This window comes from Streptomyces sp. DSM 118878 (genome assembly GCF_052936595.1).
Genome location: NZ_CP193622.1, coordinates 7,529,784 through 7,587,454, shown reverse-complemented (window position 1 = coordinate 7,587,454; position 57,671 = coordinate 7,529,784). Strand labels below are relative to the sequence as shown.

Sequence of the window (57,671 nt, the reverse complement as noted above, 5' to 3'; positions counted from 1 at the left end):
GACGCAGGCTACGCGGCGTACCTCTTCGGGGTTGATCGTGGTCATGATGGTGAGGGTTCCTTTCGTGGCCTGCCGGGGGGCGGGGACTACACCCGCGGCTTGAGCCCGAGCTTGTGGCGGGCCTCGTCGGTCGTGGCGACGCGCGACCCGAGGTTCTCGGTGATCCGCACGGCGCGCTCGACGAGTTGGGCGTTGGTGGCCTTGTTGCCCTTGCCGAGGTAGAGGTTGTCCTCAAGGCCGACGCGGACCTGGCCGCCGAGCAGGATGGACTGGGCGACCCACGGCATCTGCATGCGGCCGAGCGCGAAGCTGGCCCACTGGGCGCCTTCGGGGAGCATGTTGACCATCGACTGGAGGACACCGGGGTCGGCGGGCGCGCCCCACGGAACGCCCATGCAGAGCTGGAAGACGGTGGGGTCGTCCAGGAGCCCCTCGGCGAGGAGCTGCTTGGCGAACCAGAGCTGCCCGGTGTCGAAGATCTCCAGCTCGGGCCGGACGCCCAGCTCCTGGATGCGCTTGGCACCCTGCCGGAGCATGTCGGGGGTGGAGACGTAGAGGTTGCTGCCGTCGCCGAAGTTGAGCGAGCCGCAGTCGAGGGTGCAGATGTCGGGGAGCAGGTCCTCGACGTGCGGCAGCCGGTCGAGGCCGCTGACGAGGTCCGTGCCCGGCAGGTGCTTGAGCGGCTCGTCGGGGTCGATGACGAGGTCGCCGCCCATGCCCGCCGTCAGGTTGATGACGACGTCGGTGCCGGTCTCCTTGATGCGCTCGACGACCTCGCGGTACAGCCGCGGGTCGCGGGAGGGGGCGCCGCTCTCGGGGTCGCGGACGTGGATGTGCACGACGGCGGCGCCCGCCTCGGCGGCCTCCACGGCGGAGGTGGCTATCTGCTCGGGCGTGACGGGGACGTGCGGACTCTTCCGGACGGTGTCACCGGCGCCGGTCAGGGCACAGGTGATGATCACGTTGTCGTTCACGGGCATGCGGAACTCTCCCTCGGGGGTGGGGTGTTGTGTACGGGGCGTGGTCGTACGGGAGGTCAGTGCGCGGTCAGCGTGGCGTCGACGTAGGCGGTGAGCGCCTCGTGCATGGCGTCGGGTCCCGTGCCCGGCGCGTCGGGGCCGGAGGCGAGGACCTGCGTGGCCAGGCCGTCGATCAGCGCGGTCAGGCGCAGCGCGGCGGCCTCGGGGTCGGCGGGGCGGAAGACGCCCTCGGCGCTGCCGCGCCGCAGGACGTCGGCGACGGTGGCGCGCCACTGCCGGTAGTACTCGGCGTGCAGCCGGCCCACGGCGGTGGAGCGGGCGGCCTCCGCCCAGAGGTCGAGCCAGACGCTCCACTGCCAGCGCTGCTGCGGGGTGCGGGGGATCTGCAACTCGATGAGCTGGCGCAGCTCGTCGGCGGCGTCGGCGGCCTCCGCGGCCAGGGCGGCCCTGCGTGCGGTGTCCTCGTCCATGCACCAGCGCACCGCGGCTTCGAGCAGGTCGTCACGGCCGGGAAAGTGGTAGTGGATGGCGGCGGTACTGGTGGCGCAGGCCGCGGCGATGTCCTGGACGCGTACGGCGTGGAAGCCGTGCTCGGCGATGAGCCGCACCGTCTCGCGCACGATCTGCAGGGGTCTGCCGCCCTCGGGCGACGGCCCTTTGGCGCGCCGGGGCCGGGCCGGGGCCGCGGCGGTGGGCGTGCCGAGGAGCCACCCCGCGTCGACCCCGCCGGTGGCGGCGATGCGGGACAGCTCGGCGGCGGTGAAGCGGCGGGTGCCGCCCAGGGAGCGGGACAGCTTGGAGGGGTCCATGACGATCCGGCGCGCGAACTCCCGCTGGCTCACACCGGCGTCGGCGATCACCTTGCGCACACGCTCGGGGACGGCGTCCCGCTGCTCTGACTGCATGGTGAGCCACCGTACAGACGCGTTGCGACGATCACAACATGTGAGTACGGGGCTCTGGCCTGACCTGCGGAAATCGGTCGGTGTTGCGGTACTGACTGATGCCTCAGTCAGCGAGTCGGCCGAGGAGGGGGGAGGCGGGAGCGGTCGGCAGGGGCCCGGCCGCCGTGGGCACCGCCAGGTGGAAGGGGCACTCCGTGCCGCGGGGCGGCGGCGCGTCGCGCAGCACCTCCGCCAGGCGGGCGCCCAGCTCCCGCGCCGCCTCCGGGTCGTCCTGCGGGAGCCCGACGAGTCCGCGCAGCGGCAGGATCTCCGCGTAGGCGCGGCCGGAGAGCTTCGCGGCGCGCAGCGCGTGCTCCCAGCGGATGCGGGCGAGGACCGGATCGCCGCGCTCGGCGGCGAGCCGTCCGAGCAGGGCGAGTTCGTGGGCGACGCACTCGGGGCGGTTCCCCTCCTGGTAGGCGGAGACGGCCGTCAGGTGGAACCGCTCGGCGTTGTCGAGGTCGCCGCGCGCGCCCGCGACCAGGGCCCGCAGCGTCGCCGTCTTGGCCTGGAGGTAGGCCTCGCCGGTGTCCTTGGCGTACGCCTCCATGCTCTGCGCGAAGGCTTCCGCCGCCGCGGTGTCCCGGTCGCCGACGGCCGCGTAGCCGAGCAGGACCTGCACCCAGGCGGCCTCGTGCTCGGAGCCGATGAGCAGGAACTCCTGGTGGGCGTCCCGCCAGGAGCGCAGGGCGGCGCCACGGTCGCCGAGGCGCTCCTCGGCCATGCCCCGCATGATCCGCGCGGTGCCCGCCGAGTGCGGGTCGACGCCGGTCAGGAGCTCCCTGGCGGTGACGGCGGCGGTCAGCGCGGGCCCCGGCCGGTCCTCGGCGACGAGGAGTTCGCTGTGGAAGAGCTGCCAGATGCCGGTCTCCCAGCCGTGCCGGTAGGCGTCGAGGGCGGCTTCGGTGCGGTCGGCCACCGCGCGTGCCTCGGTCAGCCGCTCCTGGCGCACGTGCACGGTCAGGGCGAGGGCGCCCACGAACGCCACCACGGCCGCCTCCCCCGCTTCCTCGGCCGCGGGCACCGCCCGGCGCAGCAGCTCCTCGTCACCGCGGTCCTGGCGGATGTTGACCCCGAGCCAGCCGCACCAGGCCAGGGCCTCGGCGTACCAGGGGGCCTGCGGGCCGGTGGTCTCCAGCGCGCGGGCGAGCCGTTCACGGCCCTCGGCCTGGCGTCCCGCGACGGTCCAGTAGAGACCGAGCCTGGTCGCGATGCGGGAGGCGAGCAGAGCGTCGGAGGAGTCGGAGGTGCCGGAGGCGTCTGAGGCGTCTGAGGTGCCGACGCCGCCGGAGGGGCCCTCGCCGCCGCCGTCGCGGACGGCGGCCACGCCTTCGGTGCTCCCCACGCCTTGCAGCCAGTCCAGGCAGGCGGTGACCTCCGGGGTCGCCGCGCTCATCTCCGCGTAGGCCTCGCGGAAGCCGCCGGTGCGCATGCGGTGGGCGGTGCGTTCGGCGAGGGCGGCGACCCACTGGGCGTGGCGGCCCAGGACCGTGTGTTCCTCACCGTTCTCGGCCAGGGCGTCGCGGGCGTACTGGCGTACGGAGACCAGCATCCGGTAGGTGGGGCGGTCCGCCGAGGGTGCGAAGACCAGCAGGGACTTGCCGGCCAGGGAGGCCAGCGTCGCGGGCGCGCCGGGGCCCGCGACGGCGGTCGCGGCCTCGGCGGTGAATCCGGTCGCGAAGACGGAGACCGCCCGCAGGACGGCCCGCTCGTCGGGGGCGAGGAGCCGGTAGCTCCAGTCGACGGCCGCACGGAGCGTGGTGTGGCGGGCGTCGGCCGACCACAGGCGGGTGTCCAGGGAGCCGCGCCGGGCGCGGAGTTGGCCGGCGATGGCACCCAGCGGCGCGGTCGCCGCCTTGGCCGCGACGAGTTCGATGCCGAGCGGCATGCGGTCCACGGCCGCGCAGATCGCGTCGATCTCGTGGTCGAGCGCGGCCTCCGCGGCCCCGGGCGAGAGCCTGTGCAGCCGCGTGCGGAACAGCCGGGCGGCGTCGTCGTCACTCATCGGCCGCAGGGCGTACGGGGACTCGCCCGCGACGCCCAGGCACTCCCTGCTGGTCGCGAGGACCCGCAGCCGGGGGCAGTCGGCGAGGAGCCCGGCGGCCACCTCGCCCGCGTCGCCGAGGACGTGCTCGCAGTTGTCGAGCAGCAGCAGGGGCCGCCCGGCCCCCTCGGCGGCGGCGCGCATCCGGCGGCGGGCGGCGCGCGGTCCGAGCCCGCCGACGGCGACCCCCATGGCGTCGGCGACCGCCGCGGTCACGCCTCCCGGCACGCAGGGCACCAGGTCGGCCCGCCACACCTCGGCGCCCGCCTGCTCCTCGCGCGCCGCCACGGCGAGGGCCAGCCGCGTCTTGCCGAGACCGGCCGCCCCCACGACGGTCACGAGGCCGGGCGCGGCCAAGCGCGCGGGCAGCTCCCGCAGTTCCTCGCCGCGGCCGACGAAGTGCTCCTCGGGGACGGCATCGGGCACGGGCGCGGGCGACCGCGGCGTCCGGGGCGGCTGCGGTGCCGCGGGACCCGGCACGGTGCGGACGGAGGCGGAGCCGAGGACTTCCCGTTGCGCGGCGCGCAGTTCGGGCCCCGGCTCGATGCCGAGCCGCTCGCGCAGATCGGCGCGCGCGACCCGGTAGACCTCCAGCGCCTCGGCCTGCCGGCCGCTGGCGTGCAGGGCCTTGATGAGCAGGGCGCGCACCCGCTCCCGGTCGGGCTCCTCGTGCACGGCGGCGCGCAGCTCCTCGACGAGCGCGGGCGGGTCGGCCTCGGTGCCGGGCGCCGCCATGTGCGCGATGACGTCGAGTTCGGCCTCGGCGCGCTGTTCCAGCGCGGTCAGGCGCAGCGCGTCGAGCCTGGCCCGCTCCTGCTGGACGAAGGGCAGCGCGGGCAGCCCGGCGAGCGGCGGCCCCGGGTATTCGCGCAGCAGCTCGCGCAGGGCGGCGGCCCGCCGGTCGGGACCGCCGCTGACGCGCGCGGCGGCGAGCTCCGCCTCGAAGCGCCGTACGTCGAAGGTGTGCCCCGTCAGGTCGAGGCGGTAGCCCGCGGGTCCGGTGACGATGAGGCCGGGGGCGTGCGGGTGCAGGGCGCGGCGCAGCTTGGCGACGGCGGTGTGCAGGGCCGCGGTGGGGTCCTTGGCGCGTGCCCCGGTCCACAGCTCGGCGAGGATGCGCCCTCCGCTCACCGCGGACGGGGCGTAGAGCAACAGCAGGGCAAGGAGCGCCCGTTGAAGCGCTCCCGGGATCGGCACGAGCCGCCCGGAGTCGTCGCGCACCACAAGCTCACCCAATAACACGAACTCCATGACCGCCATCGGATCACGCCGCGCGGCGGGGTGCCACCGGTTCTTTGGACAGCCTGTCCGCCGTTCTCGGCGGGTGGCCTGTCCGCCGCCTGTGCTGCGGGGACATCGGGCGGACAGGTTTTGGACAGGGCGTCACGTGATCCTTGTGGGCGTGATGAGGAGGCCTTCGTGCTGAGGCTGGCGTTTCAGACCCTGCGCACACGACGTGCGCTCTTCGCGGGTTCGCTCGCCGCGGTCACGCTCGCCCTCGTCCTGTTGACGGCGTCGGGCGTACTGCTGGAGTCCGCGCTGCGCGGCGAGGGCGAGGCGAACCGCTTCGACGGCGCGTCCCTGGTGGTCACCGGTGACCGGGACGAGGGCCTCGACGGCAAGGACCACTCCCCCGGCTTCGGTGACGTGGAGGCCCCTCTGGTGCCCCGGCCGCCGCTGCCGGGTTCGCTGCGACAGCGCGTCGAGGGGGTCGAGGGCGTCCGTGACGCCGTGCCCGACGTGGCCTTCTCCGCCCAGGTCGAGGGCGCGGACGGGCGGCTCGTGGGGCCCGCCGTCGGTGACCGTTCGCTCGGCCACGGCTGGGACAGCGCGCGCGTGACGCCCTTCCGGCTGCGGGACGGGACGCCCCCGAAGGGCCCGGGGGACGTGGTGGTCGACGCCGCCGCGGCGGCGCGTGGCCGGATCCAGGTCGGGGACCGGGTGCGGGTGTACACGAGCGTGGAGGGGCGTGGCACCTACCGGGTGAGCGGTGTGGCGGCGCCGCCGCGTGCCGGTCTGACGAAGGACCAGGTGGCGCTGTTCTTCGGCGCGGCCACGGCCGCGCGCCTCGCGCCGCCGGGCGGTGACGTGCACGCGATCGCCGTGACCACCGACGCCGGGGCGGACCCGGAGGCGGTGGCTTCGCGGGTACGGAGCGCGCTCGGCGAGGGTCCTGGCGTGCGGGTGCTGACCGACACGGCGGGGGCCGAGATCTCCGCGAGTGACGTGCTGTTCCTGGACACGCTGGTGTTCGTGGTGAGCATGGGCTCCCTCGCGGTCTTCGTGGCGCTGTTCGTGATGGCGAGCGGCTTCGCCTTCGCCGTGCTGCAACGGCACCGTGAGATCGCGCTGCTCCGGGTGATCGGGGCGACACCCCGGCAGGTCAAGCGGATGCTGGGCTGGGAGACGCTCTGCGTGGCGGTGGTCGGGGCGGCCGTCGCCGTGCCGCTCGGCGCCCTCCTCGCCGAGCCGCTGGCCCGCGGTCTGGTGGACCTCGGCATCGCGCCCGACGAGCTGGAGGTGCGGGTCACGTGGCCGCCGCTGGCCGGGGCGGCCGCGGTCGGCGTGCTGATCACGCGGCTCGCGGTGGTGGCGGCCGCGCGGCGGGCGGCGCGGGTTCGGCCCGAGGAGGCGCTGCGCGAGGCGGAACTGGACGACCGCCGGCTGCCGTTGTCCCGCGTCCTGACGGGTCTCGCGTTCCTGCTGTTCACCGGGTGCTTCCTGTTCTTCGGCATCGCGATGGGCGGGGTGCAGGGTTCGGGGCTCGCGTTCGGCGGGGTGCTGACGCTGCTGATCGCGGCGGCCGTGCTCGGGCCCGCCCTCGTACGGCCGCTGGTGCCACTCGCGGGCACCCTGCTGCGGCTGCTGTTCCGGCGCACGGGACGGCTCGCGCTCGCCAACAGCGCGGCGGGGCCGCGCCGGGTCGCCGCCGCCGCGGTGCCGCTGATCCTCATGATCGGCTTTCCGGTGTCGGCGCTGTTCATGCAGACCTCGCAGCAGTCGACGGCCAAGGAGTGGGCGGCCGAGCGGCTCGTGGCCGACGACGTCCTGGTCCCGCACGACGCGACGGGTCTGCCGCCCGCCGTGGCCGAGGACGCCGCCCGGCTGCCCGGGGTCGCCGAGGTGTCGGCGACCAGCAGCGCCTGGGTGCGGATCCAGGTGCGCACCGACGAGGCGGAGAGCGTCAACGCCCGTGCGCTGGCCGCCGATCCGAAGCTGCCGGACGTGCTGGACCTGCACGTGCGCGAGGGTGGCCTGAAAGGTCTGCTGGACGGGTCCGCCGTCGCGGTGAGCCAGGAGCAGGCCAAGGAGTACGGCTGGAAGGTCGGCGACCGGGTGCGGATGCGGCTGCCCGACGGCACCCGGACGAAGCTGCGGGTCGGGGCGCGCTACGACCGCTCCCTCGGCTTCGCCGACCTGATCGTGCCCAGCCGGGTGCTGCGCGCCCACACCCCCGGCCCGCTGCTCGACGCCGTGTACGTGAAGCGGGCGTCCGGCGCCGAAGGGCAGCGGGCGGGCGAGGAGTTGGCGGGTCTCTCCCGCACCTGGCCGATGGCGCGGACCGCCGACCGTGACGCGGTGCGGGCCGCCGGCACCGAGGACGCGGCGTCCCAGACCTGGCCCGCGTACGTGTTCAGCGCGCTGATCGCGGTGTTCACCGCGCTCGCCCTGGCCAACACCCTGGTGATGGCGACCCTGGTGCGCACCGGCGAGTTCGCGGTGCTGCGGCTCGCGGGTGCCACGCGCAGGGACGTCCTCACGCTGGTCGCCGGGGAGAGCTCCGTGGTGGCGGCCTGCGGGCTGCTGCTCGGCGGTGGCGTCGCCGCCGTCGTGCTCGCCGCCACGAGCGTGGCGCTGAGCGGCCGCGTCGACCTCGCCGGGCCCCCGCTGTTCCTCGTCGGCGCCGGTGCCGGTGCCCTCCTGCTGACTCTGGCGGCCGCGCTGATACCGGCCGCGCGGCTGCTCCGTGACCCGACCCCGTGAACGTACCCACTCCGGAGGACATCCCCATGACCCTGCCCGATCAGGAGGCACGACGGTCCGCGCCGCTGACGCGCTCCGCCCTGCGCCTGGACCAAGTGACCCGGACCTACGGACACGGCAACGGCACCGTGCACGCGCTGCGCGCCGTCTCCGTGGCCCTGCCCGCCGGGTCCTTCACCTCGGTGATGGGCCCTTCCGGTTCCGGCAAGAGCACGCTGCTGCGGTGTGCGGCCGGGCTCGACCGGCCCACCTCCGGACAGGTGTACCTCGGTGACACCGACATCAGCCGGATGCGGGAGCGGAAGCTGACCATCCTGCGCAGGGAGCGGATCGGGTTCGTCTTCCAGTCGTTCAACCTGGTGCCGTCGCTGACCGCGCGGGAGAACATCCTGCTGCCGTTCCGGCTCGCCGGGCGGCGCCCCGACCGCGACTGGATGCGGGACGTGATCGCGCGGACCGGGCTCACCGACCGGCTGCGGCACCGGCCCGCGGAACTCTCCGGCGGCCAGCAGCAGCGCGTCGCGGTGGCGCGCGCCCTGGTCACCAGGCCCGAGGTGATCTTCGCGGACGAGCCGACCGGCGCCCTCGACCTCAGTTCGGGCCAGGACGTGCTCAAGCTCCTTCGCGAGGTCGTCGACACCACGGGCCAGACGCTGGTGATGGTCACGCACGACCCGCAGGCCGCGTCCTACGCCGACCAGGTCCTCTTCCTCGCCGACGGCACCGTCGTCGACGCCATGGACCGGCCGAGCGCGCAGCGCGTCTCCGAGCGCATGTCGCGGCTGGGGTCCTGAGGTGCTCAAGCTCGCGCTCACGGGCATCCGCCAGCACCGGTACGGGTTCATCGGCGCGCTCTGCGCCGCCGCGATGGCCGCCATGCTGGTCGCCGCCTGCGGAATCCTGGTGGAATCGGGGCTGCGGTCGGCGCCGGAGGCCGACCGGTTCGGCGCCACCACGGCCGTGGTGCGGATGGACCCCGAGGTCGTGATCCGCACCGGCTCGGGACAGAACGTCGACCACGAGAGCTATCCGCTCGACCAGGCGCCCCGGCTGACCGAGCGCCAGGTGGAGCGGGTGCGCGAGGTGCCCGGGGTACGGCGCGTGGTGACGGACACGCCCTTCTACGCCCAGGCGGTCACCAAGGACGGCACCGCCCAGGCGGGGCCCGACGACGGCGTGACCGAGGGGCACGCGTGGGAGGCCGCCGCGCTGACGCCGTTCACCCTGGCCTCGGGGAAGGCGCCGGGCGCTGACGACGAGGTGGTCCTCGACGCGGGCACCGCCGCGCGGGGCGGCCACCGGGTCGGCGGCGAGGTACGGATCGTCACCGCCGAGGGCGCGGCGGCCTACCGGATCTCGGGGATCGCCAAGCCGCGGGGGCGCGACGGACTCCCCGACCAGGCCTCGCTGTTCTTCGCCGCCGGGACCGCCGAGCGGCTCGCGGGCACCGGCGGGAAGGCCGCCTACGCGGGGGTGTTCGCCGACGGCGTCTCCGCCGACGCGATGGAGCGGCGGGTGCGCGAAGCCCTGGACGTGCCGCGTCTGGACGTGCTCACGGGTGACGCGCGCGCCAAGGCGGGCGCGCCCGAGACCACCGAGCGGCTCGCCTCGACGACGCTGCTGTTCGGGCCCATGGCGGGCATCGGCGGTTTCCTCGCGGTGTTCGTGCTCGGCGGCACCATCGCGCTCAGCGTGCTGCAACGCACCCAGGAGATCGCCCTGCTGCGCGCGGTGGGTGCGACGTCCTGGCAGGTCAGGCGGATGGTGGCCATGGAGACCATGCTCGCGGCGACGGCCGGTCTGCTGCCCGGCTTCCTGCTCGCCGTCCCCCTTTCCGGCCTGATCCTGGACCGCCTGCGCCAGGGCGGCACGGCCCCCGATGCGTACGAACTCCATCTCGGCGCCCTGCCGTTCCTGCTCGCGGCGGCGGCCACCCTGCTGCTCGCGCTGGTCGCGGCGCTCGCCGCGGCGGGGCGGATCTCGCGGATCAGGCCCGCCGACGCCCTGCGCGAGGCGGTGTCCCCGCGCAGGCCGGTCACCGTCACACGGGTGCTGCTGGCGCTGCTGCCGCTCGGCGGTGGCATCGCGCTGTTCTTCGCCACGCAGCACATCGGCGGCGAGGTCGGGGTCGCCTTCCAGTACCTGATCGTGCTGCTCCTGATGGGCGCCGCCGCACTCCTCGGGCCGCTCCTCGCCCGGGTGCTCGAACCGCCGCTCGGCGCGCTGGTGTCGGCGCTCGGCGGGGTGACGGGGTGGCTGGCGCACGCCAACTCCCGGTTCTCGGTGCGCCGGGTGGCCTCCATGGCCTCGGCGCTGATGCTCACCGTGGCGATGGCCTGCACGGTACTGCTGGTCACCGGTTCGCTGAACCGCATCACCGCCGAGCAGACCGAGCGGCGTACGCAGGCCGACCTGGTGCTGACGCCGCAGGACTCGCCGGGGCTGCCGGGTGACGTGACCGAGGCGGCGCGCGGCCTGGACGGGGTGGGCGCCGTGGCGGCCACCCGCTCCACCACGGTGATCTCCGACGTCCTCGGCACCCCGGACGTCCTGGGCGCCCAGGCGCTGGACCCCGTCGCGGCGGGCAAGGTGATGGACCTGGGGCTGCGCGAGGGTTCGCTGCGGAGCCTGGAGCGGGACGGCACCGCGGCCGTGAGCCGCACCTATGCCAAGCAGCGCGGTTTCGACGTCGGGGACCGCTTCGGGGGCTGGCTCGGTGACGGCACGAAGGTCGAGCTGACCGTCGGCGCCGTCTTCGACCGGCCGCTGGGGCTCGGCGACATCCTGCTGTCCGAGCGCTACCTGCGGCCTCATCTGCACGAGGACCTGGCCGACTCGGTCCTGGTGCGCGCCGCTCCCGGCCAGGGCGACCGGCTGCGCGCGGCGGCCGCCGCGCTGGTGAAGGACCATCCGACGGTCGAGGTGACCGGTGTCGACGAGTACGCCGACGGCCTGCGCACCTCGCTGGCGCAGAACACCACGGGCACGTATCTCGTGCTGTCCGTCCTGGTGCTCTTCACCGCGGTGTCGATGATCAACGGGCTGCTCATGGGGACGGCCGAGCGGGCCAAGGAGGTCTCGCTGCTGCGCCTGCTCGGCGCCGGCCCGCGGCACATCACCGCCATGCTGTATCTGGAGACGCTCATCGCGGTGCTCATCGGGGCCGCGACGGGAACGGCCATCGCCGTCACGGGGCTCGCGGGGGCGAACGGCGCGCTGACCGGCTCCACCGATTTCAGCATTCCGCCGCTCGGTTACTCCCTCATCCTCGCGGGAGTTGCCGCATTGGCGCTGATTTCCACCGCTCTGCCTGCGGCACTCGCGCTGCGAAATCGCCCCGACGGGGTGCTTCCGTCCGTCTGAATAGATGGTTGGGAACCGGTAGAACCGGTTCTCAACCATCTTCAAAGACGAACGAAAGTACGAGACTCCATACTCGAAGAAGAACAGCACGGAAGCCGACAGAACATGTCAACGGAGGGGGATTCCGGTGCACCTCATGGAGATCTTGCGATATCGCCCGGTGCCCGCGGCTGCGGTGTTCTTCGGGATCACCCGCAGGTGCCCTCTCCACTGCAAGCACTGCTCGACCAGTTCCATGCTTGACAGCGAGGAATATCCCGAGCAGCTCTTCCGGCGCTTCGCCGAGACCTTCACCGCGGAGAACCGGCCTGAATTCGTCCTCATGTCGGGCGGCGAAGCACTGCTGCGCCCCCGCCTCGTGCAGGACATCGCGGAACTGTCCCGCGCGGTCGGCGCGCGCAGCCATGTCCTGTCCGGCCTGTACTTCGCCGACCGCGGGCGCATTCCCCGGCCCATCAAACGGGCCATCGACGCGGTGGACCACTTCTCCGCGAGCCTGGACGTCTTCCACGAGGAGGAGGTCCCGCGGGCGGCGGTCTTCCGTGTCCTGAAAGAACTCATGGCCGAGGGCAAGCAGGTCAGCCTCCAACTGACCGGGACGGGCCCCGGTGACCCCTATCTGGCCGATCTGACCGCCGAGGTCCGCAGGGTCTTCGACGACCGGGTGCCGATGCTGGTCGCCCCGGTCAGCCCGCACGGCCGCGCGGACGCCTGGCTCAAGCAGGCGCCGCTGCCGACCGGCGAGATCACGCCGGCCCCCTGCGCCGTCTCCGCCTGGCCCGTCATCGGCTTCAACGGGCAGGTCACCGCCTGCGGCAACCAGGACGTCATGGACGGCAAGGTGCCCCTGCCGCCCCACCTCTACCTCGGCCACATCGCCAAGGACGACTGGCCGACGATCAAGGCACGGGCCATCGGCGACCCGATGGTGCGCGCGATCCGGGCGACCGGACCCGAATACCTGATGGAACGTCACGGCTCGAAGGGCGGCTGCGGCACCGAGGGCTACTGCCAGACCTGCTGGGTGCTCTCCAAGGACCCGGCGATCCCGAGCGGCGTGCGCCGCCTGGCCGTCGAGCCCACCACCCGCCTCGTCGAGGAACGCACCGAGGAGATGCTCGTCGGGGCCGGCGCGGTCTCCTTCGCCCAGCAGTACGGCATCACCGAGTACGCGGATCTCGTCACCCTCGGCCTCGAAGAGACCACTGCCGCCACCGGCGCCCAGCAGACCGCGGGGAGCACGCCATGACCGCGCTCACCCACCAGGACATCCTCGCCATCCGCCGCGACCGCGGCTCGTCGGTCCTGCTGTTCCTCACCGACCGCTGCCCCGTGGGCTGCGCGCACTGCTCGGTGGACTCGCGCCCCGACAGCCCCCGCATCACCGACTTCGTCCTGCTCGAATCCCTGGTCGACGAACTGGCGGCGATGCCGGAGATCACCATGGTGGGCATCTCGGGGGGCGAGCCGTTCATCGAGCGGCGCGGGCTCACGCTGGCGGTTCGCCGGCTGTCCGAGGCGGGCAAGCACGTGGTCATCTACACCAGCGGCTTCTGGGCGGCCTCGCCGCGCGCCCCGGAGTGGATCGACCGGCTGCTGCCGCTGACCACGTCGATCTACCTGAGCACCGACGCCCACCACGTCGACGGGCAGGGCCCGGAGCGGTTCGTGAACGCCGCGCGGGTCATCGCCCGGCACCACGTACCCATCGTCGTGCAGTGCATCGACGAGGGCGACAACCTGGCCGCCACGCGCGCCTCGCTCACCGAGGCGCTGGGCCCCGACTGGCCCGAGCGGGCCGAGCTGATCCCCACCCACGGGCTGCCGCACGGCAGGGGCTCCGCGCACTACTCCTGGCAGCAGCGCACCGCGGGGCGGGACTTCGGGCCCTGCGACGTGGTGGACGCCACCGTCGTGCGCTACGACGGGCGCGTCACCGCCTGCTGCAACGAGTCCGTGATCATGGGCGCGGGCCCGGACGACCTGCGCCGCGACGCCACCGACGGCCCGGAAGTGGGCCGCGCGGTGCGCGAGTTCCACGACGACGACTTCTTCCGCGCCATCGGCTCGGTCGGCCCCGGCGCCCTCACGGCGCTCCCGCTCCACCGCGACCTCGCGGACCGTGAGTTCTCCTCCATCTGCGGGCTCTGCTGGGCGATGACCAAGCGGCGCACCGGGGAGAGCAGGCACGACGCGCTGCTCGCCGCCCTCGCCGGCCTCACCGAATGAACCGCTGACACCGGGATTCGCCCGTACTCCTCCCGGACCGTCACCACGGACTTCGCGCACCGCGACATTAGGAGACGTTCCATGACCGCCCGGCACAGCCGTGTGCTCCTCGCGAAAGTCGAGTTACTGCTGCCCCGCCTCGCCGCGACCTCGCGGGAGCTGTGGGATTCACCTCGACTCCGCGACCTTTATCCCGAGTACCTCTGTATGCTGCACACCGCGATCCGTTCGACCGTACCCCTGATGGAATGCGCTCTCGAAGAGGCCGAAAAGCGCGCGGGCGACGACCCCGCCGCCGATGTCCTCGCCACGTACCTGACCCGGCACATTCGTGAGGAGCAGGGGCACGACGAATGGCTCAGGCAGGATCTGGAGGCGCTCGGATTCGACCCGCAGGAGCCGCTCCGCCGGGTTCCCGAGGCGTCCGTCGCCAATCTGGTGGGTGCCCAGTACTACTGGATCCGCCATTACCATCCGGTCTGCCTGCTCGGGCACATCGCGGTTCTTGAGGGAAATCCGCCCTCACCGGGACTCGTCGACGAGTTGACCCGACGCACCGGATATCCGCGTGCCGGATTCCGCACCCTTGAGCGCCATGCCGCGCTCGACGTGAAACACCGTGAAGAACTTCTGCGCACCATCGACGAAATGCCGCTGACGCACGACCTGGCCACTGCCGTCGGCCTCAGCGCGCTGCACTCCGTCGACGCCGCCGACGCCGCCCTGCGGGCGGTGCTGGCCTCCCGCCGGGCTCCGGCCCCGGCGGTCACCCGAGCGTGAGGGGACGCCCATTCCCCTCGCACCCGGTGGTCCGCCGACCGACGGACCACCAGCCAACCAAGGAGGAACGCCATGTCGTTCGACGCTCTCAAGGAACTCGCCGCCGCCGGCCACAACTTCAAGGGCGCCAACCCGCAGCAGCTCGACGCGATCGCCTCCCTCAGCCAGGAGGAAGTCGCGCTGCTCAACTCCGTCAAGTCGCGTCTCGACGCCGCAGAGGACGTCGTGTCGCACAGCAACAGCCCGCTCAGCGGCGCCTTCGTCTGGTAGTACCACGCCGGACGAGTCACCCGCCGTACATCGGCTGATCACCATTGAGGGCCCAGGTGCTTTCCCGCCTGGGCCCTGCGGCGCGACCACGAGAGGTACGCACACAGGGGGAAGGATTCAACCGTGTTGCAGTTCAACGTGCTCGGACCGCTCGCCGCGGTCACCGGGTCGGAGCAGCTCGCGCTGGGGCCGTTCAAGCAGCAGGTGCTGCTCGCGGTGCTGCTGTGCAGGCCGGACTCGGTGGTCCCGGTGGACCGCCTGGTGGACGCCCTGTGGAGCGAGGACCCGCCACGCAGCGCGGGCAAGAACCTCCAGGTGTACGTGCACCACCTGCGCCGCGCGCTGGCGCACGAGGGGCACGAGGTGGACGCCAGGCTGCTGCACCAGCGGCCCGGCTACCGCCTCGCGGTCGACCCGCGGTCCATCGACATGGTCCGCTTCGAGCAGGGCATCGACATGGCCCGGCGGGCCGCCGCGGAGAGTGACGCGGTCCGCGTCGACCAGCTGATCAGGGAGGCCATGTCGCTCTGGCACGGCAGGCCGTTCGGGGGCATGGAGGGCGTGGCGCCGCTGGACGCGGAGGCGGCGCGCCTGGACGAGCGGCGGCTCTCGGGCCTGGAGGCGTGGTTCACCGCCCGGCTGCGCCTCGGCCTGCACCACGAGGTGCTCGACGAGGTGGAGCCGCTGCTCGCGGAACACCCCTTCCGGGAGCAGTTCAGGGCCCAGTACATGCGGGCGCTGTGCGGTGTCGGCCGGCAGAACGACGCGCTGATCGCGTACGACGAGACGCGGCGCCTGTTCTCCCTCGAACTCGGCCTCGAACCGGGCGCGGTGCTCCAGCAGTTGCAGCGGGAGATCCTGGAGGGCGGATCGCCGGAGCCCGCGGCGCCCGCGGTGGCCGTGGCCGTCCCCGGGCGAGGCACGGGCCCCGTCCGTGCGCCGGAGCCGGTCGCCCAGGCCGTGCAGTTGCCGCCGGGCCTCGCGGACTTCACCGGCCGCGCACGGGAACTGGACGCGCTGCTCCCCGATGTCGAGGCCCACGCGGGGGCGGCGGCGTCCTGGCGGGTGACGGTGGTGACGGGGCCGCCCGGTGTCGGGAAGTCGTCGCTCGCCGTCGCCGCCGGGCACGCGGCGGCCGAGGCGTATCCGGGCGGCGTCTTCCACGTCGACCTCGTCGACGGGCTGGGGCTGCCGCGCACCCCGGCGGAGGGGCTGACCGACCTCCTCCAGCAACTGGGGGAGCCGCCGGAGCTGCTGCCGTCCGACCTGCCGGGCCTGGTGAGGCGCTACCGGGCGCGGTTCGTGCTGCGGGTGCCCGCCCTGCTGGTCCTGGACAACGCCGTCTGCGAGGCCCAGGTGAGACCGCTGCTGCCGAGCGCCGCGCCGGTCCACACCGTGGTGACGAGCTGCTCGCGCCTCGCGGGCCTGGACAGCTCCGAGGTGCTCGAACTGGGACCGTTCGGCGACCACGACGCGCTGGAGCTGCTGCGCCGCATCACCGGCGCCGACGCGGTGGACGCCGAGCCCGAGGCCGCCCGGCGCATCGCCCGGTTCTGCGGCGGGCTCCCGCTGGCCCTGCGCATCGCGGGGGCCCGGCTGGCCCCGCGCCGGTTCTGGCCGCTGACCAAGCTCGTCGACCACGTGGAGTCCTCCTGCGGCCTCGACTGGTTCACGGTCGGCGACGTCGACCTCCGCCGCAGCCTGCGGCGCGGCTACGACAGTCTCACCGGCGAGGACTGGGGCAATCTGCGACTCCTGGACACCGGCTGCGACTTCACCTTCATGGACGCCTGGCTGCGCCTCGGCGGCGAGCCCGCGGACGCCGCGCAGACGCTGAACCGGCTGTGCGACGCGCACGCGCTGACCCATGTGCGGCCGCCGGGGTACGACGGGGCGTGTCTGTTCCGGCTCGGTGCCTTCGTGCACGACCTCTGCCAGGAGCAGGCGCCGCCGCCGCGTGACGCGGAGCCCGCGGGCTGTCCGGTCACGGCCGTCTGCGCAGGACCTCCGCCAGGTCGCTGACGATCCGCAGGGCGCTCTCCCGACGGCCGCCGTCCAGCGCGTTGATCTCCCCGGCCAGCGCCTGGGCGGCGGCCTCCACGGGTCCGGGGGCCGCCGCGCCGCCCAGCAGCCGGGCGCGGCGGGCGCGCTGCACGAGGACCAGGGCCAGGGACGCCTGGTCGGCGAAGAGCGCCAGAAGTTCCATCGCGGCCAGCGGGGTGCGCACCTCCGCGCTGCGGTCGAGCACTTCGAGCACGCCGAGCGGCTCGTCGCCGTGGAGCAGCGGCGCCGCCATCAGTGCCTTCGGCACATAGCTGGTGGACTCGGCGATGTCGCGCGCGAAGTGGGCGTCGGTGTCCACGTCGTGCACCTCGACGGGCTGGCGCGACTGAAGGACCCACCCGGCGATCCCGCGTTCCGCGGGGAAGCGGCGGCCCACCAGGGCGTCCTCGCCCTTGCCCGCCACCGCTTCGAAGACGAGCTCCCCGCTGTCCTGGTCGAGGAGGGCGATGGAACCGGCCTGCGCGTCGAAGATCGCCACCGCCGTGCGCACCACGGAGCGCAGCAGCGCGCCGTGGCTCTCGTCCTCTCCCGTGCCCCTGTGTGCCGTCGGTGGCCCGCTGTGGTTCATCTACTGGCTCCTGACGTTGGCCGAGGCGAGAAACAGCGCCTGCTTGACCTGGAACGCGGTCATGCCGCGGTGCTTGCCGAGGATGCGGGCGCACATTCCCGCCACGTGCGGGGTGGCGAAGCTGTTGCCCGTGCAGCGTCGGGTGCCGCCGCCGGGCCAGGCCGCGGGGACCTGCACCCCGCGCGCGAAGAACTCCACCGGCGGCCGCGGGTTGTACAGGAGCAGTCCGGGGTCGTCGACGTCGTGGCTGCCCACGGAGATCACGGAGGAGAACCGCCACGGGAAGCTCTCCACCGGCATGTTGTGGGCGGAGGCGACGAGGAGGCTGCGGCCGAAGTAGGCCTGGTCGGCGAGGTCGTGGAGGATCGGCGCGAACGCCTTGCGGGTGGTGGACAGGCTCATGTTGATGACGTCGTAGCCCCGCTCGACGGCCCAGCGCACCCCGGCGATCAGCACGTCGCCCGAGCCGCGGAAGCCGGAGCCGAGGACCTGCACGCTGTCGAGCTCGCACTGCGGCGCGAGGCCGCGGATGATCGAGGCGCAGGCGGTGCCGTGCCCCGTGGAGTCGCCGCCCGCCACCCGCACCACCTCGTGCTCCCCTTCCGTCCCTCCTCCCCCAGGGACCTCCCGTACGAGGTACGAGGCGTTGACCGGGCCGACCAGGGGGTGCGCGGTCTCCACGCCGGAGTCGATCACACAGACCCGGACGCCCCGGCCGCTCGCGCCGCCCCACGCCCACTCGGCGCCGTCGTCGGTCTTCCCCGCGGTCCCCGCGCCCGCCCAGTCGGTGCGGATCTCGATGGCGTCGCGGTCACGGCCGAGCAGATGCCAGGTCAGCCCCTCGGGCGCGGCGGTCACCGCGGTCCTTCCCGGAGCGCGCGGGCTCTGCGGGCGCCCACCAGGTGCCCCTTGGCGGTGAAGTGCCGTTCGGCCTCGCCGGCCGCCCGCTCGGCCAGGGGGCCGCGGTCGAGGAGCACCGCGCAGTGCGCGCCGTCCAGTTCGGCGGTGGCCAGGCAGGCGGGCGAGTCCGTCAGCGCGGCGGCGCGCAGGGCGGTGGCCAGGTGCGCGTCGGCCGCCGCCGCGTCGCCCTCGGCGGCGGCGAGGCGGGCCCGCATGCCGTACACCTCGCAGGCCGCCGCCGGCATGGCGGTCACCCCGTCGCGCTCCAGCGCGTCGAGCAGCGCGCGCACGGCGTCGGCCGGCGCGCCGCGGGCGAGCAGGACGCGGGCCAGGTCGCGTACGGCGGTGCCGTGCAGTTGCGGGTCGCCGAGGCGTTCCATGCCGTCGGCGGCCTCCCGCAGCAGCCGCTCGGCCTCGCCCCAGCATCCGGCGAGCTCCTCGACGCCGGCCCGGAAGAGGAGTACGGCGGGCACGGCGAAGTGGTGTCCGAGGTCGGTGAGGGTGGTCAGCGCGTCGTCCAGGAGGCCGCGGGCCTCGTCGAACTCGCCGCGCATGGCGAGCAGCACGGCCATCGGGCACCCCACCGTGGCGCGCCCCACGAGGCGTCCCGCGAGGTGGTCGCCGCGGAAGGCGCGGCAACTGCTCAGCGCCGATTCGACGGGCTCCGGGCCGAGCCAGAGCGAGACGGCGAGGGCGCCGAGGATGCCCGCGCGCTCCAGCTCGGCGCCGGCCCGCACCGATTCGTGCAGCGCCCGCTCCAGGTGGGCCGCCGCCTCCCGGTGGCGGCTGCGGCTCTGCCGCTCCTGGCCCATGGCGAGGAAGGCGCGGGCGAGGCCGAGCGCGTCGTCGGTCTCGGTGAACACCGGGACCGCGGCGCGCGCCGCGTCCAGGAGCGCCCCGAAGCCCTCCGTGCCGGGCTCCAGATAGCCGAGCTGGAGGCGGACCCTGGCCGCGGTCCGGCCGTCCCCGGCCCGCTCCGCCTCGACGAGCAGCGCGCGCAGCTCGGTGACCGCCGCCTCCGCGTCGCCCGCGGCGAGCCGCGCCTCGGCCAGGGAGGTGCGTACGGCGAGCGCGGCCGGGAGGTCGCCGGTCAGCGCCAGGGCCCTGCGCAGCAGCCCGACGGCCCAGTTGATGTCGCCGTGCGCGAGTGCCTCGGTCCCCGCCCGGCCGAGGTGCGCGGCGGCGGCCTCGGCGGTGCGTGTGACCTCCGGGTCGCCGGGGTCGAGTTCGGCGCGCAGCCGCGAGGCGTGTTCGAGGTGGGTGCCGATGGTGTGGTGGTCGCCGGGGCCGCGGCGCTCCACGTGGGCGGCGAAGCTCTCGTGCCCCTGGGCGCGCAGGAGTTTGGACATGCCGGTGTAGACCTCGTCGCGGATCAGCTGGCCCGCGGGGCGCCAGCGGGGCTCGCCCGCGGGGCCGGGGTCCGCGGGCTCCAGGAGGCGCCGCCGCGCGAGGTCGCGGACGATCGGTGCCGCCGCCGTCGCACCGGGCTCCGCGAGGGCCGCGAGGTCGTCGGTGGTGAACTCCGCGCCGATCACCGCGGCTCCCTCCAGGACGGCCCGCTCGTCGGGGGCGAGGCGGTCGAGGCGGGCGGCGACGATGGCGCGTACGGAGAGCGGTACGTCGTCGGGGTCGGCGCCCTCGGCGACCATCGCCACGATCTGCTCGACGAAGAGGGGGTTGCCCTCCGAGCGGCTGATGAGCCGCTCGACGGCGGGTCCGGGCAGGGGCGGCGGCACGAGGTGGGCCACCACGTCGTCGTCGGCTGCGGCGGGAGCGCGGTCGCTGAGCCGCGTCACCAGCTCCCGGCAGTCGTCCCCGCCGAGCGGGGGCACGACCAGCGCCGTCGCGTTGAGCTTGCCGCTGCCCCAGCTCGGGCGCAGTTCGAGGAGTTCGGGGCGGGCGAGGCCGAGCAGGAGGACGGGGGCGCCCTGCACCCAGTCGGCGATGTGGTCGAGCGCGCCCAGCAGGTCCTCGTGGGCCCACTGGAGGTCGTCGATGACCAGGACGAGCGGGCGTTCGCCGCCGAGGGCGGTGCACAGCCGTTGCAGCGCCCAGCAGGTCTCGTCGAAGGAGGTGCCCGAGCGTCCCGTGGCGGCGAGCCTGGCCAGGGCGGTGGCGACGGCGGCGTCGGGGCCCGTGGTGCCGAGCAGTTCCGTGAGGCGTTCGGGCGGCGAGTCCCCCAGCAGCCGCCGCAGCATGCCGGCGAGGGGCGCGAGCGAGCCGTCGCTGCCGTACGGGGGGCAGCCGGCGCACGCCACCGTCGCCCCGTCGTCCCCCGCCGCGGCGGCGAAGGCACGGGCGAGCCTGCTCTTGCCGACGCCGGGGTCCCCGTACAGCGTCACCAACTGGCAGGAGCGGTCCCTGCGGACGCGGGCGAACGCCAGCTTCAGCTCGGCCAGTTCGTCGTGGCGGTCCACCAGGGCGACCCCGGGTCCGCGGGCCGCGCCGTGTTCCGGTGAGCCCGCCGCCACCAGGCGCCAGGCGGGCACGGGGTCCCGCTTTCCCTTCACGGTCAGGGGCGGCACCGGGACGGTCTCGGCGGCCTGGGCGATCAGCCGGTGGGTGTCGGCGCCGATGAGGATCTGCCCGGTGGGGGCGTGCTGTTCGAGGCGGGCCGCCACGTTGACGACCTCGCCGGAGACCAGGGCGTGCCCTGCGTCGGCGGCGCCGGACGTGACGACCTCGCCGGTGTGGATGCCGATGCGCACGGCGACCGGCACGCCGTGCGCGCCGCGCGCGCTCTCGGCGAACGTCTCGACCGCGGCGAGGATGTCGAGCGCGGCGCGGGCCGCCCGCAGCGCGTCGTCCTCACGGACCGCCGGGATGCCGAAGACGGCCATCACGGCGTCGCCGATGTACTTCTCCACGGTCCCGCCGTGGCGTTCCAGGCAGTCGCTGAGGACGGCGTAGTAGCGGAGCATGACGTGGCGCAGCGCCTCGGCGTCCAGGCGTTCGCTGAGCGCGGTCGAACCGACCATGTCGCAGAAGACGATGGTGACGGTCTTGCGGCTCTGGGCGGTTCGCTCGCTCACCCTCGTTCCTCCCTCCCCCCCTCACGCCCCCGGCCCGTCCGTTCCGTGCCGGGGCGGTCAGAACAGGACGCCCCCGATGATCGGTTCCACGCTGTGCGCCTCGACCTCGGGGGCGCGCTCCTGGATGCGGGCCTGTACGTCGATCAGGGTCCGCAGCTCCTCGTCGGACAGCTCCGTTAGGGCTTCGCGCCGCCCGTCGGGCAGGTGGTCGACGGGGAAGCCCGCGTCGCGGAGCAACTCCAGGTTCCGGTCCGGGTCCTTCGCCGTGCTCCCGGTGATGTCCTCGCCGGGCTCCTCGCGCTCGCCGAGCCCCTGCCTCTCGCCACGCTCCACCTTCTCGCCCCTCCCGTAGATCCACACCACCACACCCACGACGCAGAGCGCCGCTCCCGCCATGCGGAAGACGAAGCCGACGCTGAACCAGCCCGCGAGCAGCGCGCCCAGCGGCGGCGCCGCGAGCTGGAGCAGTACGGGGAAGGCGTTCGCGGTGGACGTGACGCGGCCGATGAGTTCCTGCGGTGTCTCCCGGTGCAGCACGTAGGGGAAGACGACCATGATCCCTGCCGCCGCGAAGCCGATGCCGAACGCGACGGCCATCCACAGCACGGCGAGGCCGTCGGCCCCGGCGCCCAGGCCGATGCCGATGGCGCCGACGAGTGCCCCGACGGCGACCTGCGCGAGGCCGAGCAGGACGAAGGGGCGTACGCGCATGCCCCACTGGCTGATGGCCAGCGTGCCGAGGACGGCGCCGAGCCCGACCGCCGCGACCACGTACCCCAGGTCCTGTTCGTCGACGGCGAGTTCCCGCATGGCCAGCGGCGAGAGCGTGTCGAAGGCCAGGACGAGGAAGAGCGTGGCCGCCATGCTGCCGATCACCGCGATCAGCGCCGGCGTACGGACGATGAACCGCACGCCCTCGACGCTCTCGGCCCACAGCCTGCCGCGCCCGCGCCGCTCGGCCGCCTCTCCGGGGTCCTGCCCCTCGGGGTCCTCCCCCTCGGCCCGCCGGGGCAGCCGCACGGCGCAGAGCAGCAGCCCGGAGAGGACGAAGGTGGCGGCGTCGGCCACGAAGGCGGCGCGCACCCCCCACAGGGCGACGATCAGACCGCTCAGCGCGGGGCCCGCCACCTTCGCGGCCTGGTTGGCGAAGACGGTCAGGGACATCGCGGAGAGCATGTCCCGCTCGGGGACCACCGACCGCAGCGTGCTCTGGTAGGCCGGGTTGAACACCGCGGAGAACGCCACCTTGAGCACCACGAGGGTGAGCAGCGCCGGCAGCCCCGGCGCGGCGAGGTAGCCGAGCACCAGGGCGGCGCGTGCCACGTCGCAGCCGATGAGGACGGCCTTGCGGTCCCGCGCCCGGTCCGCGAGCGCACCGGCGACCGGGGCGAGCAGCACCAGCGGCACGGCCGTCGCCACGCTCACGGCGGCGAGCGCTCCCGCGCCCTGGTCCCAGACGTAGGTCACCAGGACGATCAGGGCGAGGTAGTCGAGCCAGTCGCCCACACAGGAGACGACCTGGCTGGCGAACAGGGTTCGAAAGCGCCGGTGCCTCAGCGCCGCGGCCATCGCGGGCGGCTTCGCCATCACAGGACCCCTTTCCGGAGACCGTAGGAGTCCACGAGCCCCTCGAAGACCCGCATCACGGACCGCACCGTGTGCAGCGCGGAGTTGCTCACCGCGGCCGCGAGGCGTTCGCCCAGCGGAAGTTCGTCGAGGAGCTGTCGCAGCTCGGCGCCGTGGCCGACGTCGGCCGCCGCGTGCCGTGCGAGGGTGCGGAAGGCGTCGTGCGGATGTCCGGTGCGCGCGCTGAGCACGGCGGCGACGTCGGGGCGTGGCGGGCTGCCTTCGAGTACCGCCTGGTAGCCGAGGAGGCAGACGGGGTGGAGCCGGTGGATCCAGAAGTACGGTTCGCCGCAGAGCGTGGCGACCGCCGCCGAGGGCATGCCGCGCCACGCCCTCGCGGGGTCGTGGCCGAGGGCGGCGAGGTCCTCGCAGACCCAGGTGTCGTGCCCCGTCTCTTCCTCGATGTGCCGCTCCCAGTAGGGGATGAGCGCGGCGGCCACCGGGTCGCCGTCCTGGCGCGCCAGCTCGCCGCAGCGGGACCTGGCGCACTCCATGAGCGGTACGGACGCCCTGATGATCTGGTGGGTCAGGACGAGGAACTCGGGGTAGACGCGGGCCGGTTCGGGCACCGTCCAGATCTGTTCGAGCGTGGCGCGCAGGCCGGGCAGGAGCAGTCCGACGGCGGTGTCGACGCGTGTTCCCGCCCCGGTCACGCGCCACCTCCGGCGAGGCCGGTCCCTGGCCCGGCGGCCGTGGTGGGCGCGGGAGCGCCGAGACGGGCCAGTTCGCGGTAGCCGTCGACGCCGTGCCCGGCGAGGAAGCCGTCCGCGCCGCGCTCCTCGACGAGCCCGCCGATCTCCCGTTCCAGGACGCGGGTGCCCTCGCGGCGCAGCCGGGCGTCGGCCGCGCGGGCCGCGTCCGGGGTGCCGAGCGCGCTCACACACGTGCCGCAGTAGCCGGGGCCCTCCGCCCCGGAGGGCGTCTCCCGCCGGGGAGCGCCGGCCAGGGTGTCGGCCAGGTGGACCGGGCCCAGGGACCTGATGCCGCGCAGCAGCGGGCGTTCGACGAGGCGGCGGCGGACCGTGGGCCAGTCGTCGTCGGCGACGTGGCCGAGGCGCAGATGGCCGGGGAGCCGTCCGCCGAGGCCGTCGACGACGTTCTGGTTGCAGCAGGTGACGATCGTCCCGTCGAAGGCGACCACGGGCCAGGCGGCCATCGCGCAGGGCGCGGCGCCGCGCGGCAGGGCGGTGGGGCCGGCTCCGGGCAGCCAGTCGGCGGCCCGGCCCGCGGCACGCACCTCGGCCACCAGGACGGGCACCCGGTCGGCGAAGGCGCGGCGGATCTCCGCGGTGGCCTCGGCCAGGTACGGGTCGTTCGGGCCGCGTCCGGTGAGCTGCACGCTCACGTCCTTGCCCGCCTCGTGGAGTGTGCGCAGGACGTCCAGGACGCGGGCGCGTGGCACCTCGGCCTCGTGGAAGACGTCGAGGCTGGCCGAGACGTGGTCGACGGCCGCGAGCGCCTCGGCGATCGGCGGCGGGACGCGGCCCCCACCGCCGGTGTCGCGGGCGAAGAACATGCCGGTCTGGAGCTGGCTGCGGACCCCCGCCCCGCGTGCCGTCTCGGCGAGCGTGGTGACCAGGCGCGGCCTGAGCAGCGGTTCACCGCCGGTGAGCAGCAGGAAGTCGGGCCGGTCGGCGGGGCGGAACGTCTCGACGAAGGCGGTGAGCGGTGCCGCGTCGAGCTGTTCGGAGTCCGTCGCGGAAGCGGTGGAGCAGTGCGCGCAGGACAGCGGGCACCGCCTGGTCAGCGTCATGAGGAGGGCGGCGGCGGGCCTGGGCCTGGCCGCGAGCAGGTCGAGCAGGTGCATGGGTCCGCCTCCTCTCCCGGGGCCGGGCCGCCGGGCCGGTGACCCGGCCGGACGCGGCTTCCTGCCCCGAGCTTCACGGACGCGGCTTGTCCACCGGTATGTCCGCGCTTGCGGAACCCTTGCGCGCGGCCGGGCCCGGGCGGCCCGGCCCTGTCACCGCTCCCGGTCCTCCCCCTCGGGCACCGGCAGGATCTGCCGCAGATGCGGGTCGGGGTGGAAGCCCCTGCGCCACTCGCGCGGGTAGCCGACGGACGCCTCCACGTGGCGCACCCCGTCGTGCCAGGTGGTGCGCGGAATGTGCAGATGGCCGTAGACGACGGCGGCCGCGTCGTACTTCACGGGCCAGTCCGCGCTCCGTTCGGTGCCGCACCACAGGGCGAACTCGGGGTAGCGCAGGATGCGGGTGGGTTCGCGCACCAGCGGCCAGTGGTTGATGAGGATCGTCGGCAGGCCCGGTGTCCGTTCGGCGAGCCGCTCCTCGGTGAGCTTGACCCGCGCGCGGGACCAGTCGTCGCGGGTGGCGTGGGGGTCGGGGTGCAGGAAGTACTCGTCGGTGCAGACGACTCCCGCCTCGTGGGCGGCCGCGAGCGCGGTTTCCTTGGTTTCGGTCCCCTGGGGGCGGAAGGTGTAGTCGTAGAGGAGGAACAGCGGGGCGACGGTGACCGGCCCGCCCGCGCCGCGCCATATCGGGTAGGGGTCCTCGGGGGTCACCACGCCCATGGACCGGCAGAGCGCGACGAGGTGCTCGTAGCGTGCCTCGCCGCGCAGTTGGACCGGATCGTCCGCCGGAGTCCACAACTCGTGGTTGCCCGGCGCCCACACCACCTTCGCGAACCGCTCGGCGAGCGTGCGCAGCGCCCACTCGATGTCGGCCATGCGCTCGGCGACGTCTCCGGCGACGATCAGCCAGTCCTGGTCGGTCGTCGGCCGGATGGTCTCGACGTACTCCCTGTTCTCCGTATACGCCACGTGCAGGTCACTGACCGCCAACAGCTTCGGAGTGCTCTCGGATGCCATCACTGTGCGAGGCTAGCGCGAGTCGCCTCCTCAGTGGTGATCGCCCTCCCCCCGGTGGATCGCCAGGTACTCCTCCGACGTGGCCTTGGGCACCTGCGCGCCGGGCCCGTACATCGCGCGGGAGAGGCGGGAGCGCAGCCGCAGGGAGCGGGGGACCTTGCGGACCACTCCGTTGGCGTCGACCAGGGGGCCGATCTCCAGCGGCTGGTGCTGTTCGTGCGCGGTCAGGCGGTACAACTCCCCTTGCGGCAGCGGCTCGTGCACCTCCACGTACTCGCCGTGCGGCAGCCGCTTGATGGTGCCGGTCTCGCGGCCGTGCAGCACCTTCTCGCGGTCCCTGTGCTGAAGTCCGAGGCAGATCCGGTGGGTGACGACGTAGGCGATGACGGGGACGACGAAGAAGCCGATCCGCACGAACCAGGTGATGTCGTTGATGGAGAGGTGGAAGTGCGTGGCCCACAGGTCGTTGCCGCCGCCGATCATCAGCACGCCGAACAGGGAGAGCCAGGCGACGCCGAGCGCGGTCCGCACGGGGGCGTCGCGCGGCCGGTCGAGGATGTGGTGTTCCCGTTTGTCGCCCTTCACCCAGGACTCGATGAACGGGTAGACGCCGATCGCGGCGAGGATCAGCGGGAAGAGCATGAAGGGGATGAAGACGCCCAGTTCGAGCGTGTGCCCCCAGGCGTTGATCTCCCAGCTCGGCATCACCCGGATCAGCCCCTCGGAGAAGCCCAGGTACCAGTCCGGCTGGGCGCCGGTGGAGACATGGTCCGGGCGGTAGGGGCCGATCGCCCAGACCGGGTTGATGGTGGCGACCGCGCCCATGACCGCGAGGACGCCGAAGACGAGGAAGAAGAAGCCGCCCGCCTTGGCGATGTAGACGGGCAGGAACGGCGCTCCGACCACGTTCTTCTCGGTCTTGCCGGGACCGGCGAACTGGGTGTGCTTGTGGTAGAAGACCAGGATCAGATGGGCGACGACGAGGCCGAGCATGATCCCGGGCAGCAGCAGGATGTGGATGGGATAGAGCCGCGCGATGATGTCGTCCCCCGGGAACTCCCCGCCGAACAGGAAGAAGGAGAGGTACGTCCCCACGACGGGGATGGAGAGGATGGCGCCCTGCGCGAAGCGGATGCCGGTGCCGGACAGCATGTCGTCGGGCAGGGAGTAGCCGGTCAGGCCGGTGATGATGCCGAGGAACAGCAGCGTCCAGCCGAAGAGCCAGTTGACCTCGCGGGGCTTGCGGAAGGCGCCCGTGAAGAACACCCGCATCATGTGCGCGAGCATGGCGGCGACGAAGACGACCGCCGCCCAGTGGTGGATCTGCCGGATCAGCAGGCCGCCGCGCACCTCCATGCTGATGTCGACCGTGGACTCGAACGCCCTGGAGACCTGGAGGCCCTTGAGCGGTACGTACGTGCCGTCGTAGGTGACCTCGGCCATGCTGGGCTCGAAGAAGAGGGTCAGATAGGTGCCGGTGAGGATCAGGATCAGGAAGCTGTAGAGGCAGATCTCGCCGAACATGAACGACCAGTGGTCGGGGAAGATCTTGCGCATCTGGGTCTTGGCCAGTGTGTGGATGCCGAGGCGCCCGTCCGCCCAGTCGGCGACCCGCTCCCCCCGCCCCGGTGGCGCGGGGCGACCACGTGGTCCGGTCCGCTCGCTGCGTCCGCTCATGCGACTCCCCTTCAGACGGCTGTCAGCGTAAGTCGAAGGTATGACGGATCCAACAGGTCCGGATGTGACAACAGCCAAGCGGAATCGGCCAGTTCGTGTACGTACGCGTTCACTTGGGTGGCGTGAGGCGGTGCAGTCTGAGGGCGAGCTGGATCTCCAGGGTGCGGGCAGGGCCGTTCCAGTCCTCGCCGAGGAGCCGGGCCACGCGCTCCAGGCGCTGCACGACGGTGTTGACGTGGACGTGCAGTGCGGTCTTGGCGCGGGTGAGGCTGCGGTCCTCGGTGAAGTACGCCTCCAGGGTGCGCGTCAGCTCCGTACCGCGTTCGGCGTCGTAGTCCAGGACGGGGCCGAGCGTCGCCCGTACGTAGCCGCCGAGGTCGGCGCTCTCGCCGATGAGCAGTCCGACGAAGCCGAGGTCGGCGAGGGCCGCGCCGTGCCCGGTGTGGCCGAGGGCCCGCAGCGCGGAGAGGCAGCGCAGGGCCTCGGCGTGCGCGGCGGGCAGCCCGGCGGGCTCGACGGGGCCCGCCGCACCGACCGTGACGGGGGCGCCGACGGCCTGGCCGAGCTCGGTGGCGAGCGTATGGGCGCGGGCGCCCGGTGCTTCGGTGGGCGTCACGATGACCACGTCCTCGTGGTGGAGCCCGGCGAGGCCGCTGTGCGCGCGGGCGGTGCGGTGGGCGGCGGCGAGGAGCCGCTGCCGCGAGGCGCTCTCGCCGTGGGCGACGAACACCGACTGCGGGGCGGTGAGTCCCACGCCCAGGCGGCGGGCGCGGGCCGCCAGGCCGGCCGGGTCGCCGGTGGTGGAGAGCAGGTCGTTCAGCAGCTCGCCGCGGACCCGGTCCTCGGTCTCGGCCACGGACCGGCGCAGGAGCAGGAGCAGCGCGGTGACGACGCCCGCCCGCTCGAACAGCCGCCGGTCGGCGTCGGCGAGTTCGGCGCGTCCTGTCAGGGCGATGCTGCCGAGGAGTTCGGGCCCGGCGAGGACCGCGCACACCCAGGTGCCGTCCTGCGGGACCGCGCGCCCGCTGGCCCGTGAGGCGGCGACGGCGGCCGCGGGCGGGGGCAGTGGTCCGGCGCCGGTGCGGGCCAGTTCGGTGCCGTCCGCGTCGTGGATGAGGACGCCGCCGGCCAGGAGGGCGGCGATGCCGTCGGCCACGTCGTCCGCGCCGCCGCCGCGCAGCACGAGGTCGGTGAGCTGGTCGTGGGCCCGCTCGGCGCGGCGCATGGCCCGGCTGTGGGCGCGGATGGTCTCGGTGGCGGCGTTGAGGTCGACGAGCGCGGCCCTGGTCTCCTCCAGGAGGCGGGCCCCGTCGATGGCGATGGCGGCGTGGTCGGCGAGCGAGGAGAGCAGCACGATCTCCTCGGTGGCGAACTCGCGGGCGGCGCGGTCGGCGGCGTACAGCACCCCGATCACCCGGGAGCCGAGGCGCAGCGGCACGCCGAGGATGGCGCGCAGTCCCTCCTGGAGGACGGCGCCGTCGATGGCGTCGGTGTGGTGGAAGCGGGGGTCCTCCTGGTAGTCGCCGGTGACGTAGGGGCGGGCGGTCTGGGCGACGAGGCCGCCGAGCCCCTCGCCCATGCCGAGCCTGAGCTGCTGGAAGGCGGCGGCCACGCTGCCGTCGGTGACGCGCATGTAGGTGTCGCCCGCCGCCTCGTCGTTCAGCGAGAGGTACGTGACGTCGGTGCCCAGGAGCAGTTTGGCGCGGCGCACGATGGCGCGCAGGACGGCGTCGGCGTCGCGCAGCGCGGCCAGGTCGCTCGCGGTGTCGAAGAGCGCGGTGAGTTCGGCCTCGCGGCGGCGGTGCGCGCCGAGGGTGCGGTGGACGCGCAGCGCCACGTCGGTGGCCTCGGTGAGCGCGGCGAGGTCATCGGCGCCGGTGCCGGCCTCGCGGGCCAGGGCGGCGGGGCGGGCGAAGTCCTCGGCGGGCGCGCCCCGGTCGAGCAGGTCGAGCAGGCCGCGCAGAGCGGACCGGAGTGCGGCGTGGCCCGCGCTCTTGGTGGTGGGGAGCATGGCGCGATGGTCTCCCGGCGGGGTGGGTGCGGTCGATGGCCTGCCCCGACATCCGTGGGCGGGGGAGGCAGGCCGCGGCGGTCGCGCGGACGGGGTCAGCCGCCCAGCGGCACGGAGCCCTCGCGCTCGGGCGGTGCGGGCAGCGGCGCGGGAGCGCCCCTCTCGTCCGCGGCGAGGTCGCGTCCCCTGGTCTCCCTGGCGAACTTCACGGTCACGACGGTGACGAGGGCCGCGAAGGACATGTAGAGGGCGACGGGCAGCGCGGAGTCGTGGTCCCTGAGGAGCTCCACGGCGATGAGCGGGGCCAGGGCGCCGCCGATGACGGAGGCGAGCTGGGAGCCCATCGAGGCGCCGGAGTAGCGGACCTTGGTGTCGAACAGCTCGGAGATGAACGCGGCCTGCGGTCCGTACATCGCTCCGTGGAAGAGCAGTCCGACGGTGACGGCGAGGGTGATGACGGGGAAGGACTCCGAGTCGAGCAGCGCGAAGAAGGCGAAGGCCCAGCCGGCCATCCCGGCCGCTCCGATCAGGGTGACCGGACGGCGGCCCAGGCGGTCGGAGAGCGCGCCCCACAGCGGAATGGTGACGAAGTGCAGCGCCGACCCGATGAGCACGGCGTTGAGCGCGTCGCTCTTGGGCAGCTCCAGGTGCACGGTGACGTAGACGAGGACGAAGGCCGTGAGGATGTAGTACGAGACGTTCTCGCCGAACCGGAGGCCGATGGCGGTGAGGACCTCGCGCCAGCTCTTGCGGAACACCTCGACCACCGGCGGCTTCTCCTCGGCTCCCGCCGCGGCGGCGGCCTCCGTCTCCCGCCGCGCCTGGAGGAAGACGGGTGACTCGGTGACGGAGACGCGGATCCACAGGCCGATCATCACCAGGACCCCGGAGAGCAGGAAGGGCACGCGCCAGCCCCAGGCGAGGAAGGCCTCTTCGGACTGGACGGCGGCGAGCAGCGCGAGCACGCCGGTGGCGAGGAGGTTGCCGCCGGGCGCCCCGGCCTGCGGCCAGGAGGCCCAGAAGCCGCGGCGCGCGGAGCCGCCGTGTTCGGAGACCAGGAGCACCGCGCCGCCCCACTCGCCGCCGAGGGCGAAGCCCTGCACGAGGCGGAGCACGGTCAGCAGGACGGGGGCGCCGACGCCGATGCTCGCGTGGGTGGGGAGGAGTCCCATCGCGAAGGTGGCGCCGCCCATCAACAGCAGGCTGATCACCAGGAGTTTCTTGCGTCCCACGCGGTCGCCGTAGTGTCCGAAGACGACGCCGCCGAGGGGTCGGGCCGCGAAGCCCACCGCGTAGGTGAGGAAGGAGAGCAGCGTGCCGACCAGGGGGTCGCTGGAGGGGAAGAAGAGGGTGTTGAAGACCAGTGCGGCGGCCGAGCCGTAGAGGAAGAAGTCGTACCACTCGATGGTGGTGCCGACGAGGCCGGCCGCCACGATGCGGCCGATGCCGGCGCGGGCCGGCGGAGCGGTTGCTTGGGAGGCCATGTGTACCACTTCCAGGAATTCCGCGGGGACGCTTCCGTACCGGCCCAAAGTAGGAAACCGCAGATCAGTGGCGTATATGGCGGAGCACCATGGTTGTGGCGCCCCTGATGTGACCGGCCACCATGCAGACGGGGAGACCGGACAGAAGTTACTTTTTGGTATGCCGTGACTTCCCGCATGGGCGGCAGTAGAACTCGTTGCGATTCAGACACAATCAAGGAAGGCCACATGAGCACTAAAGGCGAGCACAGCACTATTTCTGATGGTCCGTCACGTAGAAGATTTATCGCTGGAACCGGTTCTCTTCTGGGTGCCGTCGCGCTCTCCGCGCAGGCGTACCCGGCCCGCGCCGTCGACGCCGCCGCGCGCGTTCCCGTCCTGGTGATCGGCACGGGGTACGGCGGCTCCGTCGCCGCCCTGCGGCTCGCCGAGGCCGGCGTCGACGTGCACATGGTCGAGATGGGCATGGCCTGGGACACCCCGGGCTCCGACGGGAAGATCTTCGCCAACACCACAAGCCCGGACCTGCGTTCCTACTGGCTGCGCACCAGGACCAAGCAGCCGCTGAGCAACTTCCTCGGCTTCCCGATCGACAGGAACGTCCCCAGGCACACCGGCATCCTGGACGCCGAGGAGTTCGGCGGCATCACCGTCTACCAGGGCCGGGGCGTGGGCGGCGGCTCGCTGGTCAACGGCGGCATGGCCGTCACGCCCAAGCGCGAGAACTTCGCCGCCGTGCTGCCGACGGTCGACGCGGGCGAGATGTACGGGACCTACTACCCGCGCGCCAACGCGGGCCTCGGGGTCGCCACCATCGATCCGGACTGGTTCGAGACGGCCGAGTGCTACCAGTACACCCGGGTCGCCCGCAAGCACGCACAGCGCTCGGGCTTCCCCTTCGTCTTCGTGCCCGACGTGTACGACTGGGACTACATGGAGCGGGAGCAGGCGGGCACCGCCACCAGGTCGGCGCTCGCCGGAGAGATCCTCTACGGCAACAACCACGGCAAGAAGTCCCTCCAGCAGACCTACCTCGCCCGCGCGAAGGCCACGGGGCGCGTCACCATCACCCCGCTGCACCGGGTCACCTCGGTGACCCCGGCCGCGGGCGGCGGCTACACCGTCACCATGGAACAGCTCAACACCACCGGTGACACCGTCGCCACCAAGGAGACGACGGCCGACAGGGTCTTCTTCGCCGCGGGCAGCGTCGGCACCAGCAAGCTCCTGGTGAAGCTGAGGGCGACCGGCGCGCTGTCCCGGCTCAACGGCGAGGTCGGCAAGGGCTGGGGCGACAACGGCAACGTCATGTGCGGGCGCGCCAACCACCTCTGGGACGCGACCGGCGGCCTCCAGTCGTCCATCCCCACCGCCGGCATCGACAACTGGGCCGCGGGCGGCGCGTTCGCCGAGGTGGCGCCGCTGCCCACCGGCATAGAGACGTTCGCCTCGTTCTACCTGTCGATCACCAAGAACCCGCACCGCGCCCAGTTCTCCTGGAACGCGGCGGCGGGCCGGGCCGAGCTGAACTGGCAGACCGCCTGGAAGCAGCCCTCGATCGACGCCGCTAAGACGATCTTCGACAAGATCAACGCCAAGGAGGGGACGATCTACCGCACCGACCTCTTCGGCGTCCACAAGATCTGGGGCGACCACCTCACGTACCACCCGCTCGGCGGCGCGGTCCTCGGCAAGGCGACCGACAACTACGGCCGTCTCCAGGGCTATCCGGGGCTGTACGTCATCGACGGCGCGCTGGTCCCCGGCAACACCAGCGTCAATCCGTTCGTCACCATCACCGCGCTCGCCGAGCGGAACATCGAGAAGATCATCGACACTGATCTGTGAGCCACCGGCCTGCCCGCGCGTCGGCTACGGCGTGGGCAGCGCGCACGCGGTGTCGAGACCGAGCACATGGTTGAGCCGGCCGAACGCCAGCCATGACCCGATGCTCATGCTCAGCTCCACGATCTCCGCCTGGCTGTAGTGCGCGGTCATCCGCGTCCAGAACTCCTCGTCCAGACGGTGGTGGTCCAGGGCGTACCGCTCGGCGTACTCCGCGGCCAGCCTCGTGCGGTCGTCGAAAGCGTCGGTGGTGCGCCACTGGGTGACGGCGTCGGCGAACTCCTCCTCGACCCGCTGCCCGTCGCGTTCGGTGCGCCAGTCCAGGCAGAACGCACAGCCGTTGATCTGCGCCACGCGCAGCCGCGCCGCCTCGAACTCGCGCAGCCCCAGGGTCGTGTGGGCGTACACGGCGAGTGAGAGGTTCGACGCGGCCATCCCTATCCCGGGGACCATCTCGCCCCACACGTACGGGATCGCGTCCTGCCCCTCGGGGATGTCGATGTGCATGGGTCACTTCCTTCCGAGTCTGCCGGCTGCCGGGCGCAGCGGGACGTCGAGCGCGTCGTAGAGGCCGGGTCCGGCGTCCACGAGCCAGTCGATGGCGTTCACCAGACGGCCGACGGCGGTGGCGTTGCCGCCCGCGGAGCGGTTCTCGTCCTCGTCGGTGGCCTCGACCGTGACCTCGATGCGGGGGCGGCCCTCGATGATCACCCGGTGGGCGCCGTCGCCGCCGCCGGGCGGCACGGGCCAGTCCGGCGCGCAGGACGCGTGGATGCGGGTGACGTGCTCGATGACGATGCGGGGTTCGCCGCCGACGAAGCCCCGCACCTCGAAGCGCACGGCCCCCTGGGTGCCCGCGGCGAACTCCCCCATCGAGCGCGTGCGCACCGTCTCGTCGAGGGCGCGCCGGTCGAGGGTCTCGCGGATCTCGTCGAGCTCGACGCCGAGCGCCCTGGCCATCAGCCGTATCTGGCCGCCCCACACCATCGTCGGGACCGAGGGCGCGAGCATCAGCGGCTCGTACTCCATCGGGTGCCCCATGCCGATCAGATGGCGGACCGACTCCTCCTGGTCGTACGTGGTGTAGTCGAAGATCTCCTGGCAGCGGACCGCGTCGACGGTGGTCCCGAGCCCGCTGACCAGCAGCGGCAGCACGTCGTTGCCCCACCCGGGGTCCACACCGGAGGCGAAGAGCGAACCACCGCCCTCCGCGACGGCCGCGAGGACCGGATCGCGGAACTCCGGCGGTGCGCCGCGCTGGTCGTAGAGCGGATACAGCGAGGGCGTCACGACGACGGCACCCGCCCGTACCGCGCGCACGACGTCGGCGAGCGCGTCGTCGGGGCGCAGGTCGCCGGAGGCCGTGTACACCACCGCGCGCGGCCCCGCCGCGAGCACCGCCCCGACGTCGTCGGTCGCGGCGATACCCAACCGGCGCTCCAGCCCCGCCAGTTCACCGGCGTCACGGCCGACCTTCGCCGGGCTGTGCACCAGCACGGCCGTGAGCTCCAGCGCGGGATGGGCCTCGACGCCGCGCAGGGCCGCGCGGCCCACGTTTCCGGTACCCCAGACCACCGTGGGAATCATGCGCGGAGGGTAGCGAGGGGCGCCGACGGTTGACAGAGGCGTGAACCGACAAGTCCCGTGCCCCTTCCGAAGTCATCCGCCGCCGGTACGCTGAACGCATGCTCCTGGGGCGTTCCTCGGAATGCGCACGTCTTCTCGCTCTCATCGACAAGGCACGCGGGAGCGAGAGCGGTGCTCTGCTCATCCGCGGCGAGGCCGGGATCGGCAAGACGAGCCTCGTGTCGTACGTGGCCGGGCAGGCCGACGATCTGACGCGGCTCGGCACCCGCGGCGTCGAGGTCGAGTCCGACCTGCCGTACGTGGGCCTGGCCGATCTGCTCCGGCCCGTGCTGCACTTCCTCGACCGCATCCCCGAACGCCAGGCCGCAGCGCTCACCGGGGCGCTCGCGCTCGGGCCCGCCGTCGCCCAGGACCGCTTCGCGGTGGCCGCGGGCACGCTCAGCCTGCTCGGCGCCATCGCCGAGGAGGGCCCCGTCCTCGTCACCGTCGACGACGCCCAGTGGCTCGACCCGTACTCCCTGGACGCGCTGGCCTTCGCGACCCGCAGGCTCGGCCGCGAAGGCGTCGTCGTGCTGTTCACCACGCGCGACGCACTGGAGGAACCGGCGTCCCGGCTCGCCTCCATCGAGACCATGACCCTCGGCGGCCTCGACGCCGAGTCCGCGCACCGCCTCATCGCCGAAGAGGGCACGGCCCGGCTCACCGAGGGCGAGGCGGCCCGGCTGTTCGCCGAGGCCCGCGGCAACCCGCTGGCCCTGATCGAACTGCCCGCCCTGCTCGCCGGGAGCGGCGCGGACGGCGACCACGACGCCGAGGCTCCGCTGCCCATCGGTGAACTCCTCGCCCACACCTTCGGCAGCGCGGTGGCCCGGCTGCCCCAGGAGGCGCAGGACGCGATGCTGCTGCTCGCCGTGCTCGGCACCCGGCCGCTGGCGGGCACCGAGGCGGCGCTGCGGGCGCACGACCTCAGCTACGAGTCCCTGGAGGCGGCCGAGGCCGCGGGCCTGGTCGTCGAGGAGCGGGACGGGTACGCCTTCCGGCACCCGCTGGTCCGCTCGGCGGTCTACCACGGCGCCACCCCGGTGCGCAGACGCCGGGCCCACCACGCCATCGCCCGCTCCCTCCAGGGCGCCACCGCACCCGCGTTGGAGCAGTACGCCTGGCATCTGGCCGCCTCCGGCGCCGAGCCCGACGAACACGTGGCCTCACTCCTGGAGAACGCGGCGTCCGGCGCCCCCGACACCCTCGCCTACCCCCTGGCCTCGCGGCTGTACGAGCGGGCCGCGCGGTTCACCCCGGAGGGGCAGCGCAGGGCGGAGCGGCTGCTGTGCGCGGCCCGCGCCTCACAGGCGGCCGGGTCGCTGAACGAGGCCGCCGCGATCCTGGACCGCGCCCTGGAACACGCCGAACAGCTCCGCACCCGGCTCGACATCCGCCAACTGCGCTGCTACCTGGACGTGCAGCGCGGCCGGCCCACCCGCTCCCGTGAACTGCTCAGGTCGGCGGTGGGCGAGGCGGAGAAGGTCGACCCCGCGCTCGCCGCGGTCATGATGGGCGGCATCGCGCTCACCGAACTGGCCGTCGGCGACCTCACCGCCGCGCAGAGCACCTCGGAGGCGGCCATGGAGCTGGCCGACTCCGCGCACGAGACGCTGCTGCCGGTGCGGCTCCTGCGCACCCTGGTGCTGCTGCTCGGCGGGGACGCCGAGGCTGGACGCACCCTCCTGCGCGAGCTGGCGCAGCCGCTGGCCTCGCCCGATCCCGCCTTCCCCTACCCGCTCTCCGGCGTGGGCGGGCTCTGCCACCTGGCGGCCGAGGAACTCGACGAGGCGCACGGCCTGCTCGACCGCGCCGCGTACACGGCCCGCGGCTCCAGCGCCGTGGGCCTGCTCTCGCATCTGCTGTGCACGCTGTCCGTGGTGGAGTTCTGGCGGGGCCGCTGGAGCTCCTCGCTCGCGCACGCCGACGAGGCGGTGCGCCTCGCCGAGGCCACCGGCAGGCTGATCGAGGTGCCGCGCGGCCTCGCGGGCCTCGCCAGGACCGAGGCCGCGCTCAACCGCGAGGAGGACTGCCGCAAGCACGCGGCGCAGACCATGGAGTGGGCCGCGGCCACCGAGCTGCCCATGGACGCCGCGCGGGCCCGCGGCGCCCTCGGCCTCCTGGAGCTGGGCCTCGGCCGCTTCGAGGAGGCGGTGCACCGCCTGGAGGAGGTGCGCGCCTTCTCCCGCACGCACGGCCGCGGCGACGGCCTGTACCTGACCTGGGCCGCCGACCTCGCGGACGCCTACGTCCATCTGCACATGCCCGCCGAGGCCCGTGAGGTCCTCGACGTCCTGGAGTACGAGGGCTCCCGCGGCCACCGGCCGGTCACCGCGGGGGCGGCGGCGCGCTGCCGGGGGCTGCTCGAACCCAACGACCCCGAGGCCGCCTCGCGCCACATGCGGCGCTCTCTCGCGCTGCTCGCCGAGCGTCCGGTGCCCTTCGAGCGGGCGCGCACCGAGTTCGCGTGGGGCGAGCAACTGCGCAGACAGGGCAGGCGCAGCGAGGCCCGGCCCCTGCTTGAGCGGGCCCACACCGCGTTCGAGCGGCTCGGCGCCTCGGGCTGGGCGGCGCGGGTGGCCGCCGAGCTGCACGCGGCGGGCGGCACCGAGGTCCGCCCGGAGCGTGCCCCGCTGGAGCGCCTGACCCCGCAGGAGATGCAGGTCGCCCTGGTGGTGGGCCGGGGGCTCACCAACCACGAGGTGGCGGAGCGGCTGTTCCTCAGCGTCAAGACGGTCGAGTTCCACCTGAGCAACATCTACCGCAAGCTCGACGGGGTGCACCGCCGGGCCCAGTTGGTACGGCTGCTCGCTCAGGCCTCGGAGGGGCCGTGACGGGGGTGGCGCCGGTACGCCGGTGAGCGGTCCGGCCGCGGCGACCACACCAGCCGGACTCGCGCGGCCGCCGCGTCGAGGCGGTCGGCGCACTCGGCGGGGGTCTCGGCCTCGCACAGGACATAGGCGTACCGCTGGAGGTAGTCCAGCGGGGGCAGCCGCAGCTCGTCGCCGGCGGTACGGACCGCCGAGTCGACGCGCGTCATCGGTTCTCCTCGGCGGAAGCGGCCGGCGGAGTGCGCCCGATCCTGGCGACGTCCCGCACCCGAGCGGGGGTGCCATCGGGCACCCGAGCGGGGGTGCCGTCGGGCACCCCCGTCCCCCGCCCTCGCGGCGGTCGCTCCCCCGTCCGCGGCCGACCCGTCCGTGCGTACACCCCCGTGGTACGTCCGGTCACCGGTTTCCTTCTCCCCCGTATCGGTGTTTCCAGGTCCGCCCGCGATCCGCGACCGTGGCTATACCTTGGCCCCGCGCGGGGGTGGGGGCGACCGTGAAAACCCTGGGGTATCGGGGTGGTGGCCGGGGTGGGCGCGCGGGCCCCGCGGGCCGTCGGGGGCGGGTGGGTCACGGCCCGTCAGGAGCGCGCCGGATGAGGGGGTGATTCCGCCCGTCGACCACCGCGCTCGGCGCCCGAACCCAGGGTTTCCATGGGGGAATCGCGGGCACCGCGTCCGGCTCCGGCGTGAGCGCGCTCAGCTCGCTCAGCTCGCTCCCCAGCCGCCGTCGACCGGGATCGAGGCGCCCGTGAGGTAGCCGGTGTGCGGTCCGCAGAGCCAGACGGCGACGGCGGCGACCTCGGCGGGTTCGATGAGCCGCTTGATCGCGGACCGCTCCAGGAGGACGTCGGTCACCACGTCCTTCGGCGCGATGCCGTGCACCGCGGCCTGGTCGGCGATCTGCCCCTCGACCAACGGCGTCCGCACATAGCCGGGGTTGACGCAGTTGCAGGTCACCCCGTGCGGGGCGGCTTCCAGGGCGGCCACCTTGCTCAGCCCCTCCAGGCCGTGCTTGGCGGCGACGTACGCGGATTTGTACGGGCTGGCCCGCAGCCCGTGGACGCTGGAGATGTTCACCACCCGGCCCCAGCCCTGCCCGTACATGTGCGGCAGACAGTGCCGCAGGAGCAGGAAGGGCGCGGTGACCATCAGGCGCTGGATCAGCTCGAAGCGGGCGGGCGGGAACTCCTGGAGGGGGGCGACGTGCTGGGTACCCGCGCTGTTGACCAGGACGTCGACGGCCGCAGGCAGGGCGGAGAGGGCGTCGGCGTCGGTGAGGTCCACGGCGTGCGGCACCCCGCCCACCGAGTCCGCGACGGCTTTGGCCGACTCCGCGTCGATGTCGACGACATGGACCAGGGCGCCCGCCGCGGCGAACGCCTCGGCGCACGCGCGTCCGATGCCGCTGCCGCCCCCGGTCACCAGGGCGGACCGTCCGGTGAGAGGCGCGCCGTCGGTACGCGGGGGTGCGGGGCGCGCGGCCGGGATCGGGGCCCGGGACGGGGGGTGTTCGCTCGTCATGCCGGAACGTTAGAGAAACGGCGCGTGGTCCTCCCATGGTCGCGGGCACCACAGTGAGGGCGACGGAGGTGTGGGCGGGCGCCGTGTCCGGACGGACGGCGCACACGGCCGACTGTCAACGACGGGTTGACGCACCCCCAACTGTCAACCTACGGTTGCCACATGACGCTTCCCGACGGCTCCACGCCTCCCCAGGACAGCACACCCCAAGACAGCGCACCCCAAGACAGCGCGTCCCAGGACCCGCAGGCCATCCGGCACCAGGCCACCGTCCGGCTCGACGACCTCATCGACGCCATCAAGAAGGTTCACCCCGACGCCCTCGACCAGCTCTCCGACGCGGTCATCGCCGCCGATCACCTCGGTGACGTCGCCGACCACCTCATCGGCCACTTCGTGGACCAGGCGCGCCGCTCCGGTGCCTCCTGGACCGACATCGGCCGCAGCATGGGCGTCACGCGGCAGGCCGCCCAGAAGCGGTTCGTGCCGAAGAAGCCGGACGAGACCTCCGACCTCGACCCCAGCCAGGGCTTCGGCCGCTTCACGCCCCGGGCAAAGAACGTCGTGATGGCCGCGCACAACGAGGCGAAGGCCGCCCAGCACGACGAGATCCACACCGCACACCTGATCCTCGGGCTGCTCCACGATCCGGAGAGCCTCGGCGTCAAGGCGCTCACCGAGCAGGGCGTTTCCACGGAGGACGTCCGCCGGGCCGCCCTGGACGCCCTGCCCGCGACCGCCTCCGAGGTCCCCGAACTCGTCCCGTACGACGCGGGAGCCCGCAAGGTGCTCGAACTGACCTTCCGTGAGGCGCTGCGTCTCGGCCACGACCACGTCGGCACGGAGCACATTCTGCTGGCCCTGATCGAGTACGAGGACGGCGCGGGCCCGTTCACCGGCCTCGGCGTCGGCAAGGCGGGCGTCACGGCCTCGATCACCGATTTCCTGGCGAATCTGGGTGCGCCCCGCGCGTAGACGCACGTCACGAACCCCGCAGGCGGCGGCGGTGGCACGGCGGCGGAAATGATTCCGCCGCCGACTCCCGCGTTGTCTAGACCCATTGACAGCCCCGAGGGCGCTCCCTAATGTCACAAGCACCGCTCGAACAACGTAAACGCACATCGATCTTGCGTGGGGGGTTCGTGAACAGCACAGATGGTGCCGGCGGCATGGGAATGGCAGCCCCCCAAAACCGTGAAGGCCTCCCGATCGTCAGCCTGGACCAGGCGCACTCGCCGCAGAAGGTCCTGGCGCACGGCGAATTGCTGCGGCGCTTCGTGGCGGGCCAGGAGATCAAACCGGTCCACATGAGGATCGGCATCATGGGCGCCTGCAATATGCGCTGCAATTTCTGCAACTTCCACTCCCCCAACGAAGAGCAGTTCTACGACCTGTTCTCGTTCAAGGACTCGATCGCCACCGACAAGGCCGTCACCCTGCTCCGCGAGTTCGCCGAGAACGACGGCCGTGCCGTGACCTTCTGCGGCAGCGGCGAGTGCACCATCCACCCCGGTTACACGGAGATCTGCCGCGCCGGGCACACGGCGGGCCTGCGCATCGGGCTGATCACCAACGGCTCGCGCCTGGGCCGCCCGAAGACGGCCGAGTGCGTCGCCGAGACCCACACCTGGGTCCGCATCGGCCTGAACGCCGGCACGGAGGCGACCTTCGACGACATCACCCGCGACCGCGAGCGGACGTTCTCGCGGTTCATCGGCTCGGTCGGCAGGCTCCGGGAGACCGCCGTCGACCCCGACTTCCGCATCGGCTTCAACTACGTCATCACCCTGCAGAATTACCGGGAGATCATCGAGGCGGCCCATATCGCCCGTGATTCCGGCGCCCATTACGTGCGTTTCGAACCGGAGTTCTACAGCGCTCTCGGCCACGACACCATCGAATCCGTGCTGCCGGAGATCAGCGAGTCCCTCACCCGGGCCGCCGCGCTCTCCACGGACGCCTTCGAAGTGTCGGTGCCCAAGCTGGACCGCGGCCCGATGGATCAGGTCGAGGAGGTGGAGGGCGACTTCGAGCAATGCCACTACAGCCGTTTCGTCACGGCGGTCGGCGCGGACGGAAACCTCTACCCGTGCCCCCAGGTCCACCTCAACAGCCGCTATCTGATCGGCAATGTGGTGGAGCAGGGATACGCGGAAGTACTCGAAGGCGGCCCGCGCGCCGAATGGGAGGCCTCCAACCCGCGCAGGACCGACCTCTGCAAATCGTGCTTCTACCGCCCGCAGAACGAACTCCTGGAACTCCTCAAGCGTGGCCAGATCAAACTCGACGAGGCATTGGACGCCTACGCCCTGGAAGTGCCGAGCACCCTGCACGGCGAATTCGTCTGACGCCGCATGCAGTCACGTCACCTCCGCCGGCTCCTCGCCGCCGAGCCGGCCCTGCGCTCCACCACCGCCTCTTCCGGTGGCCGTCGGCTGCGCTCCGTCGTGGAGCGGCTCGCCCGCGTCGAACGCGCGCCGCTGACGATCACGGAGGCCACCGCATCGGCCCGCGACGGCCTGCACCGCGAGAACCTGGTGCTCGATTCGCCGGTACGCGGCTCCTTCCACGGCACGCTCCTCGCCCCGCGCGGCACCGCCCACGGCCCCGCCGTCCTCGTCCTCGGCGGCAGGAACGCGCGCCTGGACCAACTGACGGGCGACGTCCCGCCGGACCACCCCGACCGCAACGTCGCCGAACAACTGGCGCACGCGGGCTTCGTCACGCTCTCCTTCGACCACGGCATCGGCGGCGGCCTGGACGACGAGCGCAGGGCAGGACGGGACGAGGGGGCGCTGCTCGCCCACGCCTTCGCCCTCACCGGACGCTCCCTGCTCGGCGCCCTCACCGGCGACGCGCTCGCCGCCCTCGACCTGCTCGCGGGGCATCCGCTCGTCGACCCGGAGCGCGTGGGCCTGTTCGGCCACAGCCTCGGCGCGGCGGTCGCCCTGCACACCGCGCTGCTCGCCGAGGACAGGACCGTCCCGCTCTGCGCGGCGAGCCACCTCGGCAGCTATCCCGCCCTCTTCGCACGGCTCCTGACCGGCCACGAGGGCGCGGTGCTCCCCGGCATCCTGGACTACGCCGACCTGCCCGACCTCTACGCGGCGCTGGCCCCGGCAGCGCTGCAACTCCAGTACGGCACGGCCGATCCCTACCTCGATCCCGCCGACGCGCGCGCCGCCGCCGCCCTGGTCCGCCAGGCGTACACGGCGGCCGGAGCCGACCTCGACGTCCATGAACTGCCCATGGGCCACGGCACCCACGTGGGCCACGCCACGGAGTTCTACGACCGCGTCCTGAAGGGCCCGTCCGCCCCGCCGGCCGACGTCCCCGCCCAGCGCATCCGCTTCGAGGTGTCGCAGCGGCGTGCCGTGCTCGACCGGGTCGACTCGGCGCTCGCCACCGGCTTCCTCACCCAGGGCCCGCAGGTGGCCCGCTTCGAGGAGCTCGCGCGGACGTGGACCGGCACGGAGACGGCCGCCGTGGCGTCCGGTTCGGCGGCCCTGGAGATCGCCCTGCGGATCGTCGGCGTGGCGGGCCGCACCGTCCTCGTGCCGGTCAACACGTTCTTCGCCACGGCGGCGGCCGCCGTGCGCGCCGGGGCGGCCGTGCGCTTCGTCGACATCGAGCTCGCGGGCCTCGGCATGGACCCGGATGCCCTGCGCGACGCCCTCGACCGGTACCCCGACACGGCCGCCGTGCTCCCGGTGCACATCGGCGGCATCGTCGCGCCGTCCCTCACCGAGGTCCTCACGCTCTGCCGCGAGCGCTCGATCCCCGTCGTGGAGGACGCCGCGCACGCCTTCGGCGCCACGCTCGACGGGCGTCCCGCGGGCGGCTTCGGACGCTTCGGCGCCTTCTCCTTCTTCGCCACCAAGGTCGCCGTCAGCGGGGAGGGCGGGCTGCTCTGTGCCGCGCTGCCGGACGACCTGGAGCAGGTGCGGCGCTGGCGCGACCACGGCAAGAGCGCCCAGGGGTCCACGCTGCACGACCGCCCCGGCTCCAACTGGCGGCTGAGCGAGCTGCACGCCGCCGTCGGCACGGTCGACCTGGAGCGCTTCGACCACACCCTGGCGGTCCGGCGCGCGCTGGGCGCACGCTACGACGAGCTGCTCGCCGGCGTACCCGGCGTCCGCCCGCACGCCCTGCCCGCCGGGGTGGGCGGCAACTACTACAAGTACCTGGCGTACGTGGACCCCGAGGGCCCACGTGACCGGGCGTCGCTGAAGAAGCGGCTGCGGGAGCGGCATGGGGTGTCGCTGGCCGGTGAGGTCTACGACCACCTGCTCTGCGACCACCCCTACTTCGCCGCCGACGGGCCACCGGCTTCCGCCGGAGGGCCACCGCCGTCCGCCGACGGGCCGTACGAGCGGGGCCGCTGGTTCGCCCGCCACCACATCGCCCTGCCGCTCTACCCGTCCCTCACGGAGGCCGAGCAGGTACGGGTGGTCGACGCGCTGCGCGACGAGCTGTCGTGACGGCGCGTGCCGCCGGCCCCGCCATCGTGCACGCCTTCCGCGGGGGTGAGTGGCGGACGTCCCTGGACACCGCCCCGCTGCCGGGGCCGCGCGGCGCCCCGTACGGCCTGGCACTGGTGCCGGAGATCGTCGCCCACGCGGACCGCCGCCGGTGGGACGCGGAGCGCGACGGACTGCCCCCGCTCACCGGCCGCCGCGAGCTGCTGCTCCGGGCGGTCGAGCTGTTCGACCGGGGCACGGTCACGGTCGGGGGTCTCGGCGAGCAGGGCCCCGACGACTTCCGTGCGGCGCTGTGGGAGACGGCCGGGCTGCCGGGGCCGCTGGTGGACCGCTGGTGCGGGATGCTCCGGGACGGCCTGCTCAAGCGGGAGGAGGCTGCCGCCGACCACGCTCTCGCGCTGGTCGCGCTGCCGGGCAACACCTTCACCTGCCTGGACTCCGTGCTCGACCAGGCCGAACGCTCGGCGGGCGTCTGGGTGCGCCCGAGCCGGCGCGAACCGCTCTCCGCCGCCCGGCTCGTCGCCGCCCTCGTCGCCGCGGGCTGGCCCCCGGCCCGCGTCGGCCTGTATCCGGGCGAACAGCACGCCCTGCACGGCCTGGTGAAGCGCACCGACCGGCAGATCGTCTACGGCGGCGCGGGCCTCGCCGCGTCCGTCCGCCACTCCCCCGCACTCACCCTGCACGGCCCCGGCCGGGGCTGCGCCCTGGTGCCCGAGGAGATGCCCGTCGCCGAGGCCGTGGCGTGGCTGCTGCCGCTCGTCGCGGCCGACTCCGGCCGGTTCTGCAGCAACGTACGCACCGTCGTCTGCACGGAAGGTGCCCAGGCGTCCGCGCTCGCCGATGCGCTCGCCGACGCGCTCGACACCGTGTCCGCCGACCCGACGGGCGCCGCCTGGCCGCTCACCGTCTTCAGGGAGCCGGAGACGGCGCACCGGGCCCTGCGCTCGGTCCACGACCGCATGCGTCCGGGCGACCGGCTGCTCACCCGCCGAGAGCCGGTCACGGAGATCGACGGCGCTCCGTGTGTCCTGCCCCAACTGGTACTGCTCGGCAGGGACATCGGTCACCCCTTGCTCGGCCACGAGGTGCCCTTCCCCTTCGCCGCCGTTCTCGCCGCCGAGCCCGACGCCGTACGGGCCATCACCGCCGACTCCCTGTTCGTGTACCGCCCAGCGAAGTGAGGCCCGTATGACGACCGCCTTCGGCACGCTGCCCGACCTGCTGCGCGAGCGCGTGCCGGAGCTGGGCGTCGACCTCGACACATGGACGCGCCGCATGATGCGCTGGCACTTCGAGCCGGAGACCGCGAGCCCCTTCTGGGCCGCCCGGCGCGCGACGCTCGGCTTCGACCCGATCGAGGACGTCGACGGCTTCGCCGCCCTGGAGCTCTTCGGCCTCTTCGACAAGGCGGAGCTGCGCGCCGCCCGCGCCCGCGACCTGCGCCCCCGCGGCTACCGCGACCGTCCGTTCCGCGTCTTCGAGACCGGCGGCACGACCGGCCCGCCGTGCCGGATCGTCAACGTCACGCGCCTCGCGTACGACGTGGAGATCTACCGCACGGTGCTTGAGGCGCGCGGGGTGGCCGGTGGCGACGTGCTCGCGATGACGCCGGGCGGGCCGCACGCCTACGGGCACTTCGTGGAGGGCCTCGCGGACAGTTGGCACGGTGCCGTGCACGCCATCGACTTCGACCCGCGCTGGGTGAAGGCGGCGCTGCGCGCGGGCGGCGAGGCGGACGCGTACACCGCGCACCTCATCGACCAGACGCTCGCCCTGCTGGCCGCGGAGCGCCCCTCGCTGCTCTTCACCACCTCGCGGCTGCTCCTGGAACTGGCGATGCGGCTGCCGCGCCCGCTGCACACGTACGGCATCAGGGCGGTGTGCACGGGCGGCACCTCGTGCACCGCGGCCGAGGCGGAGTTCCTGCGCGAGGAGCATCTGCCGGGCGTGCAGTGGATCGACACGTACGGGAACACCCTGGTCGGGCACGCGCTCCAGGCCGACGCGGTGGCGGGCGCCCCCTCGACCGGCGCCCCCGACGTGCCCGGCGGCACCGGGCACTCCTACCATCTGCCGCCGCCCTTCGCGGTGCTGAAGGTCGTCGACCCCGCTGATCCCTGGCGCGAGGTCGCCGTCGGTCAGCGCGGCCGGGTGCGCGCCACCACCCTCCTCGAAGACCTCTTCCTGCCCAACCTCCTGGAACGCGACAGCGCCGTCAGAACCGGGCCGCACCCCTGGTTCCCCTGGGACGGCGTGGCCGCGGTACGCCCCTTCCAGGAGGACGGCGAAGCCACCGCCGGGGCGGTGGAAGGCGTCTACTGACCTGACCAAAGGACACCCACCGTGAAGCTGTCGTCGAACGGCCTGCCCCTATCCTTCACGCCGGATCTGTTCGCCCCGCTGCGCCCCAGCACCGAACTGCTGTCGCCGCGCGACCACGCCGCGCTGCGCGAACGCCTGCACGCGGACGGCTACGTGTACCTGCCGGGGCTGCTCGACCGGGCGGACGTCCTGCGGCTGCGCGGACGCTACTTCTCCCTCTTCCCGCCGGGGCTGCTCGCGGAGGGCAGTGAACCGGAGGACGGTGTGTTCTCCGGCCGGGTGCCGGAGGGCGTCCCCGCGTACGGGGTGGCCGGGCACCCCGCGTACACCTTCGTCCGCTCGTCGCCCTTCGACGACTTCGTGGGCGATCCGGTACTGGCGCGGCTCGCCTCCCGGCTCCTCGCGTCCGAGGTGCGCATGCTGCCCCGCCGCATACTCCGCCACTTCCACCGGGGCACCCCGCGGGCCTCCCGCGCGCACGTCGACTTCGACTACATGGACAGGGGCTCGCCGCGGGTCGTCACCTTCTGGATCCCGGTGGGCGACTGCCCGCCGACGACGGGCGGGCTGGTGTACCTGGAGGGCTCGCACCGGCTGCCGCCCGAGGAGTACGAGCCGCTGCGCGACATCACCGACCGCCCCGGCGACCGCCGGCAGATCTGCCACGACCTGGAGCTGACGGCGAAGACCCTCGGCCGCCGCTGGCTGTGGGCGGACTTCGCGGCGGGCGACGTGATGGTGCACCTGCCCCGCATCATCCACGCGTCCCTGGACACGACGACGGACGCGATGCGCCTCTCGGTCGACGCCCGCTTCGTACCCGCCGGTGACACTCCTGACCCCCGCTGGCTGCGGCCGTGGTCGGCGGACGACGGGGCGTGAGGCGCCCGCTCGGGTTATGACGCAGGACTCAGTCCCAGGGCCGCACCGGCTCGCCCCCCGCCGCGCTCGAACGTCCGGCCGCCACGATCAGGTCGTCGACGAGGCGGGCCTCGGCGAGCGGGCAGACCGGCGGCCGCCCCTCGGCGACGGCTTCGGCGAAGTCGGCGAACAGGGGTTGGTGGGGGTTGGCGGGCGGGGGCAGGAGGAGCGGCACCGCGGGCGCTCCCCCGGCCCGCCCGGAACCGCTCGGGTCCAGCCCCGTCAGCCGACCGCCGTCCAGCGGGTCGAGCACCACGGCACGTCCCCCGCCCCGGAGTTCGACCCGGTCCACCGGCGGCCCCTGTGCCCACTCCACGACGCAGTGCGCCCGTAGCCCCGAGGGCCAGCGCAGCGTGAGTTCGGCCCGGCGTTCCGCGCCCGCGGGGAAGCGGTCCGTGAGGTGGGCCCGCAGCTCCCGAGGGCGGCCGAAGAGGTACAGCAGCAGGTCGAGCCGGTGGCTGCCCGCGTCCGCCAGTACGCCGCCGCCCGAGACCGCCGGGTCCGTGCGCCAGCGCATCGGGTCGGCGGGGCCCGGCGCGAACGGGCCGCGGAACCGCACCTCCACCCGCTCCGGCGGCCGGCCCCGCAGCTCCGCGCGCAGGCGCCGCACGGCGGGCGCGAGCCGGCGGTAGTAGGCGACCGCGGCGCACCGCCCCGCCGGATCGAGCGCGCCCCCGGTGCCGAGTCCCCCGGCGAGCGGCTTCTCGACCAGTACGGGGAGGCCCGCGTCCAGGGCGGCAGCGGCGAGCGGCACATGGGCGGCGACGGGTGTGGCCACGTACACGGCGTCGACGCCCCGCAGGAGCACCCCGGGGTCGGCGCCGGACCGGGGCACTCCGTACCGCTCGGCGACGCGCGCCGCCCGGTGCGCGTCGCGGCCCCACAGGACGGCGGGTTCCTCGCCGAGGGCGTGCAGCGCGGGCAGTGCCCGGCGCGTCACGATGTCCCCGTATCCCGCGATGCCCCACCTCAGGGGAGGATCGCCACCTTCAGCGTCTGGCGCGGCGGGCCGTCGTAGGGCGCGTTCTCCGCGTCCGGGTACAGGGCGCTGCTCGCGGAGAGCTGCTCCATGGCCTTCGGCAGCTCTTCCAGGGGGTAGGTGTGCGTGAGGAGGTCGGGCAGGCGCAGCGCTTCGGGGCGGCGGTGCGCGAGGCGTTCGGCGACGGCGAGGGCCTCGGCGCGCGCGGTGTCCAGCGGCTCGGCGGAGCTGTGCACGCGCAGCCCCTTGCGCTCCCAGGTGACGAGGTCCACGGAGACGCGGGTGTCGATGTGGTGGGTGCCCAGCATGACCACGAGGCCGTTCTGGCGGACGAGGCCCACGCAGGCGTCGAGGGTCGTGGGCGTGCCGACGGCGTCGACCGCGACGTCGAAGTCGGCGCCGACGGCGGCGAGCTGTTCGGCCCCGCCGTCCACGCGCCGCACGGCGTCCGCGCCCGCCGCGGCCGACCGTTCGAGCCGCCAGTCGTCGAGGTCGACGGCGACGGCCTCCGCGGCGCCGCGGGCCACGGCGACGCGCAGCGCGAGCTGTCCCACGGGCCCCTGTCCGACGATCACCACGCGGTCACCGAGCCGGACGCCGCGCGTGGCGTGCACGGCCAGCGGCAGGAGCTGGAGGATCGCGCCCTGCTCGAAGGGCACGGAGTCGGGCAGCACGCCCACGGCGATCTCGCGGGCCAGCGCGAAGTCGGCGTACCCGGTGGTGAGCGGCGTGCGCACGAAGACGCGCTGTCCGGGCACGACTCGGCTGACCCCGGCGCCCGTGGCCTCGACGACGCCGGCGATCTCGTGACCGAAACAGCCCTGCGAGCAGTGCTCGCGCAGCCCGTAGTAGTGGAAGTAGGCGAGGTCGCTGCGGTTGCAGACCGTGCAGGCGCGCACCCGGACGACGACCTCCAGCGGTCCGGGCTCCGGCACCGCCACCTCGGTGCGCAGTCTGATGTCGCGCCTGCCGACGAGCTCGTACCTGCGCATGGCTCTCCCCTCACCGGTCGCGGACCGCGGAAGCCACCAGGATTACGCAACTCTCCGGCCGCCACGCCCGATTCACTCGCCTCGGCCGGTTCGGACTCCTTGACAGCCTCGATCGATACGAGCCAATATCCACTATCTGATTGGCCTGGACCAATCAGCAGCAGGCTCACCTCCCACAGCCGCACCAAGAGCCGCCGCCCGCACCCGTCACGTACCGCAACTTCGGAGGTCGCGCCATGGCACCCAGCAGTGACCCGACTCTGGAGCACCTCGCCAACTCCGTGCTGCAGCCCGGCTTCGAGGGCACCACGGCCCCCGACTGGGTGCGCCGCAAGATCTCCGAGGGCCTGGGCTCCGTCGTGCTGTTCTCGCGCAACATCGAGAGCGTCGAGCAGGTCGCGCGGCTCACCGCGGCCCTGCGCGCGGAGAACCCGGACCTGATCGTCGCCATCGACGAGGAGGCGGGCGACGTGACCCGCATGGAGGCCTGGACCGGCTCGTCGCGTCCGGGGAACCTCGCCCTCGGCGCGGTCGACGACATCGACCTGACGGAGCGCGTCGCGCACGACATCGGCCGCGACCTGCACGCCGCCGGTGTCTCGCTCAACTTCGCGCCGAGCGCCGACGTGAACTCCAACCCGCTCAACCCGGTGATCGGCGTCCGCTCCTTCGGCTCCCGCACCGACATCGTCTCCCGCCACACGGCCGCCTGGATCCGCGGCCTCCAGGGAGCGGGCGTCGCGGCCTGCGCCAAGCACTTCCCGGGCCACGGCGACACGGTCGTCGACTCGCACTACGGCCTGCCGCAGGTGCGGGGTTCGGCCGAGGAGATCGCGCACACCGCCCTTCCGCCGTTCATCGCGGCGATGGAGGCGGGCGTCCGCGCGGTGATGACCGCCCATCTGCTCGCTCCCGCCTACGACCCGGACCTGCCCGCGACACTCAGCCACCGCATCCTGGTGGACCTGCTCCGCGGCGAGCTGGGCTTCGACGGGCTCCTGGTCACCGACGGCATCGAGATGGGCGCCGTCACCGACCGCTACGGCATCGACGGCGCCACCGTACGGGCGCTCGCGGGCGGCGTCGACACGGTGTGCGTGGGCGGCGAGAGCGCCGACGAGGCCACCGCCGATCTGCTCTCGACGGCCCTGGTGAAGGCGGTCCACGAGGGCACGCTCCCCGAGGAGCGCCTCACCGGGGCGAGCACGCGCGTACGGGAGTTCGCCGCCTGGTCCGGCGAGCGGTCGCGGGCGGTGGCACTGGCCGCGGACGACTCCGGCATCGGCCTGATCGCGGCGCGCCGCGCGATCCGCGTGCGGCACCGCTCGGACACGGCGCTGCCCCTGACCGGCGCACCGCACGTGGTGGAGCTCTCCCCCGCCATGCACCTCGCGGTGGACGGCCGCACCCCCTGGGGTGTCGCCGAACCCCTGCGCGACCTGCGCCCCGGCACCACGTCCGTCCGCCTGACGGAGCCCGAACTCGCCGACGCCGGTGACCTCCTGGACCGCGAGGTCCTCGCCCCGGCGGCGGACCGCGCCCTGGTGGTCGTGGTCCGTGACGCGGCCCGCCACCGCTGGATGACCGACACGCTGACCCGCCTCCTGCGCAGCCGCCCCGACGCCCTGGTCGTCGAGATGGGCGTCCCGGCGGGCGACTCGCTGGGAGCCGCCCACCTGATCACCCACGGGGCGACCCGTGTCTCCGGCATCGCGGCGGCCGAACTCCTGGTGGGCGCGACCGCCTGACACGGGCTGCCGGCTCAGCTCCGCAAGGGGCCCTCGCATGCGAAGTCCGCGCTGCCGGCCCGGCCGTCGGTCCACACGTCCACCTCACCGAACGAGCAGTTCATGTCGGTGAGGTTGTTGTGGCCGGAGCCCGCGGCGGACCGGTCGAGCAGGTAGTAGTCAACTGTCTCGGACATGTCCTCGAAGACGGCGTCCGGGTCGTCGGAGGCGCTGAGGTTCGCGGTGATGCGGCCGCCGCAGACATAACGCGGGCGCTCCGGCGCCCCGTTGGAACGGCACTCGGGCGTGACGCCCGTGGTCGCCGTGAACGAGGCGCGGACCTGGGCGGCCGTGCTGTCCCGCAACTCGCCGACCGGCACATACGTCGTGTCCGGCACGAAGAGGTCGTCGACGTGTGCGATCTGCTCGTCGAGGAAGGCGTCGTACGCGCGCTGCAACCCGCCGTCCGCGCCGAGCCGGTCCCGCCAGGCGTCGAAGGCCGCGGGGTCGTCCGCGCGCAGGTGCCGGTACATCTCCTTCAGCAGCCCCGGGCGCTCCGCCCACAGGAACTCGAAGAACGTCCCGGCGTAGTCGTAGAAGCGGAAGCCGTCACCGTCGTACGTGGCGTGCAGGATCTGCTGGACGCTCATGCGGGGCCCGCCGTTCGCCGTGTCGTCGATGACGCCCCGGACCAGCGACTTGCGGACCTTGACGCCGTCGTCGCGCGTCGCCCCGTCGAAGAACTCGGCCGTGCCCTCGTCCATGGCCGTGGTCCGGTCGCCTTCGTACCACGGGCCCTCACCGAAGAATCCGGGGACCGCCCAGCGGCCGTTGAGGTAGTGGGTGTACTCGTGCCGGAAGAGTTCTTCGAGCGTGAGCGTCGAATCCTGCGGTACGCGCCGCTGGTAGGTGTAGAAGGTCGCGCCCCGCTCGATGTAGACACCGCCGTTGTCGGTACCCATGCCGGTGAGCAGGGGGTGGTAGTTCTCGTAGTCGGCGCGCGAGGCGTAGAGCACGGTCGTCAGAGCGGTGTTGGGGTCACCGGCCAGCGGCTCCTGGGTGCCGACGACGCGGTGGAACTGGGCCTTGACCTGCTTGCTCGCGTAGTAGAGCTGGTCGACGGTGCCCCGGCCCAGCGCCGTGCGGACCTTCATCCCGCCCTTGTCGTAGGTGTACGTGTGCGGGAAGACGCGGCGCTCGATGTCCGCCCGGCAGACCTTGTACGGCGCGCAGGCGTCGTACTCGTTCAGCCAGGTCGCGACCTTGACCCAGGGCCCGCTGCCCTCACCGAAGTCGCGTGCCGTCACCGCGACGAGTCCGCCGAGGCCGCTCACGATCTCGCTTCTGACCCCGTCGATCTGCCCGAACCTGCCGTACTCGCTCAGCGCGTCCCGCACCACCCAGGCGTTGCCCGTGCCCTTGAGGTGGGTGTACCCGGCGAACGCCTTGAAGGCCGCACGGTAGGAGGGGTCCGCCGCGACCGCCGCGTGGAAGGCGGTGTCCTTGTTGCCGGGGTACACGCCGAGGTAGCTCAGGGAGAGCGCGGCGAGCGCGGAGCCGCCCCAGGAGCCGTCCTTCGCGGTGTCGGGGTGGGTGGCGTCCATGGTCGCCAGGACCCTTTTGACGAGCGGCAGTTGGTGCTGTCGCAGCCCCGGCGCGCTCGCCGCGTAGAGCGCCTCGCGCAGGGATTCGGCGTTGGCGCGGGTCGCGTCGAAGGTACGGGGTGCCTGGCCGAAGGCGGCGACGGCGCGGCGCATGGCGTCGACGGTGGGGCCGTCGGTGACGTCGATCTCGTCGTGCGAGAAGTCCTGGTAGGCGACGGCGTGGAGGTAGGTGAGCAGCTCCAGGAGGTTGGTCCCGTTCCTGCCGTCGTGCGTGGCGGCGAGCCGGCTGACGCGCCCGGACACGGCTTGCACGTGCGCGTCCGACATCACGGGGGCGAGCCGCCGGTCCCAGGTCCATATGAGGGTCCGCAGACAGCCCTCGGCGGTGACCGCCGGATCGGCGAGGAAGTCCGCGAACGCCTCGGGCCCGAGCGAGGTGACCCCGTCGAGGGTGCAGGGCGCGACCGCGGGGGCGGCCTGACCCTTGGCTTCGCCCTTGACCTTTGGTTTCGGCGTACGGACTCCAGGGAGGCGACCGTCCGTGAGGCCACCGGGCGCCGGCAGCGCGCGGGCGGCCGGCTCGGGGGCGGACGCCCTGCGCTCGACGACGTCGCGGGGGCTGGGCTCTGCGGTCGTGGCACGAGCGGGGGCGGCGTCGTCGGCCGCGTGGGCGGCGAGGGGCGCGGCCGTCACGCAGAGGCTCGCGGCGAGGGCGCCCGCGAGGACGGATCTGCGCAGGGTTCTTGGACGTAACGAGAACAAGGGGGGCTCCTGTGTGGGAGGTGGCGGCGCGCGGAGCCGGGCCGAGGCCAACTCGGCCCGGGGCGCGCGTACTTGGCGACCCTTGGGGCGGTTGTGTGATGCGCCGCTCCGGGCCATGTGATGCGTAACGTAGTAATGTGAAATTGCACTGACAACCCCTCAGACGCGGGAATCGCGGGGAGCCGCGGGCATCGCGGGGGCTTTCAGGGGCGGGGCGGGGCTTCGCCGGCCGGTTCGCGCAGGGTGCGCAGCAGGAGCCAGCCGAGCGCGGGCAGCGCGATGAGGGGCGCCAGGGCGGTCCGCAGGGACGTGGCGTCGGCGAGCGCGCCGATCAGCGGGCTCGCGAGGCCGCCGATGCTCACGGTGAGGCCGAGCGTGACGCCGCCGGCGGTGCCCACCCGGCGGGGCAGGAAGTCCTGGCCGAGGGTGATGTGCAGCGAGAACGGCACGTAGAGCCCGGCGGAGGTGAGGGCGACGCACGCGTAGAGCGCGGGCCCGGGCACGAGGACGACGCCGGCCACCGCGGGGACCGTCAGGACGTACGACCACCGTACGACAGGGACGCGGCCGAACCGGGCGGCGAGCCTGCCGCCCAGGACGGTGCCGACGGCGCCGCCGAGGTAGAGCACGAAGAGGGCGGCCGTGCCCGCGGCCGCGCCACCGCCGGTGCGCTGGCGCACGTACAGCGAGATGAAGGTGCTGAGCCCGACGAAGACGACCGAGCGGCAGACGATGGCGCCGGAGAGCCGGAGGAAGGAGGGCCAGTCGTCCGCACCGGCTTCCCCCTGGGGCCCCTTGGGCGCCGCCGCCTCGGTGGCCTTGATGCCCCGCAGCGCGGCGACGCAGAGCACGGCCCCGGCGAGGGCGGGCACCACGAGGAGCGGCGAGGCGCCGAGGCCACCGGTGGCGGCGATGGCGGAGACCAGCAGGGGCGCGGTCGCGAAGCCGAGGTTGCCGCCGAGGGAGAACCAGCTCATGGCCGCATGGCTGCCGCGGCTCGCCCGCCGCGCCACGCGGGCCGCCTCGGGGTGGAACGCGGCGACGCCGATGCCGGAGAGGCCGACGACGAGGAGCGTCAGGGCGTAGCTGCCGCTGAGCCCGGCGAGAGCGACTCCGACGCCGCCCACCAGCGTGCTCAGGGGCAGCAGCCAGGGCATGGCCCACTTGTCGGTGAGCGCACCGAACACCGGCTGCACCACGGAGGAGAGCAGCGAGGCGGCGAGCACGATGCCGGATGCGGCGGCGTAGGTATAGGCGCGCTCGGCCACGAAAAAGGGGACGAGGGCGGCGACGGCACCTTGATAGAGGTCCACACAGGCGTGGGCCAGCGCGAGCAGAACGACGGGACGCCGCCGGACGGGCGCGGCCTTGAGCAGGGACGCCGGGTTCCGGCTTCGCGGGGCCGGGTTCGGGCCGTGGGCTGGGGGGTTGGTTGCGGCTGCGGTTGCGACTGCGGTTGCGGTTGCGGCGACGGCCGGCGGATGGGCTGCGGCTGGAGGCTTGGCTGCGGCCGGCGGCTCGGCTGCGGCCGGCGGCTCGGCTGCGGCCGGCGGCTCGGCTGCGGCTGGCGGCTTAGCGGCGGCAGCCGGAGGATCGGCGACGGCCGGCGGCTCGGCTGCGGCTGGCGGCTTAGCGGCGGCAGCCGGAGGATCGGCGACGGCGGCTGGAGGCTTGGCGGCGGCCGCAACTGCCGGGCGCGGGTGCTTACTCGTGGGTTCCTTCGCTGACACCACCCCATCGTCGCCACCCGACCCCCTGGCGTGCTTCCGATAAAGTGCCAACTCATGCCGGAGACCCGCCACACCATCCGTCACACCCCCGAAGCGCCCACCAGCACCCGGTCACTGGCGCCCGGCGAGTCCATCGACGCGCACCGCCACGACGACCACCAGATCATCTACGCGGGCTCCGGCGTCGTGGCCGTCACCACCGACGCCGGCACCTGGTTCGCGCCCGGCACCCGGGCCATCTGGGTCCCCGCGGGCCGCGTCCACGCGCACCGCGCCCACGGCCACCTCGCGCTGCACCTGCTCGGCCTGCCCGCCGACACCAACCCGCTCGGCCTCGACGCCCCGGCCGTCCTCACCGTCAGCCCGCTGCTGCGCGAACTGATCCTCGCCTGCACCCGCGTCCCGCACGCGAAGACCACACCGCACGCGGACACCCCGGAGCACCAGCGCCTGCGCGCGGTACTCCTCGACCAGCTCCGCGTCTCACCGCAGCAGCCCGTCCACCTGCCCGCACCCAAGGACCCCCGCCTCGCCGCCGTCTGCGGTCAACTGCACCGCGACCCCGCCGACGCGCGCGGCCTCGCCGAACTGGCCGCCGCGGCCGGGGCGGGCGAACGCACCCTCAGCCGCCTCTTCCGCCGCGAGTTCGGCATGACCTTCCCCCAGTGGCGCACCCAGCTCCGCCTCTACCACGCCTTGCGCATGCTGGCCGACGGCACGCCCGTCACCACGGTCGCGCACCGCTGCGGCTGGGCGTCGGCCAGCGCGTTCATCGACGTGTTCCGCCGCTCCCTCGGCTACACCCCGGGCACCCACAACCGCGGCGACTGACCGACGCACGCGCAGGCCCCTCGAACCCAACTCCCCGTACTGCACGCCCCCTTGGCAGCCCCAGTGCCATGTGAAATATTACTGCCGTGCTCACGAGACACCCCTCCGGACCACCGGAGTTCTCGGACGTCATCGTCGTGGGGGCAGGGATGATCGGCGCGGCCTGCGCCTACTACGCATCCCGCGCCGGCCTCCACGTCACCGTCATCGACCGCGGCCCGGTAGCGGGCGGCACCACGGGCGCGGGCGAGGGCAACCTCCTCGTATCCGACAAGGAACCGGGCCCGGAGCTCCAACTAGCCCTGCTGTCCATTCAGTTATGGTCCGAGCTCGCGGCCGAGTCACCGCCGGACATCGAGTACGAGCACAAGGGCGGCCTGGTCGTGGCCTCGACGGAGGCGGAACTGATGGCCCTGCGGGCCTTCGCGGCCGAGCAGCGACGCGCGGGCGTGACGGTGACCGAGGTCCCCGCGGACCGTCTCCCCGACCACGAACCCCACCTCGCACCCGACCTCGCCGGCGGCTGCCACTACCCGCAGGACGCGCAGGTGCAGCCGGCCCTCGCCGCGGCACACCTGCTGCGCGCGGCGGCGAACGCGGGACACCTCACGCTGCGGCTGGGCGAGGAGGTCACGGCGGTCCTGACGACGCCGAACGGTACGGTCCGCGGCGTACGGACCCCGGCGGGCGAGGTCCAGGCCCCCCACGTGGTCAACGCCACCGGCACCTGGGGCGGTCAACTGGCCCGCATGGCGGGCGTGGAGCTGCCGATACGCCCCCGCCGCGGCTTCGTCCTGGTCACCGAACCGCTGCCGCGCATGGTGCGGCACAAGGTGTACTCCGCGGAGTACGTCGCCGACGTGGCGAGCGACTCGGCGGCCCTACAGACCTCCGCCGTCATCGAGGGCACCCGGGCGGGCCCGGTCCTGATCGGGGCCAGCAGGGAACGGGTCGGCTTCGACCGCACGCTGTCGGTGGAGGCGCTGCGGCGCCTGGCCTCCCAGGCGACCCGCCTGTTCCCGGCCCTGGCCCAGGTACGCGCGATCCGCGCCTACGCGGGCTTCCGCCCCTACCTCCCCGACCACCTCCCAGCCATCGGCCCCGACCCCCGGGCCCCCGGCCTGCTGCACGCCTGCGGCCACGAGGGCGCGGGCATCGGCCTGGCCCCGGCGACGGGCCTGCTGATCGCCGAGCTCCTGACGGACGGCGACCCCTCGCTGGATCCGTCCCCCTTCGCCCCCGAACGCTTCGCACCGGAACGCCTCGCCCGAAGCACCTGAGAGGAGCCGCCCCCATGGGGCAAGCCGAGAAGACGCCCGCAGACCTCGTGGGCGCAGCCGACGCCACGCACACACTGACCTTCGACGGCCGCCGCATAACGGCCCGGCCGGGGCAATCCATCGCCGCCGCCCTCTGGACAGCGGGAGTCCTCGCCTGGCGAGAGACCAGAGGCACGGCCCGGCCCCGCGGCGCCTTCTGCGGGATCGGCCAGTGCTACGACTGCCTGGCCACCATCAACGGCCGCCCCAACCGCCGCGCCTGCCTGGTGACCGCCCGGCCGGGCGACGTGGTCACCACACAGAAGGGTCACGGCCATGCCGAGCCCGAGTGACCCGTACGACGTGGCCGTGGTCGGTGCGGGCCCAGCAGGCCTGGCCGCGGCGGTCACAGCCGCCGAACAAGGGCTCTCCGTGGCCCTGTTGGACGCGGCTCCCCAGCCCGGCGGCCAGTACTACCGTCACCCGGCCCCGGCGACGGGCGCCACCCGCCCCGAGGCGCTGCACCATGACTGGGCCGCTTTCACCGGCCTCCGCGACCGCCTGAACGCCTCCGCACGCGTCACCCGGCTCTACGACCACCACGTCTGGTCGATGACCCGCGAGACGCCCGACGCCCTCTGGCACGTCCACGCCCTCCCCGGCGACAGCGACGGCGACGGCGACGGCGAGAACTGCGGGGGTGGTGACGCCGGTGAGGCCGGTGAGGCCGTCCCCGGAGGGGGCACAGTGGTCCGCGCCCACGCGGTACTCCTGGCCACCGGCGCCCACGAACGCCACCTCCCCTTCCCCGGCTGGACCCTCCCCGGCGTCATCAGCGCGGGCGGCGCCCAGGCCATGCTGAAGTCCGGCCTGGCCCTGCCCGGCCGACGCGTCGTCGTCGCGGGCAGCGGCCCGCTCCTGCTCGCCGCGGCCACCTCGCTCACCACCGCCGGCGCCGACGTCCCCGAGGTGATCGAAGCCTCCGGCTACCTCGGCTACGCCCGCCACCCCGCGGCCCTCGCCGCCAACCCCCACAAGCTCACGGAGGGCGCCCGCCACGGCATGGCCCTGCTGCGCCACCGCGTACGCCTGCGCACCCGCAGCGCGGTCACCGAGGCGCACGGCACGGACCGCGTCGAGGCGGTGACGGTCTCCCGCCTCGACCAGGACTGGCGCCCGCTCCCCGGCACGGCCCGCCGCATCGCCTGCGACGCCCTCGCCACAGGCCACGGCCTGGTCCCGCAGACGGACCTGGCGACCGCCCTCGGCTGCGCCACCCGCCGCACCGCCGACGGGACGTACGCCCTGGAACTGAGCCCTCTACAGGAGACCTCGCTGCCCGGCCTGTGGGCGGCCGGCGAGACGTCCGGCATCGGCGGAGCTCAAGCGGCGCGCGTCGAGGGCGAGTTGGCGGCCCTGGCGATCACCGCCCGTCTCACGGGAAGGCGACCGGCCCCCGCC

Annotated in this window: 43 protein-coding genes (2 of these 43 cut by a window edge); 21 read left to right on the top strand and 22 right to left on the bottom strand. The window is 73.6% G+C overall.

The window, feature by feature from the left end; genetic code table 11:
- The 4 genes from ACRAKF_RS32865 to ACRAKF_RS32850 all read right to left on the bottom strand — a co-directional run.
- Positions 1-45, bottom strand: the beginning of a protein-coding gene (locus ACRAKF_RS32865) for a 3-hydroxyacyl-CoA dehydrogenase NAD-binding domain-containing protein (protein ID WP_447041482.1). Its footprint begins 921 nt before the window's first position; only the first 45 of its 966 coding nucleotides appear in the window; its start codon is at positions 43-45; the stop codon falls past the left edge of the window.
- A gap of 41 nt (positions 46-86) precedes the next feature.
- The gene (locus ACRAKF_RS32860) at positions 87-980 is read right to left on the bottom strand and encodes a 3-keto-5-aminohexanoate cleavage protein (protein WP_447041481.1); all 894 of its coding nucleotides are present in this window, start codon (positions 978-980) and stop codon (positions 87-89) included.
- Positions 981-1,036: 56 nt separating this feature from the next.
- Positions 1,037-1,885 (bottom strand): TetR/AcrR family transcriptional regulator, encoded by an 849-nt coding sequence (locus tag ACRAKF_RS32855; protein ID WP_447041479.1) that lies wholly within the window; start codon positions 1,883-1,885, stop codon positions 1,037-1,039.
- Between the two features lie 103 nt (positions 1,886-1,988).
- A complete protein-coding gene (locus ACRAKF_RS32850; protein ID WP_447041477.1) occupies positions 1,989-5,219 on the bottom strand; it encodes an ATP-binding protein in 3,231 nt (1,076 codons plus the stop codon).
- A 168-nt stretch (positions 5,220-5,387) separates the two neighbouring features.
- On the opposite strand from ACRAKF_RS32850, the gene ACRAKF_RS32845 reads away from it, so the two are divergent.
- The 8 genes from ACRAKF_RS32845 to ACRAKF_RS32810 all read left to right on the top strand — a co-directional run bounded on the left by ACRAKF_RS32845 (position 5,388) and on the right by ACRAKF_RS32810 (position 16,616).
- Positions 5,388-7,952, top strand: coding sequence for an FtsX-like permease family protein (locus ACRAKF_RS32845; RefSeq protein WP_447041476.1), 2,565 nt, complete (start codon positions 5,388-5,390; stop codon positions 7,950-7,952).
- Positions 7,953-7,978: 26 nt separating this feature from the next.
- A complete protein-coding gene (locus ACRAKF_RS32840) occupies positions 7,979-8,746 on the top strand; it encodes an ABC transporter ATP-binding protein (RefSeq protein ID WP_447041475.1) in 768 nt (255 codons plus the stop codon).
- A 1-nt stretch (position 8,747) separates the two neighbouring features.
- Complete coding sequence (locus ACRAKF_RS32835; RefSeq protein WP_447041473.1) at positions 8,748-11,315, top strand: FtsX-like permease family protein; 2,568 nt, start codon at positions 8,748-8,750, stop codon at positions 11,313-11,315.
- Positions 11,316-11,451: 136 nt separating this feature from the next.
- A complete protein-coding gene (locus tag ACRAKF_RS32830) occupies positions 11,452-12,564 on the top strand; it encodes a radical SAM protein (RefSeq protein ID WP_447041471.1) in 1,113 nt (370 codons plus the stop codon).
- Positions 12,561-13,544: a radical SAM protein gene (locus ACRAKF_RS32825; RefSeq protein ID WP_447041469.1), complete on the top strand. Its 984-nt coding sequence runs from the start codon at positions 12,561-12,563 to the stop codon at positions 13,542-13,544. Before ACRAKF_RS32830 ends, ACRAKF_RS32825 begins: the two co-directional genes overlap by 4 nt.
- Before the next feature lie 81 nt (positions 13,545-13,625).
- Positions 13,626-14,324, top strand: coding sequence for an iron-containing redox enzyme family protein (locus ACRAKF_RS32820; RefSeq protein ID WP_447041467.1), 699 nt, complete (start codon positions 13,626-13,628; stop codon positions 14,322-14,324).
- 72 nt (positions 14,325-14,396) lie between these two features.
- Positions 14,397-14,594, top strand: coding sequence for an aroma-sacti cluster domain-containing protein (locus tag ACRAKF_RS32815; protein ID WP_062783374.1), 198 nt, complete (start codon positions 14,397-14,399; stop codon positions 14,592-14,594).
- A gap of 123 nt (positions 14,595-14,717) precedes the next feature.
- Positions 14,718-16,616 (top strand): BTAD domain-containing putative transcriptional regulator, encoded by a 1,899-nt coding sequence (locus ACRAKF_RS32810; RefSeq protein ID WP_447041466.1) that lies wholly within the window; start codon positions 14,718-14,720, stop codon positions 16,614-16,616.
- On the opposite strand, the gene ACRAKF_RS32805 is transcribed toward ACRAKF_RS32810, so the two are convergent.
- From ACRAKF_RS32805 to ACRAKF_RS32760, 10 genes are all read right to left on the bottom strand, one after another.
- Complete coding sequence (locus tag ACRAKF_RS32805) at positions 16,579-17,226, bottom strand: GAF domain-containing protein (protein WP_447041464.1); 648 nt, start codon at positions 17,224-17,226, stop codon at positions 16,579-16,581. The two genes, ACRAKF_RS32810 and ACRAKF_RS32805, sit on opposite strands and share 38 nt — an antisense overlap.
- Positions 17,227-17,922: a S8 family serine peptidase gene (locus ACRAKF_RS32800; RefSeq protein ID WP_447042283.1), complete on the bottom strand. Its 696-nt coding sequence runs from the start codon at positions 17,920-17,922 to the stop codon at positions 17,227-17,229.
- Between the two features lie 158 nt (positions 17,923-18,080).
- Positions 18,081-21,158, bottom strand: coding sequence for an adenylate/guanylate cyclase domain-containing protein (locus tag ACRAKF_RS32795; RefSeq protein WP_447041462.1), 3,078 nt, complete (start codon positions 21,156-21,158; stop codon positions 18,081-18,083).
- Between the two features lie 57 nt (positions 21,159-21,215).
- Positions 21,216-22,745 carry an MFS transporter gene (locus ACRAKF_RS32790; protein WP_447041460.1) on the bottom strand — a complete coding sequence of 510 codons (1,530 nt, stop codon included), beginning with the start codon at positions 22,743-22,745 and terminating at the stop codon, positions 21,216-21,218.
- Complete coding sequence (locus ACRAKF_RS32785) at positions 22,745-23,437, bottom strand: iron-containing redox enzyme family protein (protein ID WP_447041459.1); 693 nt, start codon at positions 23,435-23,437, stop codon at positions 22,745-22,747. The genes ACRAKF_RS32790 and ACRAKF_RS32785 overlap by 1 nt, the downstream gene beginning before the upstream one ends.
- On the bottom strand, positions 23,434-24,591 hold the full coding sequence (locus ACRAKF_RS32780) for a radical SAM protein (RefSeq protein WP_447041458.1): 1,158 nt from the start codon (positions 24,589-24,591) through the stop codon (positions 23,434-23,436). The genes ACRAKF_RS32785 and ACRAKF_RS32780 overlap by 4 nt, the downstream gene beginning before the upstream one ends.
- A gap of 153 nt (positions 24,592-24,744) precedes the next feature.
- Positions 24,745-25,608: a metallophosphoesterase family protein gene (locus tag ACRAKF_RS32775; RefSeq protein ID WP_447041456.1), complete on the bottom strand. Its 864-nt coding sequence runs from the start codon at positions 25,606-25,608 to the stop codon at positions 24,745-24,747.
- Between the two features lie 30 nt (positions 25,609-25,638).
- Complete coding sequence (gene qcrB, locus ACRAKF_RS32770; protein ID WP_447041454.1) at positions 25,639-27,285, bottom strand: cytochrome bc1 complex cytochrome b subunit; 1,647 nt, start codon at positions 27,283-27,285, stop codon at positions 25,639-25,641.
- 109 nt (positions 27,286-27,394) lie between these two features.
- Positions 27,395-29,296 (bottom strand): helix-turn-helix domain-containing protein, encoded by a 1,902-nt coding sequence (locus ACRAKF_RS32765; protein ID WP_447041453.1) that lies wholly within the window; start codon positions 29,294-29,296, stop codon positions 27,395-27,397.
- Between the two features lie 95 nt (positions 29,297-29,391).
- A complete protein-coding gene (locus ACRAKF_RS32760) occupies positions 29,392-30,780 on the bottom strand; it encodes an MFS transporter (RefSeq protein WP_447041452.1) in 1,389 nt (462 codons plus the stop codon).
- Positions 30,781-31,008: 228 nt separating this feature from the next.
- On the opposite strand from ACRAKF_RS32760, the gene ACRAKF_RS32755 reads away from it, so the two are divergent.
- On the top strand, positions 31,009-32,628 hold the full coding sequence (locus tag ACRAKF_RS32755) for a GMC oxidoreductase (RefSeq protein WP_447041451.1): 1,620 nt from the start codon (positions 31,009-31,011) through the stop codon (positions 32,626-32,628).
- 24 nt (positions 32,629-32,652) lie between these two features.
- Here the strand turns inward: ACRAKF_RS32755 and ACRAKF_RS32750 are convergent, their stop codons facing one another.
- Complete coding sequence (locus ACRAKF_RS32750) at positions 32,653-33,132, bottom strand: carboxymuconolactone decarboxylase family protein (RefSeq protein WP_447041449.1); 480 nt, start codon at positions 33,130-33,132, stop codon at positions 32,653-32,655.
- Between the two features lie 3 nt (positions 33,133-33,135).
- Positions 33,136-34,212, bottom strand: a complete 1,077-nt coding sequence (locus ACRAKF_RS32745; RefSeq protein WP_447041448.1) for an NAD(P)H-dependent amine dehydrogenase family protein — start codon at positions 34,210-34,212, stop codon at positions 33,136-33,138.
- A 98-nt stretch (positions 34,213-34,310) separates the two neighbouring features.
- On the opposite strand from ACRAKF_RS32745, the gene ACRAKF_RS32740 reads away from it, so the two are divergent.
- Positions 34,311-37,085 carry a helix-turn-helix transcriptional regulator gene (locus tag ACRAKF_RS32740; RefSeq protein WP_447041447.1) on the top strand — a complete coding sequence of 925 codons (2,775 nt, stop codon included), beginning with the start codon at positions 34,311-34,313 and terminating at the stop codon, positions 37,083-37,085.
- Here ACRAKF_RS32740 and ACRAKF_RS32735 read toward each other — a convergent pair.
- Both ACRAKF_RS32735 and ACRAKF_RS32730 read right to left on the bottom strand, forming a co-directional pair.
- Positions 37,064-37,291 (bottom strand): hypothetical protein, encoded by a 228-nt coding sequence (locus ACRAKF_RS32735; protein WP_447041445.1) that lies wholly within the window; start codon positions 37,289-37,291, stop codon positions 37,064-37,066. The two genes, ACRAKF_RS32740 and ACRAKF_RS32735, sit on opposite strands and share 22 nt — an antisense overlap.
- A gap of 495 nt (positions 37,292-37,786) precedes the next feature.
- Positions 37,787-38,602, bottom strand: coding sequence for a 3-hydroxybutyrate dehydrogenase (locus ACRAKF_RS32730; protein ID WP_447041443.1), 816 nt, complete (start codon positions 38,600-38,602; stop codon positions 37,787-37,789).
- Positions 38,603-38,764: 162 nt separating this feature from the next.
- On the opposite strand from ACRAKF_RS32730, the gene ACRAKF_RS32725 reads away from it, so the two are divergent.
- The 6 genes from ACRAKF_RS32725 to ACRAKF_RS32700 all read left to right on the top strand — a co-directional run bounded on the left by ACRAKF_RS32725 (position 38,765) and on the right by ACRAKF_RS32700 (position 46,287).
- On the top strand, positions 38,765-39,577 hold the full coding sequence (locus ACRAKF_RS32725) for a Clp protease N-terminal domain-containing protein (RefSeq protein ID WP_447041441.1): 813 nt from the start codon (positions 38,765-38,767) through the stop codon (positions 39,575-39,577).
- A gap of 200 nt (positions 39,578-39,777) precedes the next feature.
- A complete protein-coding gene (locus ACRAKF_RS32720) occupies positions 39,778-40,950 on the top strand; it encodes a radical SAM protein (RefSeq protein ID WP_447041440.1) in 1,173 nt (390 codons plus the stop codon).
- 6 nt (positions 40,951-40,956) lie between these two features.
- A complete protein-coding gene (locus ACRAKF_RS32715) occupies positions 40,957-43,083 on the top strand; it encodes a DegT/DnrJ/EryC1/StrS family aminotransferase (RefSeq protein ID WP_447041439.1) in 2,127 nt (708 codons plus the stop codon).
- Positions 43,080-44,264, top strand: coding sequence for a hypothetical protein (locus tag ACRAKF_RS32710; protein WP_447041437.1), 1,185 nt, complete (start codon positions 43,080-43,082; stop codon positions 44,262-44,264). Before ACRAKF_RS32715 ends, ACRAKF_RS32710 begins: the two co-directional genes overlap by 4 nt.
- A gap of 7 nt (positions 44,265-44,271) precedes the next feature.
- Positions 44,272-45,405, top strand: a complete 1,134-nt coding sequence (locus tag ACRAKF_RS32705) for a hypothetical protein (protein ID WP_447041436.1) — start codon at positions 44,272-44,274, stop codon at positions 45,403-45,405.
- A gap of 21 nt (positions 45,406-45,426) precedes the next feature.
- Entirely contained in the window at positions 45,427-46,287 is an 861-nt protein-coding gene (locus tag ACRAKF_RS32700; protein ID WP_447041435.1) for a phytanoyl-CoA dioxygenase family protein, read from the top strand.
- A gap of 28 nt (positions 46,288-46,315) precedes the next feature.
- Here ACRAKF_RS32700 and ACRAKF_RS32695 read toward each other — a convergent pair whose 3' ends face one another.
- A complete protein-coding gene (locus ACRAKF_RS32695) occupies positions 46,316-47,266 on the bottom strand; it encodes a Gfo/Idh/MocA family protein (RefSeq protein WP_447041434.1) in 951 nt (316 codons plus the stop codon).
- A 29-nt stretch (positions 47,267-47,295) separates the two neighbouring features.
- Positions 47,296-48,297 carry a zinc-dependent alcohol dehydrogenase gene (locus tag ACRAKF_RS32690; protein ID WP_447041432.1) on the bottom strand — a complete coding sequence of 334 codons (1,002 nt, stop codon included), beginning with the start codon at positions 48,295-48,297 and terminating at the stop codon, positions 47,296-47,298.
- A 236-nt stretch (positions 48,298-48,533) separates the two neighbouring features.
- Here ACRAKF_RS32690 and ACRAKF_RS32685 point away from each other — a divergent pair, with 236 nt between their 5' ends.
- Positions 48,534-50,045 (top strand): glycoside hydrolase family 3 protein, encoded by a 1,512-nt coding sequence (locus ACRAKF_RS32685; protein WP_447041430.1) that lies wholly within the window; start codon positions 48,534-48,536, stop codon positions 50,043-50,045.
- 14 nt (positions 50,046-50,059) lie between these two features.
- Here ACRAKF_RS32685 and ACRAKF_RS32680 read toward each other — a convergent pair whose 3' ends face one another.
- Together ACRAKF_RS32680 and ACRAKF_RS32675 are read right to left on the bottom strand one after the other, a co-directional pair.
- A complete protein-coding gene (locus ACRAKF_RS32680) occupies positions 50,060-52,390 on the bottom strand; it encodes a collagenase (RefSeq protein WP_447041428.1) in 2,331 nt (776 codons plus the stop codon).
- A gap of 203 nt (positions 52,391-52,593) precedes the next feature.
- Positions 52,594-53,703 carry an MFS transporter gene (locus tag ACRAKF_RS32675; RefSeq protein ID WP_447041426.1) on the bottom strand — a complete coding sequence of 370 codons (1,110 nt, stop codon included), beginning with the start codon at positions 53,701-53,703 and terminating at the stop codon, positions 52,594-52,596.
- Between the two features lie 471 nt (positions 53,704-54,174).
- On the opposite strand from ACRAKF_RS32675, the gene ACRAKF_RS32670 reads away from it, so the two are divergent.
- The 4 genes from ACRAKF_RS32670 to ACRAKF_RS32655 form a co-directional block, all read left to right on the top strand.
- Positions 54,175-54,951: an AraC family transcriptional regulator gene (locus ACRAKF_RS32670; protein ID WP_447041425.1), complete on the top strand. Its 777-nt coding sequence runs from the start codon at positions 54,175-54,177 to the stop codon at positions 54,949-54,951.
- 149 nt (positions 54,952-55,100) lie between these two features.
- On the top strand, positions 55,101-56,231 hold the full coding sequence (locus ACRAKF_RS32665) for an NAD(P)/FAD-dependent oxidoreductase (protein ID WP_447042281.1): 1,131 nt from the start codon (positions 55,101-55,103) through the stop codon (positions 56,229-56,231).
- A 14-nt stretch (positions 56,232-56,245) separates the two neighbouring features.
- The gene (locus tag ACRAKF_RS32660; RefSeq protein WP_447041424.1) at positions 56,246-56,563 is read left to right on the top strand and encodes a (2Fe-2S)-binding protein; all 318 of its coding nucleotides are present in this window, start codon (positions 56,246-56,248) and stop codon (positions 56,561-56,563) included.
- Positions 56,547-57,671 carry the 5' portion of an FAD/NAD(P)-dependent oxidoreductase gene (locus ACRAKF_RS32655; RefSeq protein WP_447041422.1) on the top strand. It continues 423 nt past the right edge of the window, so only the first 1,125 of its 1,548 coding nucleotides appear in the window; it begins with the start codon at positions 56,547-56,549; its stop codon lies beyond the right edge, outside the window. Before ACRAKF_RS32660 ends, ACRAKF_RS32655 begins: the two co-directional genes overlap by 17 nt.

Bases quoted from the DNA above. Each gene is read 5' to 3' on its own strand.
- ACRAKF_RS32745 (WP_447041448.1), bottom strand. From the start codon at position 34,212: ATGATTCCCACGGTGGTCTGGGGTACCGGAAACGTGGGCCGCGCGGCC.
- ACRAKF_RS32760 (WP_447041452.1), bottom strand. From the start codon at position 30,780: ATGGCCTCCCAAGCAACCGCTCCGCCGGCCCGCGCCGGCATCGGCCGC.
- qcrB (WP_447041454.1), bottom strand. From the start codon at position 27,285: ATGAGCGGACGCAGCGAGCGGACCGGACCACGTGGTCGCCCCGCGCCA.
- ACRAKF_RS32670 (WP_447041425.1), top strand. From the start codon at position 54,175: ATGCCGGAGACCCGCCACACCATCCGTCACACCCCCGAAGCGCCCACC.
- ACRAKF_RS32730 (WP_447041443.1), bottom strand. From the start codon at position 38,602: ATGACGAGCGAACACCCCCCGTCCCGGGCCCCGATCCCGGCCGCGCGC.
- ACRAKF_RS32715 (WP_447041439.1), top strand. From the start codon at position 40,957: ATGCAGTCACGTCACCTCCGCCGGCTCCTCGCCGCCGAGCCGGCCCTG.
- ACRAKF_RS32665 (WP_447042281.1), top strand. From the start codon at position 55,101: ATGATCGGCGCGGCCTGCGCCTACTACGCATCCCGCGCCGGCCTCCAC.
- ACRAKF_RS32740 (WP_447041447.1), top strand. From the start codon at position 34,311: ATGCTCCTGGGGCGTTCCTCGGAATGCGCACGTCTTCTCGCTCTCATC.
- ACRAKF_RS32720 (WP_447041440.1), top strand. From the start codon at position 39,778: ATGGCAGCCCCCCAAAACCGTGAAGGCCTCCCGATCGTCAGCCTGGAC.
- ACRAKF_RS32750 (WP_447041449.1), bottom strand. From the start codon at position 33,132: ATGCACATCGACATCCCCGAGGGGCAGGACGCGATCCCGTACGTGTGG.
- ACRAKF_RS32735 (WP_447041445.1), bottom strand. From the start codon at position 37,291: ATGACGCGCGTCGACTCGGCGGTCCGTACCGCCGGCGACGAGCTGCGG.
- ACRAKF_RS32685 (WP_447041430.1), top strand. From the start codon at position 48,534: ATGGCACCCAGCAGTGACCCGACTCTGGAGCACCTCGCCAACTCCGTG.
- ACRAKF_RS32820 (WP_447041467.1), top strand. From the start codon at position 13,626: ATGACCGCCCGGCACAGCCGTGTGCTCCTCGCGAAAGTCGAGTTACTG.
- ACRAKF_RS32705 (WP_447041436.1), top strand. From the start codon at position 44,272: ATGACGACCGCCTTCGGCACGCTGCCCGACCTGCTGCGCGAGCGCGTG.
- ACRAKF_RS32790 (WP_447041460.1), bottom strand. From the start codon at position 22,745: ATGGCGAAGCCGCCCGCGATGGCCGCGGCGCTGAGGCACCGGCGCTTT.
- ACRAKF_RS32830 (WP_447041471.1), top strand. From the start codon at position 11,452: ATGGAGATCTTGCGATATCGCCCGGTGCCCGCGGCTGCGGTGTTCTTC.
- ACRAKF_RS32775 (WP_447041456.1), bottom strand. From the start codon at position 25,608: ATGGCATCCGAGAGCACTCCGAAGCTGTTGGCGGTCAGTGACCTGCAC.
- ACRAKF_RS32725 (WP_447041441.1), top strand. From the start codon at position 38,765: ATGACGCTTCCCGACGGCTCCACGCCTCCCCAGGACAGCACACCCCAA.
- ACRAKF_RS32825 (WP_447041469.1), top strand. From the start codon at position 12,561: ATGACCGCGCTCACCCACCAGGACATCCTCGCCATCCGCCGCGACCGC.
- ACRAKF_RS32860 (WP_447041481.1), bottom strand. From the start codon at position 980: ATGCCCGTGAACGACAACGTGATCATCACCTGTGCCCTGACCGGCGCC.
- ACRAKF_RS32815 (WP_062783374.1), top strand. From the start codon at position 14,397: ATGTCGTTCGACGCTCTCAAGGAACTCGCCGCCGCCGGCCACAACTTC.
- ACRAKF_RS32840 (WP_447041475.1), top strand. From the start codon at position 7,979: ATGACCCTGCCCGATCAGGAGGCACGACGGTCCGCGCCGCTGACGCGC.
- ACRAKF_RS32755 (WP_447041451.1), top strand. From the start codon at position 31,009: ATGAGCACTAAAGGCGAGCACAGCACTATTTCTGATGGTCCGTCACGT.
- ACRAKF_RS32660 (WP_447041424.1), top strand. From the start codon at position 56,246: ATGGGGCAAGCCGAGAAGACGCCCGCAGACCTCGTGGGCGCAGCCGAC.
- ACRAKF_RS32855 (WP_447041479.1), bottom strand. From the start codon at position 1,885: ATGCAGTCAGAGCAGCGGGACGCCGTCCCCGAGCGTGTGCGCAAGGTG.
- ACRAKF_RS32780 (WP_447041458.1), bottom strand. From the start codon at position 24,591: ATGCACCTGCTCGACCTGCTCGCGGCCAGGCCCAGGCCCGCCGCCGCC.
- ACRAKF_RS32690 (WP_447041432.1), bottom strand. From the start codon at position 48,297: ATGCGCAGGTACGAGCTCGTCGGCAGGCGCGACATCAGACTGCGCACC.
- ACRAKF_RS32850 (WP_447041477.1), bottom strand. From the start codon at position 5,219: ATGGAGTTCGTGTTATTGGGTGAGCTTGTGGTGCGCGACGACTCCGGG.
- ACRAKF_RS32765 (WP_447041453.1), bottom strand. From the start codon at position 29,296: ATGCTCCCCACCACCAAGAGCGCGGGCCACGCCGCACTCCGGTCCGCT.
- ACRAKF_RS32805 (WP_447041464.1), bottom strand. From the start codon at position 17,226: ATGAACCACAGCGGGCCACCGACGGCACACAGGGGCACGGGAGAGGAC.